This is a genomic window from Citrobacter sp. Ca225 (assembly GCF_030337175.1).
Taxonomy (GTDB): domain Bacteria; phylum Pseudomonadota; class Gammaproteobacteria; order Enterobacterales; family Enterobacteriaceae; genus Citrobacter_A; species Citrobacter_A amalonaticus.
Genome location: NZ_JAOWCD010000061.1, coordinates 115,343 through 173,013 on the forward strand (window position 1 = coordinate 115,343; position 57,671 = coordinate 173,013).

51 protein-coding genes and 1 pseudogene (2 of these 52 running past the window's edge) are annotated in these 57,671 nt (G+C 54.5%); 26 read left to right on the forward strand and 26 right to left on the reverse strand.

Going from position 1 to position 57,671, the window contains the following annotated elements; translation table 11 throughout:
- The 10 genes from murF to leuO form a co-directional block, all read right to left on the reverse strand.
- Nucleotides 1–314, reverse strand: the start of a protein-coding gene (gene murF, locus OGW13_RS07295; RefSeq protein WP_287115843.1) for a UDP-N-acetylmuramoyl-tripeptide--D-alanyl-D-alanine ligase. Its footprint begins 1,045 nt before the window's first position; only the first 314 of its 1,359 coding nucleotides appear in the window; its start codon is at nucleotides 312–314; the stop codon falls past the left edge of the window.
- Nucleotides 311–1,798, reverse strand: a complete 1,488-nt coding sequence (gene murE / locus OGW13_RS07300; protein ID WP_109739876.1) for a UDP-N-acetylmuramoyl-L-alanyl-D-glutamate--2,6-diaminopimelate ligase — start codon at nucleotides 1,796–1,798, stop codon at nucleotides 311–313. Before murE ends, murF begins: the two co-directional genes overlap by 4 nt.
- Nucleotides 1,785–3,551, reverse strand: coding sequence for a peptidoglycan glycosyltransferase FtsI (ftsI, locus tag OGW13_RS07305; RefSeq protein WP_042997941.1), 1,767 nt, complete (start codon nucleotides 3,549–3,551; stop codon nucleotides 1,785–1,787). Before ftsI ends, murE begins: the two co-directional genes overlap by 14 nt.
- Nucleotides 3,552–3,566: 15 nt before the next feature.
- Nucleotides 3,567–3,932, reverse strand: a complete 366-nt coding sequence (ftsL, locus tag OGW13_RS07310) for a cell division protein FtsL (RefSeq protein ID WP_287115844.1) — start codon at nucleotides 3,930–3,932, stop codon at nucleotides 3,567–3,569.
- Nucleotides 3,929–4,870 (reverse strand): 16S rRNA (cytosine(1402)-N(4))-methyltransferase RsmH, encoded by a 942-nt coding sequence (gene rsmH / locus OGW13_RS07315; RefSeq protein WP_044255494.1) that lies wholly within the window; start codon nucleotides 4,868–4,870, stop codon nucleotides 3,929–3,931. The genes ftsL and rsmH overlap by 4 nt, the downstream gene beginning before the upstream one ends.
- A 1-nt stretch (nucleotide 4,871) precedes the next feature.
- Complete coding sequence (gene mraZ / locus OGW13_RS07320) at nucleotides 4,872–5,330, reverse strand: division/cell wall cluster transcriptional repressor MraZ (protein WP_044255498.1); 459 nt, start codon at nucleotides 5,328–5,330, stop codon at nucleotides 4,872–4,874.
- 610 nt (nucleotides 5,331–5,940) lie between these two features.
- A complete protein-coding gene (gene cra / locus OGW13_RS07325) occupies nucleotides 5,941–6,945 on the reverse strand; it encodes a catabolite repressor/activator (protein ID WP_042997944.1) in 1,005 nt (334 codons plus the stop codon).
- Nucleotides 6,946–7,125: 180 nt separating this feature from the next.
- Complete coding sequence (ilvN, locus tag OGW13_RS07330) at nucleotides 7,126–7,617, reverse strand: acetolactate synthase small subunit (RefSeq protein WP_042997945.1); 492 nt, start codon at nucleotides 7,615–7,617, stop codon at nucleotides 7,126–7,128.
- A 2-nt stretch (nucleotides 7,618–7,619) separates the two neighbouring features.
- Entirely contained in the window at nucleotides 7,620–9,344 is a 1,725-nt protein-coding gene (gene ilvI / locus OGW13_RS07335; RefSeq protein WP_044267398.1) for an acetolactate synthase 3 large subunit, read from the reverse strand.
- Nucleotides 9,345–9,662: 318 nt separating this feature from the next.
- The gene (gene leuO / locus OGW13_RS07340; RefSeq protein ID WP_042997947.1) at nucleotides 9,663–10,613 is read right to left on the reverse strand and encodes a transcriptional regulator LeuO; all 951 of its coding nucleotides are present in this window, start codon (nucleotides 10,611–10,613) and stop codon (nucleotides 9,663–9,665) included.
- 658 nt (nucleotides 10,614–11,271) lie between these two features.
- Here leuO and leuL point away from each other — a divergent pair.
- The 5 genes from leuL to leuD all read left to right on the forward strand — a co-directional run bounded on the left by leuL (nucleotide 11,272) and on the right by leuD (nucleotide 16,129).
- On the forward strand, nucleotides 11,272–11,358 hold the full coding sequence (gene leuL / locus OGW13_RS07345; RefSeq protein WP_042323878.1) for a leu operon leader peptide: 87 nt from the start codon (nucleotides 11,272–11,274) through the stop codon (nucleotides 11,356–11,358).
- 89 nt (nucleotides 11,359–11,447) lie between these two features.
- Complete coding sequence (gene leuA / locus OGW13_RS07350; protein ID WP_287115845.1) at nucleotides 11,448–13,019, forward strand: 2-isopropylmalate synthase; 1,572 nt, start codon at nucleotides 11,448–11,450, stop codon at nucleotides 13,017–13,019.
- Complete coding sequence (leuB, locus tag OGW13_RS07355; protein WP_042997949.1) at nucleotides 13,019–14,110, forward strand: 3-isopropylmalate dehydrogenase; 1,092 nt, start codon at nucleotides 13,019–13,021, stop codon at nucleotides 14,108–14,110. The genes leuA and leuB overlap by 1 nt, the downstream gene beginning before the upstream one ends.
- Before the next feature lie 2 nt (nucleotides 14,111–14,112).
- The gene (gene leuC, locus OGW13_RS07360; protein WP_287115846.1) at nucleotides 14,113–15,513 is read left to right on the forward strand and encodes a 3-isopropylmalate dehydratase large subunit; all 1,401 of its coding nucleotides are present in this window, start codon (nucleotides 14,113–14,115) and stop codon (nucleotides 15,511–15,513) included.
- Nucleotides 15,514–15,523: 10 nt separating this feature from the next.
- Entirely contained in the window at nucleotides 15,524–16,129 is a 606-nt protein-coding gene (gene leuD, locus OGW13_RS07365) for a 3-isopropylmalate dehydratase small subunit (RefSeq protein ID WP_044255511.1), read from the forward strand.
- Between the two features lie 87 nt (nucleotides 16,130–16,216).
- Here leuD and OGW13_RS07370 read toward each other — a convergent pair whose 3' ends face one another.
- Together OGW13_RS07370 and sgrT are read right to left on the reverse strand one after the other, a co-directional pair.
- Nucleotides 16,217–17,395, reverse strand: coding sequence for a sugar efflux transporter (locus OGW13_RS07370; RefSeq protein WP_287115847.1), 1,179 nt, complete (start codon nucleotides 17,393–17,395; stop codon nucleotides 16,217–16,219).
- A gap of 109 nt (nucleotides 17,396–17,504) precedes the next feature.
- Entirely contained in the window at nucleotides 17,505–17,627 is a 123-nt protein-coding gene (sgrT, locus tag OGW13_RS07375) for a glucose uptake inhibitor SgrT (protein ID WP_042323887.1), read from the reverse strand.
- 95 nt (nucleotides 17,628–17,722) lie between these two features.
- Here sgrT and sgrR point away from each other — a divergent pair, with 95 nt between their 5' ends.
- From sgrR to thiQ, 4 genes are all read left to right on the forward strand, one after another.
- Nucleotides 17,723–19,378 carry an HTH-type transcriptional regulator SgrR gene (gene sgrR / locus OGW13_RS07380; RefSeq protein ID WP_044255516.1) on the forward strand — a complete coding sequence of 552 codons (1,656 nt, stop codon included), beginning with the start codon at nucleotides 17,723–17,725 and terminating at the stop codon, nucleotides 19,376–19,378.
- A 285-nt stretch (nucleotides 19,379–19,663) separates the two neighbouring features.
- Nucleotides 19,664–20,647, forward strand: coding sequence for a thiamine ABC transporter substrate binding subunit (gene thiB, locus OGW13_RS07385; protein WP_044255518.1), 984 nt, complete (start codon nucleotides 19,664–19,666; stop codon nucleotides 20,645–20,647).
- The gene (gene thiP / locus OGW13_RS07390) at nucleotides 20,623–22,233 is read left to right on the forward strand and encodes a thiamine/thiamine pyrophosphate ABC transporter permease ThiP (RefSeq protein WP_042997955.1); all 1,611 of its coding nucleotides are present in this window, start codon (nucleotides 20,623–20,625) and stop codon (nucleotides 22,231–22,233) included. Before thiB ends, thiP begins: the two co-directional genes overlap by 25 nt.
- Entirely contained in the window at nucleotides 22,217–22,915 is a 699-nt protein-coding gene (gene thiQ, locus OGW13_RS07395) for a thiamine ABC transporter ATP-binding protein ThiQ (protein ID WP_044255522.1), read from the forward strand. Before thiP ends, thiQ begins: the two co-directional genes overlap by 17 nt.
- Nucleotides 22,916–22,955: 40 nt before the next feature.
- Here the strand turns inward: thiQ and OGW13_RS07400 are convergent, their stop codons facing one another.
- From OGW13_RS07400 to araC, 4 genes are all read right to left on the reverse strand, one after another.
- Nucleotides 22,956–23,723: a DedA family protein gene (locus OGW13_RS07400; RefSeq protein ID WP_061070530.1), complete on the reverse strand. Its 768-nt coding sequence runs from the start codon at nucleotides 23,721–23,723 to the stop codon at nucleotides 22,956–22,958.
- Nucleotides 23,724–23,887: 164 nt separating this feature from the next.
- The gene (locus OGW13_RS07405; protein ID WP_046401625.1) at nucleotides 23,888–24,310 is read right to left on the reverse strand and encodes a hypothetical protein; all 423 of its coding nucleotides are present in this window, start codon (nucleotides 24,308–24,310) and stop codon (nucleotides 23,888–23,890) included.
- 2 nt (nucleotides 24,311–24,312) lie between these two features.
- Complete coding sequence (locus tag OGW13_RS07410) at nucleotides 24,313–25,164, reverse strand: hypothetical protein (protein WP_142764864.1); 852 nt, start codon at nucleotides 25,162–25,164, stop codon at nucleotides 24,313–24,315.
- A gap of 97 nt (nucleotides 25,165–25,261) precedes the next feature.
- Nucleotides 25,262–26,107 carry an arabinose operon transcriptional regulator AraC gene (gene araC, locus OGW13_RS07415; RefSeq protein WP_044255526.1) on the reverse strand — a complete coding sequence of 282 codons (846 nt, stop codon included), beginning with the start codon at nucleotides 26,105–26,107 and terminating at the stop codon, nucleotides 25,262–25,264.
- A gap of 340 nt (nucleotides 26,108–26,447) precedes the next feature.
- On the opposite strand from araC, the gene araB reads away from it, so the two are divergent.
- From araB to rluA, 6 genes are all read left to right on the forward strand, one after another.
- A complete protein-coding gene (araB, locus tag OGW13_RS07420) occupies nucleotides 26,448–28,157 on the forward strand; it encodes a ribulokinase (RefSeq protein WP_287115848.1) in 1,710 nt (569 codons plus the stop codon).
- A 10-nt stretch (nucleotides 28,158–28,167) separates the two neighbouring features.
- Nucleotides 28,168–29,670 (forward strand): L-arabinose isomerase, encoded by a 1,503-nt coding sequence (gene araA, locus OGW13_RS07425; RefSeq protein ID WP_042997960.1) that lies wholly within the window; start codon nucleotides 28,168–28,170, stop codon nucleotides 29,668–29,670.
- A 96-nt stretch (nucleotides 29,671–29,766) separates the two neighbouring features.
- Nucleotides 29,767–30,462, forward strand: coding sequence for an L-ribulose-5-phosphate 4-epimerase (gene araD / locus OGW13_RS07430; protein WP_044255532.1), 696 nt, complete (start codon nucleotides 29,767–29,769; stop codon nucleotides 30,460–30,462).
- A gap of 84 nt (nucleotides 30,463–30,546) precedes the next feature.
- On the forward strand, nucleotides 30,547–32,898 hold the full coding sequence (gene polB / locus OGW13_RS07435) for a DNA polymerase II (protein WP_287115849.1): 2,352 nt from the start codon (nucleotides 30,547–30,549) through the stop codon (nucleotides 32,896–32,898).
- A gap of 134 nt (nucleotides 32,899–33,032) precedes the next feature.
- A complete protein-coding gene (gene rapA / locus OGW13_RS07440) occupies nucleotides 33,033–35,939 on the forward strand; it encodes an RNA polymerase-associated protein RapA (protein ID WP_044267394.1) in 2,907 nt (968 codons plus the stop codon).
- Between the two features lie 11 nt (nucleotides 35,940–35,950).
- Nucleotides 35,951–36,610, forward strand: a complete 660-nt coding sequence (rluA, locus tag OGW13_RS07445; RefSeq protein ID WP_044327793.1) for a bifunctional tRNA pseudouridine(32) synthase/23S rRNA pseudouridine(746) synthase RluA — start codon at nucleotides 35,951–35,953, stop codon at nucleotides 36,608–36,610.
- A 163-nt stretch (nucleotides 36,611–36,773) separates the two neighbouring features.
- Here rluA and djlA read toward each other — a convergent pair whose 3' ends face one another.
- A complete protein-coding gene (gene djlA / locus OGW13_RS07450) occupies nucleotides 36,774–37,589 on the reverse strand; it encodes a co-chaperone DjlA (protein WP_042997965.1) in 816 nt (271 codons plus the stop codon).
- Between the two features lie 255 nt (nucleotides 37,590–37,844).
- Here djlA and lptD point away from each other — a divergent pair, with 255 nt between their 5' ends.
- From lptD to apaH, 6 genes are read left to right on the forward strand one after another with little or no spacing between them, the layout of a single operon-like run.
- The gene (lptD, locus tag OGW13_RS07455; protein ID WP_044267389.1) at nucleotides 37,845–40,199 is read left to right on the forward strand and encodes an LPS assembly protein LptD; all 2,355 of its coding nucleotides are present in this window, start codon (nucleotides 37,845–37,847) and stop codon (nucleotides 40,197–40,199) included.
- Nucleotides 40,200–40,252: 53 nt separating this feature from the next.
- Nucleotides 40,253–41,539 carry a peptidylprolyl isomerase SurA gene (surA, locus tag OGW13_RS07460; protein WP_042997967.1) on the forward strand — a complete coding sequence of 429 codons (1,287 nt, stop codon included), beginning with the start codon at nucleotides 40,253–40,255 and terminating at the stop codon, nucleotides 41,537–41,539.
- On the forward strand, nucleotides 41,539–42,528 hold the full coding sequence (gene pdxA, locus OGW13_RS07465; RefSeq protein ID WP_042997968.1) for a 4-hydroxythreonine-4-phosphate dehydrogenase PdxA: 990 nt from the start codon (nucleotides 41,539–41,541) through the stop codon (nucleotides 42,526–42,528). Before surA ends, pdxA begins: the two co-directional genes overlap by 1 nt.
- Nucleotides 42,525–43,346, forward strand: coding sequence for a 16S rRNA (adenine(1518)-N(6)/adenine(1519)-N(6))-dimethyltransferase RsmA (rsmA, locus tag OGW13_RS07470; protein WP_044255552.1), 822 nt, complete (start codon nucleotides 42,525–42,527; stop codon nucleotides 43,344–43,346). The genes pdxA and rsmA overlap by 4 nt, the downstream gene beginning before the upstream one ends.
- Nucleotides 43,347–43,348: 2 nt before the next feature.
- On the forward strand, nucleotides 43,349–43,726 hold the full coding sequence (apaG, locus tag OGW13_RS07475; RefSeq protein WP_042997970.1) for a Co2+/Mg2+ efflux facilitator ApaG/CorD: 378 nt from the start codon (nucleotides 43,349–43,351) through the stop codon (nucleotides 43,724–43,726).
- Nucleotides 43,727–43,736: 10 nt separating this feature from the next.
- A complete protein-coding gene (gene apaH, locus OGW13_RS07480) occupies nucleotides 43,737–44,585 on the forward strand; it encodes a bis(5'-nucleosyl)-tetraphosphatase (symmetrical) ApaH (protein ID WP_042997971.1) in 849 nt (282 codons plus the stop codon).
- A 92-nt stretch (nucleotides 44,586–44,677) separates the two neighbouring features.
- On the opposite strand, the gene folA is transcribed toward apaH, so the two are convergent.
- From folA to OGW13_RS07505, 5 genes are all read right to left on the reverse strand, one after another.
- Nucleotides 44,678–45,157, reverse strand: coding sequence for a type 3 dihydrofolate reductase (folA, locus tag OGW13_RS07485; RefSeq protein ID WP_042997972.1), 480 nt, complete (start codon nucleotides 45,155–45,157; stop codon nucleotides 44,678–44,680).
- 197 nt (nucleotides 45,158–45,354) lie between these two features.
- Nucleotides 45,355–47,217 carry a glutathione-regulated potassium-efflux system protein KefC gene (kefC, locus tag OGW13_RS07490; RefSeq protein WP_042997973.1) on the reverse strand — a complete coding sequence of 621 codons (1,863 nt, stop codon included), beginning with the start codon at nucleotides 47,215–47,217 and terminating at the stop codon, nucleotides 45,355–45,357.
- The gene (gene kefF, locus OGW13_RS07495) at nucleotides 47,210–47,740 is read right to left on the reverse strand and encodes a glutathione-regulated potassium-efflux system oxidoreductase KefF (protein WP_042997974.1); all 531 of its coding nucleotides are present in this window, start codon (nucleotides 47,738–47,740) and stop codon (nucleotides 47,210–47,212) included. The genes kefC and kefF overlap by 8 nt, the downstream gene beginning before the upstream one ends.
- Before the next feature lie 103 nt (nucleotides 47,741–47,843).
- Nucleotides 47,844–48,077, reverse strand: coding sequence for a YgdI/YgdR family lipoprotein (locus OGW13_RS07500; protein ID WP_042997976.1), 234 nt, complete (start codon nucleotides 48,075–48,077; stop codon nucleotides 47,844–47,846).
- Nucleotides 48,078–48,179: 102 nt separating this feature from the next.
- Nucleotides 48,180–49,511 carry an MFS transporter gene (locus tag OGW13_RS07505; RefSeq protein WP_104446871.1) on the reverse strand — a complete coding sequence of 444 codons (1,332 nt, stop codon included), beginning with the start codon at nucleotides 49,509–49,511 and terminating at the stop codon, nucleotides 48,180–48,182.
- A 40-nt stretch (nucleotides 49,512–49,551) separates the two neighbouring features.
- Between OGW13_RS07505 and OGW13_RS25830 the strand changes: the two are divergent.
- A pseudogene (locus OGW13_RS25830) lies at nucleotides 49,552–49,653 on the forward strand (hypothetical protein); the annotation flags it as partial.
- Here the strand turns inward: OGW13_RS25830 and fixX are convergent.
- Genes fixX through OGW13_RS07525 form a run of 4 tightly spaced genes read right to left on the reverse strand, consistent with a single transcriptional unit; the run spans nucleotide 49,650 to nucleotide 52,970 of the window.
- Complete coding sequence (gene fixX / locus OGW13_RS07510) at nucleotides 49,650–49,937, reverse strand: ferredoxin-like protein FixX (RefSeq protein WP_042997977.1); 288 nt, start codon at nucleotides 49,935–49,937, stop codon at nucleotides 49,650–49,652. The pseudogene OGW13_RS25830 and the gene fixX sit on opposite strands and share 4 nt — an antisense overlap.
- Nucleotides 49,934–51,220, reverse strand: coding sequence for an FAD-dependent oxidoreductase (locus tag OGW13_RS07515; protein WP_287115850.1), 1,287 nt, complete (start codon nucleotides 51,218–51,220; stop codon nucleotides 49,934–49,936). Before OGW13_RS07515 ends, fixX begins: the two co-directional genes overlap by 4 nt.
- A gap of 22 nt (nucleotides 51,221–51,242) precedes the next feature.
- The gene (locus OGW13_RS07520; RefSeq protein ID WP_042997979.1) at nucleotides 51,243–52,184 is read right to left on the reverse strand and encodes an electron transfer flavoprotein subunit alpha/FixB family protein; all 942 of its coding nucleotides are present in this window, start codon (nucleotides 52,182–52,184) and stop codon (nucleotides 51,243–51,245) included.
- Between the two features lie 12 nt (nucleotides 52,185–52,196).
- Nucleotides 52,197–52,970 (reverse strand): electron transfer flavoprotein FixA, encoded by a 774-nt coding sequence (locus OGW13_RS07525; protein ID WP_042997980.1) that lies wholly within the window; start codon nucleotides 52,968–52,970, stop codon nucleotides 52,197–52,199.
- A gap of 478 nt (nucleotides 52,971–53,448) precedes the next feature.
- Here OGW13_RS07525 and caiT point away from each other — a divergent pair, with 478 nt between their 5' ends.
- The 4 genes from caiT to caiC all read left to right on the forward strand — a co-directional run.
- Nucleotides 53,449–54,966, forward strand: a complete 1,518-nt coding sequence (gene caiT, locus OGW13_RS07530; RefSeq protein WP_042997981.1) for an L-carnitine/gamma-butyrobetaine antiporter — start codon at nucleotides 53,449–53,451, stop codon at nucleotides 54,964–54,966.
- A 32-nt stretch (nucleotides 54,967–54,998) separates the two neighbouring features.
- On the forward strand, nucleotides 54,999–56,141 hold the full coding sequence (caiA, locus tag OGW13_RS07535) for a crotonobetainyl-CoA dehydrogenase (RefSeq protein ID WP_044255578.1): 1,143 nt from the start codon (nucleotides 54,999–55,001) through the stop codon (nucleotides 56,139–56,141).
- A gap of 84 nt (nucleotides 56,142–56,225) precedes the next feature.
- The gene (caiB, locus tag OGW13_RS07540) at nucleotides 56,226–57,443 is read left to right on the forward strand and encodes an L-carnitine CoA-transferase (protein WP_044255581.1); all 1,218 of its coding nucleotides are present in this window, start codon (nucleotides 56,226–56,228) and stop codon (nucleotides 57,441–57,443) included.
- Nucleotides 57,444–57,505: 62 nt separating this feature from the next.
- Nucleotides 57,506–57,671, forward strand: the 5' end (the start) of a protein-coding gene (gene caiC, locus OGW13_RS07545) for a crotonobetaine/carnitine-CoA ligase (RefSeq protein ID WP_042997984.1). It continues 1,388 nt past the right edge of the window; 166 of the gene's 1,554 nt are visible here — the first part of the coding sequence; it begins with the start codon at nucleotides 57,506–57,508; its stop codon lies beyond the right edge, outside the window.

The window sequence follows — 57,671 nt, forward strand, 5'->3', positions numbered from 1 at the left end:
AACGCCACCACGCGTGCCGGAACCTGAGCGCGAACCCACGCAGCCAGTTCGCCGAAGGCCAGACGGGTGTCTTGCACAATCACCTGTGGCAAATCAACCGCCAGCGGACGGCTAACCAAGAGCGCGCCCGCCCCCCCCTCTTTTGCCTGTTCGGCAAAATCGTGAGCATCAAAACGTTCGCCTTTGAGCGCCACAAACAGGCAGCCCGGCGTCAGCTTACGCGTATCGGTGGTGACGGCATCAAGGGACAGATCGCCCCCTTTCAGTTCGCCGCCGAGAATACCGGCGAGTTGGCTGAGCGTTACGCGAATCATGCGATCACCCCCAGCAGGCGCGCCGCAGTTACGCGGTCGGAATAGTCGAGACGCTGCGTACCGACAATCTGGTAATCCTCGTGCCCTTTACCTGCCACCAGCACGACATCGTTATCTTTCGCCTGCATAATGGCGTTGGTCACCGCTTCGGCACGGCCTTCCATCACTTTTGCACGACCAGCATCCAGCATACCTGCCAGAATGTCGTCGATAATGGCGCGCGGCTCTTCAGTACGTGGGTTGTCGTCCGTTACGACCACAACATCAGCGAACTCTTCGGCAATCGCCCCCATCAGTGGGCGCTTCCCTTTGTCACGATCGCCGCCGCAGCCAAAGACGCACCAGAGTTGCCCGGTGCAGTGCAGACGCGCCGCCTGTAGCGCTTTTTCCAGCGCATCAGGGGTATGGGCATAATCGACAACCACGGTGGTTTTACCCGGCGCGCTAAAGACTTCCATACGCCCGCAAACGGGTTGCAGACGCGCAGCAGTTTTCAACAAGTCAGCCAGTAGATAGCCCAGCGCCAGCAGCGTGGCCAGCGCCAGCAACAGATTACTGACGTTAAACGCGCCCATCAGACGGCTTTCAATTTCACCCTCGCCCCAGCTTGAGGCGAAGCGGATGGTCGCGCCGCTGTCGTGATAATTCACCTCAACGGCCTTCAGCCACCGGCCATGACAGTTAGGGTTAATATGATCTTCCATTGAGACGGCCACGGCATCCGGCAGTTTCGCCAGCCAACGGCGACCGACTTCATCATCCGCGTTGATAATTGCCTGCCCACAACGGTGCGTGGAGAAAAGTAGCCATTTCGCGGCTTCGTAATGCTCCATATCGCCATGATAATCCAGATGGTCACGGCTTAAATTGGTAAACACCGAGGCGGCAAATTTCAGCGCCGCGACGCGATGCTGCACCAGACCGTGGGAAGAGACTTCCATCGCGCATAAGGTCGCGCCCTGCTCGACCAGTCCCGCCAGCACCTGCTGAACGTCTACGGCCGAGCCGGTGGTATTTTCCGTTGGGATCACTTTACCGAGCAGGCCGTTGCCTACCGTGCCCATCACTGCGCTGGTTTCGCCGAGCAGTTGGCTCCACTGCGCCAGCAGTTGGGTCGTGGTGGTTTTACCGTTCGTGCCGGTGACGCCGACCAGACGCATGTTTTCAGATGGCTCGTGATAGAAGCGGCCCGCCAACGCAGATAAACGCTCGTTAAGCTGGCTGAGATAGATAACCGGTACGCCGTGCATTTCACGCACTTCACCGTCGGTTGCCTCGTCTTTTGCCTCTGCAATAATGGCAGCCACACCTTGCGCTATCGCCTGCGGGATATATCGACGCCCGTCCGCCTGATGACCTTTCACTGCCACAAAGAGATCGCCCGCCGCAGCCACACGGCTGTCGAGTGTCATCTCTCGCAGTTCTCGCGCAGGTAAACCTGATACCCACGGAGCAAGAAGGTCGCGCAAATTACGATCTGCCACCTGTTCCCTCGCCTTGATTAATTACGAATTCACTTTTTTCGCCCGTTGCCAGCGCATCCGGTTCGATGTTCATGGTGCGCAGAACGCCGCCCATGATGGCACCGAATACCGGCGCGGAAACGGCGCCGCCGTAGTATTTACCCGCCTGCGGATCGTTGATAACAACAACCAGCGCGAAGCGCGGCTGACTCGCAGGCGCAACGCCTGCGGTATAAGCAATGTATTTGTTGATATAGCGGCCATCCGGACCAACTTTCTTCGCGGTACCGGTTTTAATGGCGATGCGATAACCTTTAATCGCCGCCTTCACCCCACCGCCGCCCGGCAACGCCACGCTTTCCATCATGTGCACAACGGTACGTACGGTCGATTCCGGGAAAATGCGCTCGCCGGGAACCGGGGGATCCACTTTGGTAATCGACAGCGGACGATAAACGCCATAGCTGCCAATCGTTGCGTAGACTCGCGCTAACTGTAACGGGGTTACCATTAGCCCGTAGCCGAAAGAGAAGGTGGCCCTCTCTATGTCAGACCACCGTTGTTTTTGAGGATATAAGCCACTGCGTTCTCCGACCAACCCCAAATTGGTCGCCTTTCCTAGCCCAAAACGTGAGTAAGTATCTACTAACGCTGAGGACGGCATCGCTAACGCCAGCTTAGAAACACCGACGTTACTCGACTTCTGTAAAACCCCGGTCAGGGTCAATTCGCTGTAGCGCGCCACGTCTTTGATTTCGTGGCCATTAATTCGGTAGGGAACGGTATTGAGCACGCTGTTTTCCCGCACCACGCCGCGCTGGAGCGCGGTCATCACCACCATCGGTTTGACGGTAGAACCCGGCTCGAAAACGTCGGTAATGGTACGGTTACGCATCGCGTCTTTTGGCGTGCCGCTCAGGTTGTTCGGGTTGTAGGACGGGCTGTTCGCCATTGCCAGCACTTCGCCGGTACTCACATCAACCAGCACCGCGCTCCCGGATTCTGCCTTGTTAAACGCCACCGCATTGTTCAGTTCGCGATACACCAGCGCCTGTAGGCGTTCATCAATGCTCAGCGCGAGGTTATGCGCCGCCTGGCTGTCGGTAGAAGAGATATCTTCAATGACGCGACCGTAGCGGTCTTTACGCACAATACGCTCGCCCGGTTGACCGGTGAGCCATTTGTCAAAACTCTTCTCAACGCCTTCAATCCCCTGGCTATCCACGTTGGTAAAACCAATGAGGTGAGCGGTCACTTCGCCGGAAGGATAGTAACGACGGGACTCTTCGCGCAGATAAATACCCGGCAGCTTTAGCTTTTTGATGTAATCCGCCATATCCGGGTTTAACTGACGCGCCAGATAGATAAAACGCCCTTTTGGGTTGGCGTTGATCCGGGCAGACAGTTGGTCGAGGGGAATATTCAGGGCAGTGGAGAGCGCTCTCCAGCGGTCGCCAACGGTAATGCCCCCGGCTTCATGCACCTCTTTTGGATCGGCCCAGATAGCTTTCACCGGTACGCTGACGGCCAGCGGACGGCCCGAACGGTCGGTGATCATACCGCGCGACGTTGCCACTTCCTGTACGCGAAGCGAACGCATGTCGCCCTGACGGACCAGCATGTCCGGCGCGATAATCTGCAGCCAGGCGACGCGGCCCAGCAAGAAACCCAGCGCCAGTAAAATGCAGCCGCACAGCAACGCAAAACGCCAACTGATAAAGTTGGCCTGTTCTTCCTGACGTTTTGGTTTTAGCGTTTTTGCCGCTGCTTTCATGCGTCGCGTTTTTCCTTATTTTTGCACTACGATATTTTCTTGTGAGGGATCAACATGCTGCATTTGCAGCTTCTCCGTTGCGATCCGTTCAACCCGGCTATGATCGCCGAGGGCATTCTCCTCAAGAATCAGGTTGCGCCACTCGATATCCAGCGCATCGCGCTCCAGAACCAGTTGTTCGCGTTGCGCAGTCAGTAATCGTGTGTGGTGCGCGGTTGTTACCACCGTCACCGCCGTCACAATGATGCAAATGAACAGGCAGAGTGGCAGCTTCCCAAATCGCAAAAGATCGTCACCGATCACGCCAGGCAAAGCATGGCGCTCGTTGCTTCCAATCGATCCCTTAACTTTGCTGAGGGCCTCTGTCACTCTGCTGTTCATGCGTTCGTCCTCTCTGCAATACGCAGAACTGAACTACGGGCACGAGGATTCTCTGCAACCTCTTCTTCACCCGGCATCAACTTGCCTAATGCTCTTAGCTCACGACCGCCCAGTTTTTTGAGCTGCTCTTCCGTCATCGGTAATCCTGCCGGAACCTGCGGACCACGGCTTTGCTCACGCATAAAGCGTTTCACAATGCGGTCTTCCAGCGAGTGGAAACTGATGACAGAAAGCCGCCCCCCCGGGGCCAGCACGCTGAGCGAGCTTTTTAGCGCCTGCTCTATCTCCTCCAGTTCACTGTTCACCCAGATGCGCACCGCCTGGAAGGTACGGGTCGCGGGATGTTTGAATTTGTCTTTCACCGGCGTTGCCGCCGCGACCACTTCCGCCAGTTCTTTCGTGCGGGTCATGGGCTGTTCGCGGTTGCGCTCAACGATGGCGCGGGCAATACGTTTGGCAAAACGCTCTTCGCCAAAGGTTTTCAGCACCCAGGCGATATCGGCTTCTTCTGCGGTTTGCAGCCATTCAGCAGCCGACTGGCCGCGAGTGGGATCCATGCGCATATCCAGCGGGCCGTCACGCATGAAAGAAAAACCGCGCTCAGCGTCGTCAAGCTGCGGTGAAGAGACGCCAAGATCGAGAAGAATCCCGTCGATCTTGCCGGTCAGTTCGCGCTCGCCAACATAGTCAGCCAGCGCGGAGAAAGGTCCATGAATGATGGAGAAGCGAGGATCATTGATGGTCTGGGCGACGGCGATCGCCTGCGGATCGCGATCGATTGCCAGCAGACGTCCCTCTTCGCCAAGCTGCGAGAGAATGAGACGCGAGTGACCACCGCGACCAAATGTTCCATCAATGTAGATGCCATCAGGACGAATATTGAGACCGTTTACGGCCTCGTCCAGCAGCACCGTGGTGTGTTTAAAATTTTCCATCATCTTATAGAGACAAGTCCTGCAGGCGCTCCGACAACGTCCCGGTCGCACTCTGCTCAGCGTCGATATCTTCCTTGACCTGTTGATACCAGGTCGTTTCATCCCACAGTTCAAACTTATTGAACTGTCCAACCAGCATCACTTCTTTTGTCAGCCCGGCATGTTGCCGCAGGACAGGCGCCACCAACAATCGCCCGGCACTGTCCATCTGACATTCACTGGCATGCCCCAACAGTAAACGCTGCACACGGCGTTCTACCGGGTTCATGCTCGACAGACGCGATAATTTTTGCTCGATAATTTCCCATTCAGGCAGGGGGTAAAGCAGCAGGCACGGGTGATGGATGTCAATGGTACAAACCATTTGACCGGTAGCACTCTCGATCAGTTGATCCCGGTAACGGGTAGGCACAGATAAGCGCCCTTTACTGTCGAGATTGACTAACGTTGCTCCCCGGAACATGCCAGTCTCCCCCCTCATTACCACTTTGCCCCACAAATTCCCACTCAAAGGAGTTTACGGAGCGGAGGAAAAGCTTGTCAAGCGAGTCACAACGCTTACCTGAGTAAAAAACCCAATGTTTACGGCTAATATCAGCGTTGATTAAATTCTGTCCAACGAACGAAGCAAATTAACGTCATGAATATTTGTAAGAAAAAATCCCAAAACTCATCACCGCTTTAAAACGAACAATTATTCTCAGGAGGGAATATAAAGTGTCAGTTTGCGACGCGAGCGGCATTTTAGGACATATTGCATCATGAATACAGTCCCTGTTTATGGCTGCAAACACCGCGCACCAACAAGCCCGCCGAGACATTCGTGCTGGGGCGACAAAAAGTGTTTGTTAATTCGGCAATTCACGACAAGCATGTAACAAAATAATACATATCTAACCTGCCGTTACGTCTCAATAACCTGAAACCGCCTCTGTTTCGTTTAAATACGGATTATTTCGGTAAAGTTGAGAAAATTATAAGGAATAATCTTAATTATGGTGAGGGTATTGTGGAGAGGGGAGCGTTAAGTTGCGCCAGAAAAATTGTCTTCTGGCGCAGAATTCAAAAATTGACTAGCTGCGGCTTAATACGCCACGACGATAGAGATTACGTTTAATGCGCGTTAAACCAGGTTTTGGTTTACGCGGCTCATCCAGACTCGCCAGGACAATTTCCAGCACGCGCTCTGCAACATCACGATGGCGCTGCGCCACGGCCAGAACCGGGCACTGTAAGAAATCCAGCAGTTCGTTGTCGCCAAAGGTCGCAATCGCCAGGTCGGAAGGCAGCTTACCATCACGACGCAACGTCACATCCATCACCCCCTGCAACAGGGCAAATGAGGTGGTAAACAGCGCCTGCGGCATCGGATGCGTCTCCAGCCATTTTTCAAATAGCTGTGCCGCCGCGTCACGCTCATAGCTGTTGGCATACAGAAAATTCACTTCACGCGGATCGTCTTTCCAGGCAGCACGGAAACCCTGCTCGCGCAGGAAGCTCACAGACAACTCCGGCAGCGCGCCCAGATAGAGCACGGTGTCAGCCGGGAACTTACGCAACTCTGCGGCCAGCATTTCGGCATCGTCCTGATCGGCACCCACGACACTGGTAAAATGTTCACGATCTAATGCACGATCCAGCGCCACAATTGGGAAGGTATCATTGGCCCAGCGTTGATAGAACGGGTGTTCCGGCGGCAACGATGTGGAGACAATGATCGCATCAACCTGACGCTGTAAAAGATGTTCAATGCAACGCATTTCGTTATCAGGCTGATCTTCCGAACAGGCAATCAGCAGTTGATAACCACGCTGGCGCGCCTGGCGTTCAAGATAATTCGCAATACGGGTATAGCTCGTGTTCTCCAGATCCGGGATCACCAGACCGATAGAACGTGTGCGTCCAGCACGCAGCCCGGCAGCCACAGCATTCGGGTGGTAATTATGCTCACGCACCACCGCCATGACTTTTTCGACAGTCTTGTCGCTCACGCGGTATTGCTTTGCTTTTCCGTTAATTACGTAGCTTGCAGTCGTTCGCGATACACCAGCCAGCCGAGCGATTTCATCCAGTTTCACAATTGCCCCTTGCGTAAAATGTACAAACCATAACCATTGTAACGGCATGGGTTAAAATCGGTAACATCTAAGCGCAGAATAGTTACTGCGGCAACCGCTTTTATTCCGGGTTACCACGGATTTCGCAAAAAAATGCCCAACGGAGGACGTTGGGCATATGAATTAACGAAAAGAGAATGATTAGCGCATTATTTTGTCGCCGCGCGATAGTCCCACCACCCCGGAACGCGCAACCTCAACGATTTTCGCCACTTCGCGCAGCGTTGCCAGAAAAGCGTCCAGCTTATCGCTGGTCCCCGCCAGCTGAACGGTGTAGAGGTTTGGCGTGACATCAATAATCTGCCCACGAAAAATCTCCGTGTTGCGTTTCACCTCTTCCCGACCATAGCCGCTGGCCTGAATCTTCACGAGCATGATTTCGCGCTCGACGTGCGCGCCGTGCCCAAGTTCGCTGACCCGCAACACATCCACCAGCTTGTGCAGTTGCTTTTCAATTTGCTCCAGTACTTTCTCGTCGCCTACCGTCTGGATGGTCATACGAGAGAGCGTCGGATCGTCCGTCGGCGCGACGGTCAGGCTCTCAATGTTGTAACCCCGCTGAGCAAAAAGGCCGATCACGCGCGACAGCGCACCGGATTCGTTCTCCAGCAGTACTGATAATATCCGGCGCATAATCAGGTCCTCTCCGTTTTACTTAACCACATTTCATCCATCCCGCCGCCGCGAATCTGCATCGGGTAGACGTGTTCGCTGCCATCGACGGTAACATCAACAAACACCAGACGACCGTTTTTCACTTGCGCCAGCGCTTCACTCAATTGACTTTCCAGTTGATCAGGACGAGAAATCTGAATGCCGACATGTCCGTAGGCTTCCGCCAGGCGAACAAAATCAGGCAGCGACTGCATATACGATTGAGAGTGACGACCCGAGTAGATCATGTCCTGCCACTGCTTCACCATGCCCAGATAACGGTTGTTCAGGTTTAGCACCAGAACCGGCAGTTTATACTGCAGCGCGGTCGACAACTCCTGAATGTTCATCTGAATACTGCCGTCACCGGTCACACAGACCACCGTTTCCTCCGGCAGCGCCATTTTTACCCCCAGTGCCGCAGGCAGGCCGAAACCCATCGTACCGAGACCACCAGAGTTGATCCAACGGCGCGGTTTATCGAAGGGGTAATAAAGGGCGGCAAACATCTGATGCTGACCCACATCCGACGTCACATACGCATCGCCATTGGTCAGACGCCAGATAGCCTCAATGACCGCCTGCGGTTTGATACTTTCGCTGTGCGTGTCATATTTCAGGCACTGACGCGCGCGCCAGCGTTCAATCTGTTGCCACCAGTCACGAATATCATCCAGCGGCTGCTGAGCGGATTCCTGCGGCAATAATTCCAGTAACTGCTCCAGCACCTGACGTGCATCCCCGACAATCGGGATATCCGCCGTCACCGTCTTGGAAATGGATGTCGGGTCGATATCAATATGCAACACCGTTGCATTCGGGCAATACTTGGCCAGATTATTCGTTGTGCGATCGTCAAAACGTACCCCAACGGCAAAAATCACATCGGCGTTATGCATCGTCATGTTGGCTTCATAAGTGCCATGCATGCCCAGCATCCCGAGCGACTGACGGTGCGTTGCGGGAAATGCCCCAAGCCCCATCAGCGAAGAGACCACCGGCAGGTTAAGCGTTTCGATGGTCTGACGCAGCTGCTCGTGGCATCCCGCCGTCACCGCCCCGCCGCCGACATAGACAACCGGTTTTTTTGCCGCAACCAGCGTTTGCAGAGCGCGCTTAATCTGCCCTTTATGGCCCGCCGTGGTCGGGTTATACGACCGCATGCTGACTGATTCTGGCCAGGAATAAGGCAGTTTTTTGCCGGGATTAAGAATATCCTTCGGCAAATCCACCACCACCGGACCCGGACGACCGCTCGCCGCCAGCCAGAAGGCCTTTTTCAGCACCTGTGGAATATCTTCCGTCTGCTTCACCAGAAAACTGTGTTTCACGACCGGGCGGGAGATCCCCACCATGTCGCACTCCTGAAAGGCGTCGTAGCCAATCAACGAGGTCGCGACCTGACCGGAAAGAATCACTAACGGAATAGAATCCATATACGCCGTTGCGATTCCAGTAATCGCATTGGTGGCGCCTGGGCCGGAAGTTACCAGCACCACGCCCACTTCCCCCGTTGCCCGCGCCAGGCCATCGGCCATATGCACGGCCGCCTGTTCATGGCGGACGAGCACATGATCGATCCCACCGACCGTATGCAACGCATCATAAATATCGAGGACGGCGCCCCCGGGATAACCGAATACCTGCTTAACGCCCTGATCGATAAGCGATCGGACGACCATTTCGGCTCCAGACAACATCTCCATGGCTTGCCTCACTGAATGACGATTAATGATGTGTAAAACACCTTAACCGCTCCCCAGGGCGCAGGCAATTCAGAGAAAGGGGGAAAGACGCCGGAAAATAAGCATAAAAGAGAGGTAAGCGACGAAGAAACGGTGAATTAAACTAAATTTTTCTCAGATAATGAGAATTAATCGGTTGAAAATGGGCGCATACAGCGAATCATCAATTTTTACGCGAATGAAAGAAAGATAGCCAGACTCAATTCAGAATAAAATGCCAATAAATAAAAAACAGACAGGATAAACCGGATGTCTGCACCCGGTTTATCTCATTCATGCCTAACGCTTGCAGACGGAAGCTAACAATTCTTCCATCCATTGGTGCCCTTTGTCCCGACCCGCAGCTTCATGCCATGACAGATAACAAGTTCTGCTATTCAATTTTAAAGGTAACGGTAATATTTGTAGATCCAGAGAGGGTGCAAACTCTTCAGCTAACCAGCGAGGGGCAATAGCCACCAGATGCGTTTGCGAAACAACATTAAGCACACTGATTAATGCCATCCCCTGATAGGCTACACACGATTGCGAATCAACCGAGTCATACCAGGGCCGACTAAACGAGTCAAAACGGTCAAGTGAAACGACCGCATGCTGTTCATTATAAACATCGCTTTCCACCAATGGTCCGTTAATGCGTGGATGCTTACGACTGGCGACCAGCACCATTTCGTCATTAAACAATGGAATACTTGTAAATTCAGGACGACGGAATTCTTCATAACTAATAACGAACTCAGTTTCCTGATAACGTAATTGGTGTTCAGTATCCTTATTTAAAGAGGACTTAAATACAACATGAATATTAGGGGCGATTTTTTCAATACGATTATAAATTAAAGAGGTCAGAATATTATCCAGCGGACTGCAAACGCAAAGATGAAACACACGCTCACTGCTGCCAGGTTCAAATCCTGAACCGGGCAATTCATTCTGCACTAATTGCAGCGCCTGGCGGACGGAACCGAAAAGCTGGAAGGCCCGCGCGGTGGGTTGAATACCGCGACCGTAGCGAACAAAAAGTTCGTCATTAAACATCACTTTAAGACGCGCCACGGCGTTACTTACGGCTGGCTGCGACATGCCAAGAGCATGCGCGGCACGGGTAATATTCTGCTCCTGCATTACCGCATCAAATACAGTCAATAGATTAAGATCAACCATACGAAGTTGCGGTTTATCCATCTCTAAATGATGGGGATTAGGTTTATCAACGGTTACTTCTGGCATACTTAACTCCACTGTCACGCTTAACTCCCTTTTTGCTTGCCGGAATGCAGAGAAATAATCTCAGAAAATATGATTTACCATGCATATAAAATAAGAAAAAGGGCAGAGATAAAATTTCGGAAAACATAAAGGTGCGGGAAGATCGCCGTAAAAACCCCGCATCAGCACGATGTGGAATCCTTCCCCGCACGATAAATCATAAATTTCAATGACGGGAGCAATATAAACATAAGCGACGCCAATAAACAATCATGAGCTTTATGAATAAAATGCTGGCATTCAATTAAATTTTTATATTACTCACGCGTTAATTCTTAACATTAGCTTATCAATTGCCATATTCACCCCCATTATTAATTTATTATTAACTACCATAAAATCTTCAAAATCATATGGATAACTAATTTATTGCGTTCGTGACTTATCAGACTGCCGTGACAGCATTTGAAAAAAAGCGTGCTTAAATATGTCAAACGATGAAAAGTGTAAGCCCTCCGCCGTTTTTTCATCGGCAATAACAGAAAAAGTTCAGCACAATTAGCTAAATCAGCCCCTCCCTTTTCTTCTGACTGGGGCGGTGTTTTCAGCGGTGGGGTTGACATCAGTCATCGTATCCAGTACCACTAAAAGCATATCGCATTCGCCTGGAGTTGATTTAATGATTCGTATCGCTCGCTTTAACGGTCTACTACTACTAAACGCATCTTCGTTGCGCGGTAGACTGGTGAGCGGCATTCAGCATTAAGTCGTATCCAGTAAGATAAAAAACCCGCGCCGTTGCGCGGGTTTTTTTATGCTCGAAGCAAGGCGCCCTAAAGACTAAGGACCTAAAACATGAGCCAGCAAGTCATTATTTTCGATACCACTTTACGCGACGGTGAACAGGCGTTACAGGCAAGCCTGAGTGTGAAAGAGAAGCTGCAGATTGCGCTGGCCCTTGAGCGTATGGGTGTTGACGTGATGGAAGTCGGCTTTCCGGTCTCCTCTCCCGGCGACTTCGAATCCGTACAAACTATCGCTCGTCGGGTCAAGAACAGCCGGGTTTGCGCATTAGCCCGCTGTGTGGAAAAAGATATCGACGTCGCGGCTGAGTCGCTGAAGGTTGCTGAAGCCTTCCGTATTCATACCTTTATCGCCACCTCACCGATGCATATCGCTACTAAACTGCGCAGCACGCTGGACGAGGTGATTGAGCGCGCGGTCTATATGGTGAAACGCGCACGTAATTACACCGACGATGTAGAATTCTCTTGTGAAGATGCTGGCCGTACGCCGATCGCCGATCTGGCCCGCGTTGTGGAAGCCGCCATTAATGCTGGCGCTAAAACCATCAACATTCCGGACACCGTCGGCTACACCATGCCCTTCGAGTTTGCGGGCATTATCTCCGGTCTGTATGAGCGCGTACCAAACATCGATAAAGCGATCATTTCCGTCCATACCCATGACGACTTAGGTCTGGGCGTCGGCAACGCGCTGGCTGCGGTTCACGCTGGCGCCCGTCAGGTTGAAGGCGCGATGAACGGCATTGGCGAGCGTGCCGGTAACTGTTCGCTGGAAGAGGTAATCATGGCGATTAAAGTTCGCCAGGACATCCTGAACGTCAACACTCGCATTAACCATCAGGAGATCTGGCGTACCAGTCAGTTGGTCAGCCAGATCTGCAACATGCCGATCCCGGCGAACAAAGCGATTGTCGGCAGCGGTGCGTTTGCCCACTCCTCAGGGATCCACCAGGACGGCGTGCTGAAGAACCGTGAAAACTACGAAATCATGACGCCGGAATCCATCGGTCTGAATCAGGTGCAGTTGAATCTGACCTCCCGTTCCGGGCGCGCAGCGGTAAAACACCGTATGGATGAGATGGGTTATAAAGAGAGTGAATACAGCCTGGACAATCTGTACGACGCCTTCCTGAAGCTGGCCGACAAGAAAGGTCAGGTGTTTGATTACGATCTGGAAGCGCTGGCGTTTATTGGTAAGCAACAGGAAGAGCCTGAGCACTTCCGCCTGGATTATTTCAGCGTCCAGTCGGGCTCTAACGATATCGCCACTGCCTCCGTCAAGCTGGCCTGCGGCAGTGACGTAAAAGCCGAAGCGGCTAACGGTAACGGCCCGGTCGATGCCATTTACCAGGCGATCAACCGCATTACCGATTACGACATTGAACTGGTGAAATATAGCCTGTCCGCCAAAGGACATGGCAAAGACGCACTGGGTCAGGTCGATATCGTCGCCAACTATAACGGACGTCGTTTCCACGGCGTCGGTCTGGCGACAGACATTGTTGAATCTTCCGCGAAAGCGATGGTGCACGTGCTGAACAACATCTGGCGTGCGGCAGAAGTCGAAAAAGAGTTGCAACGTAAAGCTCAGAACAACGAGAACAACAAGGAAACCGTGTGATGTCGAAGAACTACCATATTGCTGTTTTGCCGGGCGACGGTATTGGTCCGGAAGTGATGACGCAAGCCCTGAAAGTCCTGGACGCTATTCGCCATCGTTTTGAGATGCGCATTACCACCAGCCATTATGATGTCGGCGGCGCGGCGATCGACAACCACGGTCAACCGCTGCCGAAGGCGACGGTGGAAGGCTGCGAACAGGCCGATGCCGTTCTGTTTGGCTCCGTCGGCGGCCCGAAATGGGAACATCTGCCGCCGGACAGCCAGCCGGAACGCGGCGCGCTGCTGCCGCTGCGCAAGCACTTCAAACTGTTCAGCAACCTGCGTCCGGCAAAACTGTATCAGGGACTGGAAGCTTTCTGCCCTCTGCGCGCCGACATCGCCGCGAATGGCTTCGACATTTTGTGCGTCCGTGAACTGACCGGCGGGATCTACTTCGGTCAGCCAAAAGGTCGCGAAGGCAGCGGCCAGCATGAAAAAGCGTTCGATACCGAGGTCTATCACCGCTTTGAAATTGAACGTATCGCGCGCATTGCGTTTGAATCTGCGCGTAAACGCCGCCGTAAAGTGACCTCCATCGACAAAGCTAACGTTCTGCAAACGTCTATTTTGTGGCGCGAAATCGTCAATGAAATTGCCAAAGAATATCCGGACGTTGAGCTGGCGCACATGTACATCGACAACGCCACCATGCAGTTGATTAAAGACCCGTCCCAGTTTGACGTGCTGCTGTGCTCCAACCTGTTTGGCGACATTCTGTCTGATGAATGCGCGATGATCACCGGCTCGATGGGGATGTTGCCCTCCGCCAGTCTGAACGAGCAGGGTTTTGGTTTGTATGAACCGGCGGGCGGCTCCGCACCAGATATTGCCGGCAAGAATATTGCTAACCCGATTGCGCAAATTTTGTCGCTGGCGCTGCTGCTGCGCTACAGCCTGGATGCCGATGACGCGGCATCCGCCATTGAACGTGCGGTTAACCGCGCATTAGAAGAAGGTATCCGCACCGGTGATTTAGCCCGTGGCGCGGCTGCCGTCGGTACCGATGAGATGGGCGACATCATTGCTCGTTATGTCGCACAAGGGGTGTAATCATGGCTAAAACGTTATACGAAAAATTGTTTGATGCGCACGTCGTCTATGAAGCGCAAAACGAAACCCCGCTGCTGTATATCGACCGACATCTGGTGCATGAAGTGACCTCTCCGCAGGCGTTCGACGGCCTGCGTGCGCATGGTCGCCCGGTTCGCCAGCCGGGTAAAATCTTTGCCACGATGGATCACAACGTCTCCACGCAGACCAAAGATATCAATGCGTCCGGCGAGATGGCGCGTATCCAGATGCAGGAACTGATTAAGAACTGTAACGAATTTGGCGTTGAGCTGTACGATCTGAACCACCCGTATCAGGGCATCGTTCACGTGATGGGGCCCGAACAAGGCGTCACCCTGCCGGGAATGACCATCGTCTGCGGCGACTCGCATACCGCGACCCACGGCGCCTTTGGCGCGCTGGCGTTCGGTATCGGCACCTCCGAAGTCGAGCACGTGCTGGCTACCCAGACCCTGAAGCAGGGCCGCGCCAAAACCATGAAGATTGAAGTCAAAGGCACCGCAGCGCCGGGAATCACCGCCAAAGACATCGTACTGGCGATTATCGGTAAAACCGGTAGCGCCGGCGGTACCGGTCATGTCGTTGAGTTTTGTGGCGATGCCATCCGAGCCCTGAGCATGGAAGGCCGCATGACCCTGTGCAACATGGCGATTGAAATGGGTGCCAAAGCCGGATTAGTCGCCCCGGATGAAACCACCTTTAACTACGTCAAAGGTCGTCTGCACGCGCCGAAAGGTAAAGATTTTGATAACGCAGTCGCGTACTGGAAAACGTTGCAAACCGACGCCGACGCACGCTTTGATACGGTTGTCACCTTACAGGCTGAAGAGATTGCTCCTCAGGTGACCTGGGGAACCAACCCGGGCCAGGTGATCTCCGTGACGGACAACATTCCCGATCCGGCGTCGTTTACCGATCCGGTTGAGCGCGCCAGTGCTGAAAAAGCGCTGGCCTATATGGGCCTGAAACCGGGTGTACCGTTAACGGAAGTGGCGATCGATAAAGTGTTCATCGGCTCGTGCACTAACTCGCGTATTGAAGATTTGCGCGCCGCCGCAGAGGTCGCCAAAGGTCGTAAAGTCGCGCCGGGCGTCCAGGCGCTGGTGGTTCCAGGATCCGGTCCGGTCAAAGCGCAGGCAGAAGCGGAAGGGTTAGATAAGATCTTTATCGAAGCCGGATTCGAATGGCGTCTGCCGGGGTGCTCCATGTGTCTGGCGATGAATAACGATCGCCTGAATCCGGGCGAACGCTGCGCGTCAACCAGCAACCGTAACTTTGAAGGGCGTCAGGGCCGCGGTGGGCGTACCCATCTGGTCAGCCCGGCGATGGCCGCGGCTGCCGCCGTTACCGGTCATTTTGCCGACATTCGCAGCATCAAATAAGGAGACTCCCATGGCAGAGAAATTTACCCAACATAACGGCCTGGTTGTCCCGCTGGATGCCGCCAACGTCGATACTGACGCCATCATTCCTAAGCAGTTTTTGCAGAAGGTTACCCGCACCGGTTTTGGCGCACACCTGTTCAATGACTGGCGTTTTCTGGATGAAAAAGGTCAGCAGCCGAATCCGGAGTTCGTCCTGAACTTCCCTGAATACCAGGGCGCCTCGATTCTGCTGGCGCGTGAAAACTTCGGCTGCGGCTCTTCTCGTGAGCACGCGCCGTGGGCGTTGACGGACTACGGCTTCAAAGTGGTGATTGCGCCGAGCTTCGCGGACATCTTCTACGGCAACAGCTTTAACAACCAACTGCTGCCCGTGAAGTTAAGTGATGAAGAAGTCGACGAGTTGTTTACGCTGGTACAGGCGAATCCGGGTATTCACTTCGAAGTGGATCTGGAAGCGCAGGTCGTGAAAGCAGGCGAGAAAACGTATCACTTTAACATCGACGCCTTCCGCCGCCACTGCATGCTGAACGGTCTGGACAGCATCGGGTTGACGCTGCAACACGAAGACGCGATCGCCGCCTACGAAGAGAAACAACCGGCGTTTATGCGCTAAGTCCGCCATGCCGGAAGCACTGTGCTTATCCGGCCTACGGATTTCTGTAGGTCGGAAAGGCGTTAGCCGCCATCCGTCAATCATAATTCAAACGTCTTTCACCCGCCCGGTCATCACCAGCGTAACCAACGAAATCGCCGCAATCACCCAGTATACCGCGAAGTGACCATAGCTCTGAGCAACCGCGCCCTGGATCACCCCCGCCAGAATTACGCCGGTCGAAATACTGTTGGTAAATAGCGTCGTCGCCGATCCGGCCCTGCCCGGCATTAGATCCTGAAACCAGAGCATGCCAATACCGGCAATGATCCCGATAAACGCCGCATTAAACAGTTGCAATATCAGCAGCGCCTGATGGCTGTGGAAGAAAATCAGCCCGAGATAAAACAGCACGCCTGCGGTGACGGCAATAAGCATCATCCGGCGCTTACCGAAGCGTTTTACGTAAAAGCCGGCAAGGATCATGATCGGAATTTCCAGTCCTGCGGCGGTGCCCATCAGGATCCCGGCAAGCTTATCCGGCAGTCCAAGCTCCGCGCTAATCCATAACGGCATATCGATGATATACATGGTGTTGCAGGTCCACATCAGCGTGGAAGCGATAAACAACATGCGTACGTTTTTATCCTGCCAGCCACCAGCCTGGATCACCGGCGCATCCGCCGGTTGTTCAACGCGGGCGACAGACGGCAGCATAAAGGCAATCAGGATGAAACTGAGCACAAAAATCGCGGCGGCAATCGAAAACATCACGGTAAAACCGTAATTCAGCGCCAGCATAAAGGCCATCGGCGGGCCAATCACCCACGCCAGTGAAAGCTGCGCACGCATCACAGAGCTGAACATCACCACTTCTCGCGCCGAGCTGTCGGCATATTCCCGCGCCAGCGCGAACAATTGCGGCATCGCGGTATTTGCCAGCGACGCCAGCAGTACGCCGCAGGTGATCAGCGTCAGGTAGTGGCGATTAAAGGCAAACAGCAGCGCATTACCGATGGCCATCAGGCAACAAAACAGAATCAGCTTGCGCCGGTCTCCCTGGCTGTCCGAGCGTTTTGCCAGAACAAGGCTTACGCCAATCCCGGCGATGGCGTTAACGGTGTAAAACAGCCCCACCCAGAACGGCTGCGCCCCGACCTCGCGACTGAGAAACAGGCTCAGCGTCGGCGCCTGTAGCGCCCCCGCCACGCCCATCATAAATGCGACGAGCATAAACGCCGCGTAAACACCGTTGAGACGTCGTCCCATCGTCATTAACCAGAGCATATCTTTCCTTAGTCAGCGCAGCCGAAACGAAAAAAGCCAGCAGATAATACCTGCTGGCGCGGTGATTAACACCAATACTCAGTCACACATGATGTCTGCTACTCCAGGGTCAGGCTGTCACCTCCCACTGCATCAGTTCTTCCAGCATCTTTAAGCGCTGCGGCGCGCTCAGGCAAGCCAACCAGGACAACCCTTCTGTCGCGGCAAAGTACTTCTGATAAAACTGGCGCATATAGATGACCCCGTCATAGTGCTTCATCGGAATGTATTATTGGCCTAATATAGGGATAATAAAATTGCTGAGTTTTCCGCAGGAGTTCCCCTTTTATGTCTTCTGGCCGTCTGCAACAACAGTTCATCCGCTTGTGGCAATGCTGCGACGGCAAAACACAGGACACCACGCTCAACGAACTGGCGGATCTGCTGAGCTGCTCGCGCCGTCATATGCGCACGCTGCTCAATACCATGCAGGAGCGCGGCTGGCTGACGTGGGAGGCGGAAGTGGGACGCGGAAAACGTTCACGCTTAACCTTCCTGTATACCGGACTGGCGCTCCAGCAACAGCGCGCGGAAGATCTGCTGGAGCAGGATCGCATCGATCAACTGGTGCAACTGGTCGGCGACAAAACGGCCGTGCGGCAGATGCTGGTTTCCCATCTGGGCCGCAGCTTCCGTCAGGGCCGTCACATCCTGCGCGTACTTTACTATCGTCCAATGCAAAATCTGCTGCCCGGCAGCGCACTGCGTCGCTCAGAAACCCACATTGCCCGCCAAATCTTCAGCGCCCTGACCCGCGTAAATGAGGAAAATGGGGAACTGGAAGCCGACATAGCCCACCACTGGCAGCAAATCTCCCCCCTGCACTGGCGCTTTTTCCTGCGTCCGGGGATCCATTTTCACCACGGTCGTGAACTGGAAATGGACGATGTGGTGTCGTCACTGACACGCATTAACGTCTTACCGCTCTATTCGCACATCAGCGAGATCGTTTCACCCACGCCCTGGACGCTGGACATTCATCTTTCGCAACCCGATCGCTGGCTCCCGTGGCTGCTGGGCCAGGTCCCGGCGATGATCCTGCCGCGCGAATGGGAAACCCTGAGCAATTTTTCCAGCCATCCGATTGGCACCGGCCCATACGCGGTGATACGGAATACTCGTAATCAGCTGAAAATTCATGCATTTGATGATTTCTTCGGTTATCGGGCCCTGATTGATGAAGTGAACGTCTGGGTTCTGCCGGATATCGGCGACGAGCCAAACGGCGGCCTGACGCTGAAAGGTCCCACGGAAGATGAGAAGGCTATCGAAAGCCGCCTGGAAGAGGGATGCTATTATCTGTTGTTCGACGCCCGCACCCATCGCGGCGCCAATCAGGAGGTTCGGGAGTGGGTCAGTCGCGTACTGTCACCAAGTAACCTGCTTTACTATGCCGATGAACAGTATCAACGTCACTGGTTCCCGGCCTATGGCTTACTGCCCCGCTGGCATCACGCGCGACCGGGTCACGGCGAGAAACCTGCCGGGCTGGAGACGCTCACGCTGACCTATTATCACGAACACATCGAACACCAGGTGATTGCACAGATCATGAGTCAGCTTCTGGCTGAACATCAGGTGAAGCTAGAGATTCAGGAGATCGACTACGATCAATGGCATGCCGGGGAAATTGAAAGCGACATCTGGCTTAACAGCGCCAACTTCACCCTGCCGCTCGACTTCTCTTTGTTCGCGCATCTGTGTGAAGTCCCGCTGTTACAGCACTGCATTCCGCTGGACTGGGAAGCCGACGCCGCGCGCTGGCGCACCGGCGAAATGAATCTGGCCATGTGGTGTCAGCAATTGCTTGCCAGCAAAGCCATTGTCCCGCTGATCCACCACTGGCTGATTATTCAGGGCCAGCGCAGTATGCGCGGCCTGCGCATGAACACCCTCGGCTGGTTCGACTTTAAATCCGCGTGGTTTGCGCCGCCGGATCCATGATTGCCGCAACGCGGCAAAATCACTACACTAACGCCGTTCTCAACGGGGTGCTAATAAACATACACAAAATCATTCAAGCTGCAGCAAGGCGGCAAGCGAGTGAATCCCAAGGAGCATAGAACACTATGTGACTGGGGTGAGCGGACGCAGCCAACACAGAGGCTGCTTGAATGATGAAGCGTATGGGCTGAGATAATACCCGTCGAACCTGATCCGGATAACGCCGGCGAAGGGATTTGAGGCTACAGCTCAAAATCCTTTGCCACCCATCTTTTGAGGTGCAAAGTGTTGAAAAAATGTCTTCCCCTTTTACTCCTGTGCGCAGCGCCTGCCTTCGCAAAACCGGTTCTCACCGTCTACACCTACGACTCGTTCGCCGCAGACTGGGGCCCTGGCCCGGCGGTGAAAAAAGCCTTTGAAGCCGACTGCAACTGTGAACTGAAGCTGGTGGCGCTGGAAGATGGCGTGTCGTTACTTAATCGCCTGCGAATGGAAGGGAAAAACAGCAAGGCCGACGTGGTGCTGGGACTGGATAACAACCTGCTTGAAGCGGCGACGCAAACCCAATTGTTCACGAAAAGCGGTGTCGCCAGCGAGGCGGTCAATGTCCCAGGCGGCTGGAAGAATGACACCTTCGTCCCGTTTGATTACGGCTACTTCGCTTTCGTGTATGACAAAAACAAACTGAAAAACCCACCGAAAAGCCTGAAGGAGCTGGTCGAGAGCGATCAGAAATGGCGGGTGATTTATCAGGATCCGCGCACCAGTACGCCAGGACTTGGGCTGATGCTGTGGATGCAGAAAGTGTATGGCGATAAAACGCCGCAAGCGTGGCAGAAGCTGGCGGCCAAAACCGTCACTGTCACCAAAGGCTGGAGCGAAGCTTATGGCCTGTTCCTGAAAGGTGAAAGCGATCTGGTGCTGAGCTACACCACCTCTCCGGCGTATCACATCATCGAAGAGAAAAAAGAGAACTACGTGGCGGCCAACTTTAGCGAAGGCCATTACCTGCAGGTGGAGGTCGCCGCGCGTACTGCAGCCAGTAAGCAGCCTGAGCTGGCAGAAAAGTTCCTCAAATTTATGGTGTCACCCGCGTTCCAGAATGCTATCCCGACCGGCAACTGGATGTATCCGGTGGCAAATGTCACCCTGCCTGCCGGATTTGAACAACTGACTCAACCCGCAACGACCCTGGAATTCACGTCAGCGGAAGTGGCAGCACAACGCCAGGCATGGATTAGCGAATGGCAACGCGCCGTCAGCCGTTAATTGCCGGCTGGCTGATCCCAGGCCTTTGTGCCGCCACGTTGATGGTGACGGTGGCGCTGGCCGCATTTCTGGCATTGTGGTTCAACGCGCCGCAGGCGGCGTGGTCCTCGCTGTGGCAGGACAGCTACCTGTGGCACGTGGTGCGTTTTTCCTTCTGGCAGGCCTTCCTGTCGGCGGTGCTTTCTGTTGTTCCAGCCATCTTCCTTGCCCGTGCACTGTACCGACGCCGTTTTCCGGGGCGTCTGGCCCTGCTGCGCCTGTGCGCCATGACGCTGATCCTCCCCGTGCTGGTTGCGGTGTTTGGTATTCTCAGCGTCTATGGACGCCAGGGGTGGCTGGCTTCGCTCTGGCACGTGCTTGGACTGGAGTGGACCTTCTCGCCTTACGGGTTGCAGGGCATCCTGCTGGCTCACATCTTTTTTAATCTGCCGATGGCAAGCCGCCTGCTGTTGCAGTCGCTGGAGAATATCCCTGGCGAGCAGCGTCAGCTTGCCGCCCAACTGGGTATCCGCGGTTGGCAGTTCTTCCGCTTTGTCGAGTGGCCATGGCTGCGTCGCCAAATCCCACCGGTCGCTGCGCTGATTTTTATGCTCTGTTTTGCCAGTTTCGCCACCGTGCTGTCGCTGGGCGGCGGGCCGCAGGCGACCACCATTGAGCTGGCGATTTATCAGGCGCTGAATTTCGACTACGATCCTGCCCGCGCCGCCATGCTGGCGCTGATCCAGATGGTGTGCTGTCTGGCGCTGGTGCTCCTCAGTCAGCGATTGAGTAAAGCTATTGCTCCCGGCACAACACTGGTTCAGGGTTGGCGCGATCCGGACGATCGGCTGCACAGCCGTTTAACCGATGCCCTGCTGATCGTCCTCGCGCTGCTGCTGTTGCTTCCACCGTTGTTGGCGGTGATGGTCGACGGGGTGAATCGCCATCTGCTGGACGTGCTCGCGCAGCCCATTTTGTGGCAGGCGGTGTGGACTTCGCTGCGTATTGCGCTGGCAGCGGGTCTGCTGTGCGTGATCCTGACGATGATGCTGCTGTGGAGCAGCCGCGAACTGCGCGCCCGTCAGCAGTTGTTGGCAGGACAAGCGCTGGAGCTAAGCGGGATGCTTATTCTGGCGATGCCAGGCATTGTGCTGGCCACCGGCTTCTTCCTGTTGCTCAATAACAGCATCGGCCTGCCGGAGTCCGCTGACGGCATCGTGATTTTCACCAATGCGCTGATGGCCATTCCCTACGCGTTGAAAGTGCTGGAAAACCCGATGCGCGATATTACCGCCCGCTACACCATGCTGTGTCAGTCGCTGGGGATTGAAGGCTGGCAGCGGCTAAAAGTGGTAGAACTGCGGGCATTGAAGCGTCCGCTGGCGCAGGCGCTGGCCTTTGCCTGTGTGCTGTCTATCGGCGATTTTGGCGTGGTGGCGCTGTTCGGCAACGATGATTTCCGCACCCTGCCGTTTTATCTGTATCAGCAAATTGGCTCTTACCGCAGTCAGGACGGTGCCGTCACTGCGCTCTTATTGCTGATCCTGTGCTTTATTTTATTTACCGTTATTGAGACGTTACCGGGGCGAAATGTTAAGACTGACTGATATCACCTGGCTCTACCACCATTTGCCCATGCGCTTTACGCTGTCTGTGGCGCGCGGTGAACAGGTGGCGATTCTGGGGCCAAGCGGCGCAGGGAAAAGTACGTTACTGAGTCTGATTGCCGGTTTTCTCACGCCTGCCCGCGGCACCCTGTTGATCGAAGGGGAAGACCACACCACCACGCCGCCATCACGTCGCCCGGTTTCGATGTTGTTTCAGGAGAACAATCTGTTCAGCCATCTAAACGTTGAGCAAAACATCGGTCTGGGGTTGGATCCAGGACTGAAATTAAGCGCCGAACAGAAAGAGAAGCGCCTGCATATCGCACAACAAATGGGGATCGAGACGCTGATGGCCCGCCTGCCCGGAGAGCTTTCCGGCGGTCAACGCCAGCGTGTGGCACTGGCGCGCTGTCTGGTGCGCGAACAGCCGATCCTGCTGCTTGACGAGCCCTTTTCAGCCCTCGATCCCGCGCTACGTCAGGAGATGCTGACCCTGGTAAGCGATATCTGCCATGCCCGGCAACTGACGCTACTGATGGTGTCGCACAGTGTCGAAGATGCGGCGCGCATTGCCCCGCGCTCTGTCGTCGTGGCCGACGGTCGCATCGCGTGGCAGGGCGAAACGGATGAGTTGCTGAGCGGTAAAGCCAGCGCCTCAGCGCTGTTGGGGATTAAAAAATAATGGATTACCGGATGGCGCTTACGCTTATCCGGCAGGAATATCAGTAGCCCACCACTTTTTGCAGAATATCGAGATACATCGGCATCAGCGGGTGGCGAAGCAACGTCACCAGCGCAACAATCCCCATCCCCAGCACCACCGGCGCCAGCCAGAGCAGGCGTCTTTTTGGCAGGTAATGCGTTAAGCGGTCCGTCGCGGCTTTTCCACTACGCCACAGGCGCCAGCACAGCCAGCCACCGAACCACAGCAGGATGGCTGTCGCCAGCAGCAGCCATTTAAACTCGCCACTTTGCATACCCGCCGGAATATCAATTGCCGCACCAGCCAGAATCCCCGGCAGAAAATAAAATGGCGGCCAAAGCAGGCAGCCAATAATGTTGGGCGTGATGAATTTCGCCACCGGCAGATCGAGCATTCCGGCGACCATCGGCACCAGCGGGCGCGTTGGACCAACAAAGCGTCCCACCAGAATCGTGAACATACTGTGCTGATGCAGTGCGTGCTCGGTTTTATCGAGCAGCGCTTTGTTCTTTTTCATGAACGACCAGCGGTGCAGCGGTTTTTTGAAGCGCCAGCCCAGCCAGAACGAGATCCAGTCGCCAAGCAGACAGCCGATAATTCCCGCCAGCCATGCATGCCAGAAGTTGAGTTCCCCGCTGCCTATCAGGGCGCCCAGCCCGGCCATCAATACCGTTCCCGGTAAAATCAACCCCACCAGCGCCAGCGATTCCAGGAAGGCCACCAGCGCCACAGCAATCAAAGCGTACATGGCGGACTGGAGAATAAAGTGTTCCAGCAATGCTTGCATAATGCGTCCGTCAGTTTTACGAAACAGGGATTCTGCAAACCCATCCCTGCGACGTCAAGCGACCAATCATCTGAATAGTTACAGGTTATGACATCTTCACGGGCACATCATTCACTTTTTCTTCACAACCGCACGACGGCATGCTGTAAGGCCAGGCATTTGAGTCATCTCACGGTTTCGTAGTATTCCAGTTCAAGGGCATCCCTTTTTTGGTGTACACAATACCGTTGGTAGTTATCAGCGTAATCACGCTGATCGTGATACACCCACAAACAATTATATTTCACAGAAGGACTTAATTGCTGCAAAAAATCTAATAAACATGTTTTTTTAGCAATAATATCATTAATATTGCTCCACTTTATGACAACATAGGTATGTTGATCATCCAGGTCATAATAATGTTCATATTCAACTTCTTTTGATAGTTGTGGTACCTTTTTCAGAATATCAGGGGTATATAACCAGTAAGAAATAATGTCATCACGTCTGTAATGATGATCCCCTGACATCAGAGCAAAACAACCAAAGAAGACGATAAAAGGGAACAGAAGCAATGACAATAATAGTAAAATCCATTTTTTCATGTTCACCATTGCCTCTGTGGTGAGTGAGAGTGAAGAAGAAAAAAAAGTGGACGTTCAAAGGGAGAGTCAGCATAATTTGTCGTATCAGATACTGACACTGAACCATAAAGCTCATGGTTTATCCTGTCTTTGTTCTTAAAAAAACCATTGACAGGACTATTATGAAACTGATTATATAATACACCGGGAAATGAACCATCCAGAGGTTTTATATAACTTAACCATTCTGGAAGAAGTTTTTTGATAGGTTCACCATATTTAAATGGTGATATCGTCGAAAATAGTTTGGGCGAAAACTCTTTATTCTTAAAAGTACCTATCGGATCATGAGCATCCCATATTTGTATGGCTGTTTCATAGGATACGGGGTTCGCCAGCCAAAGTGGATCTGGGCCAGTGCCAAAAACACGATAAAAACCAACTAAATCAGAAAGTAAGTCCTCAACGCTAAAACCACTATCGGTATACCAGTTGAAGAGAATTGAGTCTTGCCATGCTTCAAATCTTTTTGCAGTTCCATACATAATGGTTAAGGCAACCTTTGCCTTAAGGGCAGGAGAAAGGCATGAGCGAACCATAACCTGCGTATGTACACCAGTATGAAAATTTAGGTCAACACCAAATAATCTTCTCCTTACTTCCATTTCCTGGTAATAATTTACTGGGAAGTACCAGTCATTGAATTTTTCATAGTATTTAGCAAAATGTTCTTGTTCCAGTTTTCTCTTTAACACTCTGGCATCATTCCCTTGCGCATGACCTAAATCAATCCATCCCAATTCCTCAGTATAAACAAGCCCATAATTTTTTGTTGTGGCAAACATACCATCAGTAATATCCATACGCTTACTCATCTGATACCTCCTTATATGAAAATTTTTATAGCAGATGAAATTTTACAGAACAAATACAATGTTCTTATTTTTTATAGCGAACGATACACGAAATATATTATTCACAACCGGCACGGAACTCGCTCGGACTGGCACCAGTACATTTTTTAAAGACGCGGGAGAAATAGAGCTGGTCGTCGAACCCGACATTGCGTCCAACGGTAGCAATCGGCATGCGTGTTGTACTGAGCAGCAGCTTCGCCTGGCTGATCCGCTGATCCTCACGCCAGCTCAACACGCTGATACCCAACTGTTGACGGAACAGGTGCGACAGGCGCGATGGCGACAGGCAGACATGCTGAGCAACGCTGGCAATATCGAAGTGGCTGTCCGCCAGATGATCGCTGATGTACTGACAGGCATCGCGCACGCGGTTATCCATCGGCGGATGCAGCGAAGCGTTGATCGCCTCCATGCGCCTCAGCAGTAACTGCTCCAGCAGGTTGATCGCCAGCAGTTCAGAGTAGCGCCCTTCCCCCTGTCCGGCGTGAATAATCTGGCCGAATAGCTCATTAAAGTGCGGCTGATGCGCTTCGTCCGGACGGAAAAAACCGGTCTGCGCAAAAATAGACGGCCAGGTGAGCCACTCCTGCCAGTAGGCGCGGGGACGAAAGTAAACCCACTGGTGATACCATTCGCTGGCATCCGGATGGCGTCCGTAGTGATGAATTTCACCCGGCGGGAACAACAAAATGTCACCGGGTCGGCAGACAAACTCCCGCCCCTGATTTTTGATTACCCCTTCCCCCCGAATCGTGAGGTTAAGGATATAGCCTTTCATCCCCAACGGCCTGTCGATAAAAAAATCCAGATATCCGTTGGCGTCTATCGGCGTTAAACCGGCGACCAGATGCGCGTTAAACGAGTACCCTGGCAGGAGAGGGTCATTTTGCGGTTCAGCCATAATTTCACGACTCCCGAGGTTCAGTGAGGAAACAAATTGTCCATATTACGCAGGACAGTATGGTTTGCGTCCTGCCTTGTTGCTGCACCATCACGGGCGGCCCCATCAACCCCGCTTGTGAAAAGCATTATGTCACGACTCAGTACGATGACTGCCACAAAAACGGGTAACAAAAGTGTCTATAACCAGAGCAGAAATGTCCACATTGATTATTTGCACGGCGTCACACTTTGCGATGCCATAGCATTTTAATCCATAAGATTAGCGGATCCTACCTGACGGTTTTTATCCCCACTCACTACTGTTTCTCCATACCCGTATTTCTGGATGGAGCAAGAGGATGGCAATTGCAATTGGCCTCGATTTTGGCAGTGATTCTGCGCGCGCGCTGGCTGTGGAATGCGCCACCGGCGAAGAAATCGCCACCAGCGTTGAGTGGTACCCGCGCTGGCAGGAAGGACGTTTTTGTGACGCCCCGAACAACCGGTTCCGCCATCACCCCCGCGACTACATGGAGTCGATGGAAGCCGCACTGAAAAGCGTATTGGCGGAACTCAGCGCGGCGCAACGTGCCGAGGTCGTTGGGATTGGCGTCGACAGTACGGGCTCAACGCCAGCGCCGATTGACGCCGATGGCAACGTGCTGGCACTCCGGGAAGAGTTCGCGGAAAACCCAAACGCGATGTTCGTCCTGTGGAAAGACCACACGTCAGTGGAAGAAGCCGAAGCCATTACCCGTCTGTGCCATACGCCGGGCAACGTCGATTACTCCCGTTACATCGGCGGCATTTACTCCAGCGAATGGTTCTGGGCCAAGATCCTTCATGTCACCCGCGAAGACCGCGCAGTTGCCCAGGCTGCCGTCTCGTGGGTTGAGCTGTGCGACTGGGTGCCAGCCCTCCTTTCTGGTACTACGCGCCCGCAGGATATCCGCCGGGGTCGTTGCAGCGCCGGGCACAAATCATTATGGCATGAAAGCTGGGGCGGTCTGCCGCCTGCCAGTTTCTTCGACGAGCTCGATCCGCTGATTAACCAGCATTTGCAATACCCCCTGTTCACCAACACGTTCACTGCCGATCTGCCAGTTGGTACGCTGTGCGCCGAGTGGGCGCAGCGCCTTGGTCTGCCGGAGAACGTCGTCATCTCTGGCGGCGCGTTCGACTGCCACATGGGTGCCGTCGGCGCGGGCGCACAGCCCAATGCGCTGGTGAAAGTCATTGGAACCTCCACCTGCGACATCCTGATTGCGGACAAACAGAGCGTCGGCGAGCGCGCCGTGAAAGGCATTTGTGGGCAAGTCGATGGCAGTGTGGTCCCCGGTTTTATCGGTCTGGAGGCCGGACAGTCTGCCTTTGGCGATATCTACGCGTGGTTTGGTCGCATTCTCGGCTGGCCGCTGGAGCAACTCGCCGCGCAGCATCCGGAACTGAAAGCGCAGATCAGCGCCAGCCAAAAACAACTGCTGCCCGCGCTGACCGACGCCTGGGCGAAAAACCCATCGCTGGATCACCTGCCGGTGGTACTTGACTGGTTTAACGGCCGCCGCACGCCGAACGCAAACCAGCGTCTGAAAGGGGTAGTGACCGATCTGAATCTGGCCACGGATGCCCCGGCGCTGTTCGGCGGTCTGATAGCCGCAACCGCCTTTGGCGCAAGAGCCATTATGGAATGCTTTACCGAACAAGGTATTGCGGTTAACAACGTCATGGCGCTGGGCGGCATCGCCAGGAAAAACAAGGTCATTATGCAGGCCTGCTGCGATGTCCTGAACCGTCCGCTACAAATCGTCGCCTCCGATCAGTGCTGTGCGCTGGGCGCAGCCATCTTCGCCGCCGTGGCTGCCGGGGTGCATGCCGATATTCCTGCGGCGCAGCAGAAAATGGCCAGCGCGGTGGAAAACACGCTGCAACCTCGCCCCGACCAGGCACAACGTTTCGAACAGCTTTATCGCCGCTACCAGCAGTGGGCGGTAAGCGCTGAGCAACATTATCTTCCGACTGCCACCCCGGTTAATACTGCGCCGGCTGACCAGGCAACCCTGACTCACTAAGGACACGACAATGACTATTTTTGATAACTATGAAGTGTGGTTTGTAATTGGCAGCCAGCATTTGTACGGCCCTGAGACGCTGCGTCAGGTTACTCAGCACGCGGAGCACGTCGTCAAGGCGCTGAATACCGAAGCGAAACTACCCTGCAAGCTGGTGTTAAAACCACTGGGGACCACACCGGATGAAATCACCGCCATTTGCCGTGACGCGAACTATGACGATCGTTGTGCGGGTCTGGTGGTCTGGCTGCATACCTTCTCTCCAGCCAAAATGTGGATCAACGGCCTGACCATCCTCAATAAACCGCTGCTGCAATTCCACACCCAGTTCAATGCAGCCCTTCCGTGGGACAGCATCGACATGGACTTTATGAACCTCAACCAGACTGCGCACGGCGGTCGTGAGTTCGGCTTTATCGGCGCACGCATGCGCCAGCAACATGCGGTAGTCACCGGTCACTGGCAGGATCAACAGGCTCATGCCCGTATCGGTTCCTGGATGCGTCATGCGGTGTCGAAACAGGATACCCGTCATCTGAAAGTGTGCCGCTTTGGCGACAACATGCGTGAAGTGGCGGTTACCGATGGCGATAAAGTCGCCGCGCAGATCAAGTTCGGCTTCTCGGTCAACACCTGGGCAGTGGGCGATCTGGTGCAGGTGGTGAATTCCATCAGCGACGGCGACATCAATGCCCTGATTGACGAATACGAAAATAGCTACACCCTGACCGCCGCCACTCAGGTTCACGGTGAAAAACGCCAGAACGTGCTGGAAGCGGCGCGTATTGAACTGGGTATGAAGCGCTTTCTGGAGCAGGGCGGCTTCCACGCCTTCACGACCACCTTTGAAGATTTGCACGGTCTGAAACAGCTTCCGGGTCTGGCCGTACAACGCCTGATGCAGCAGGGCTATGGCTTTGCTGGCGAAGGCGACTGGAAAACTGCCGCTCTGCTTCGCATCATGAAAGTGATGTCAACCGGTCTGCAGGGCGGCACCTCCTTTATGGAGGATTACACCTATCACTTCGAGAAAGGCAACGATCTGGTGCTCGGCTCCCACATGCTGGAAGTGTGTCCGTCGATCGCGGTGGACGAAAAACCGATCCTTGATGTTCAGCATCTCGGCATTGGCGGTAAAGACGATCCTGCCCGTCTGATCTTCAATACGCAGACCGGTCCGGCGATCGTGGCCAGCCTGATCGACCTAGGCGATCGCTATCGTCTGCTGGTCAACTGCATCGACACCGTGAAAACCCCGCATGCGCTGCCGAAATTGCCGGTCGCCAACGCGCTGTGGAAAGCTCAACCGGACCTGCCGACCGCGTCTGAAGCGTGGATCCTGGCCGGCGGCGCGCACCATACCGTCTTCAGCCATGCGCTGGATCTCAACGACATGCGTCAGTTCGCCGAAATGCACGATATCGAAATCACCGTGATTGATAACGATACCCGCCTGCCCGCCTTCAAGGACGCGCTGCGCTGGAACGACATGTATTACGGCTTTAAACGTTAAGCAAATGGTTGCCTGATGGCGCTTTGCTGAATCAGGCCTACATCTCTGTGTAGGCCTGATAACGCGTTTACACCGTCATCAGGCAGGGAGAAAAACATGCTAGAAGATCTCAAACGCCAGGTACTGGCAGCGAATCTGGCGCTGCCAAAGCACAACCTGGTCACGCTCACCTGGGGGAACGTCAGTGCCGTCGATCGCGACCACGGCGTCTTTGTCATTAAACCTTCCGGCGTGGATTACAGCGTGATGACCGCTGACGATATGGTGGTTGTCAGCATCGCGACGGGTGAAGTGATTGAAGGTCAGAAAAAGCCCTCGTCCGATACGCCGACGCATCGTCTGCTGTACCAGGCTTTTCCCACCATTGGTGGTATTGTGCATACCCATTCGCGCCACGCGACCATCTGGGCGCAGGCCGGACAGTCCATTCCGGCAACGGGCACCACGCATGCCGACTATTTCTACGGCCCCATCCCTTGCACCCGCAAAATGACCAGCCACGAGATCAACGGCGAGTATGAATGGGAAACCGGCAAGGTGATCGTCGAAACCTTTAAGATGCATGGAATAGACGCCGCGCAAATGCCAGGCGTACTGGTGCATTCACACGGTCCCTTTGCGTGGGGGAAAAATGCCGAAGACGCGGTGCATAACGCCATCGTCTTAGAAGAGGTTGCCTACATGGGCATTTTCTGCCGCCAGCTCGCGCCACAGTTACCCGAGATGCAGCAAACGTTGCTGGATAAGCATTACCTGCGCAAGCACGGAGCGAAAGCCTATTACGGGCAGTAGCAGCGCCGATAACTGTATAAAACCCCAGCACAACACGTTGAACCAGGCTATAATCATGCCTGGTTTTTTTGATGGATAAACAGCGTGGCGCAGGCAGGTTTTATCTTAACCCGGCACTGGCGGGATACGTCGCAGGGAACTGAAGTCTCCTTCTGGCTGGCAACAGACAGCGGGCCTTTGCAGGTCACGCTTGCGCCGCAGGAGTCCGTTGCGTTTATCCCTACCGCGCTAACCGCCCGCGTCACGTCGTTATTAAGCAGTGAAAATGGTTATCGTCTGACGCCGCTCAACCTCAAAGATTTTCATCGTCAGCCGGTTTCGGGTCTTTACTGCCGTTCGCATCGCCAGTTGATGCGACTGGAAAAGCTGTTGCGTGAGAATGGCGTGACGGTTTATGAAGGCGATGTCCGCCCGCCGGAACGCTATCTGATGGAACGCTTTATCACCTCACCAGTGTGGGTCGAAGGTGAGACGCGCAACGGTGCGATCGTCAATGCGCGATTAAAGCCCCATCCCGACTATCGTCCGCCGCTCAAATGGTTGTCTCTGGACATTGAAACCACCCGCCACGGCGAGTTGTACTGCATTGGGCTTGAAGGCTGCGGGCAGCGCATTGTCTATATGCTCGGCCCCGAAAATGGCGATTCATCAGCGCTCGATTTCCAGCTTGAGTACGTCAACAGCCGCCCACAACTGTTGGAAAAGCTTAACGAGTGGGTTGCCCGCTACGATCCCGACCTCATCATCGGCTGGAATCTGGTGCAGTTCGACCTGCGCGTGTTGCAAAAACATGCTGAGCGCTACCGTATCCCGCTGCGTTTTGGCCGCGATAACAGCGAACTCGAGTGGCGTGAGCACGGTTTTAAAAATGGCGTTTTTTTCGCCCAGGCGAAAGGTCGGCTGATCGTTGACGGCATTGAGGCGCTGAAGTCTGCCTTCTGGAATTTCTCGTCGTTTTCGCTGGAGACCGTTTCGCAAGAACTGCTGGGGGAAGGTAAATCGATCGATAATCCCTGGGATCGCATGGATGAGATCGACAGACGTTTTGCCGAAGATAAACCCGCGCTCGCCACCTACAATCTGAAAGATTGCGAGCTGGTGACACGAGTCTTTCATAAAACCGAGATCGTGCCGTTCCTGTTAGAACGATCCACGGTTAACGGATTACCAGTCGATCGTCACGGCGGTTCGGTCGCCGCGTTTGGCCATCTCTATTTTCCACGTATGCATCGCGCCGGTTACGTTGCGCCGAACCTTGGTGAAGTACCGCCCAACGCCAGCCCCGGCGGTTACGTGATGGATTCGCGTCCCGGCTTGTATGATTCGGTGCTGGTGCTGGATTACAAAAGCCTGTACCCCTCGATCATTCGCACCTTTTTGATCGACCCAGTCGGACTGGTGGAAGGGATGGCGCACCCGGATCCCGAACACAGCACCGAAGGATTTCTCGACGCCTGGTTCTCGCGGGACAAACACTGCCTGCCAGAGATCGTGACGTCGATCTGGCAGGGGCGTGACGACGCCAAACGGCACGGTAATAAACCGCTTTCTCAGGCGCTGAAGATCATCATGAATGCCTTTTACGGTGTACTCGGCACAACGGCCTGCCGCTTTTTCGATCCGCGCCTGGCGTCGTCGATCACCATGCGCGGTCACGCGATCATGCGTCAGACCAAAGCGCTCATTGAAGCCCAGGGCTATGACGTGATTTATGGCGACACCGACTCCACCTTCGTCTGGCTGAAGCGCGCCCACACAGAAGAGGAAGCGGCGAAAATTGGTCGCGCGTTAGTGGCACACGTCAACGCCTGGTGGACGCAATCGCTTCAGGAGAAGAACCTTACCAGCGCGCTGGAACTGGAGTATGAAACGCATTTCTGCCGCTTTCTGATGCCCACCATTCGTGGCGCGGATACCGGCAGCAAAAAACGCTACGCGGGTTTGATTCAGGAAGGAGAAAACCAGCGGATGGTGTTTAAAGGGCTGGAAACCGTGCGTACCGACTGGACACCGCTGGCGCAGCAGTTCCAGCAAGAATTGTATCTGCGCATATTTCGTCACGAACCGTATCAGGATTACGTACGTGAAACCATTGATCGGCTGATGGCGGGCGAACTGGACGAGCGTCTGGTCTATCGCAAGCGTCTGCGGCGACCGTTAAGCGAGTACCAGCGCAACGTTCCGCCACACGTACGCGCCGCCAGACTGGCTGATGAAGAAAACCTGAAGCGGGGACGCCCGGCGCAGTACCAGAACCGCGGCACCATTCACTATGTCTGGACCCTGAACGGCCCAGAGCCAAAGGATTATCAACACTCGCCGCTGGATTACGAGCATTACCTGACGCGACAGCTCCAGCCCGTCGCGGAAGGAATTCTTCCCTTCATTGATGATAACTTTGCTACACTACTGACAGGCCAATTAGGGTTATTTTGACGCGTGACGAATCCATCGCCATCCATTACCATAGCGCCCTTTCCATTCCTGGACCCCATTTACCGTTCTGCCATAGCATCTCCCTGGCAGAGGGTGATTATTGCCTGCAATTAAAGATATAGAGCCGAACAAATATGCCTTTTACACTTGGTCAACGCTGGATCAGCGATACAGAAAGCGAACTGGGACTTGGAACCGTTGTCGCCATGGATGCGCGCACCGTCACTTTGCTTTTCCCCTCCACCGGTGAAAACCGTCTGTATGCGCGCAGTGACTCCCCCGTGACCCGCGTGATGTTCAACCCTGGCGATACCATTACCAGCCATGAAGGCTGGCAGCTGCAAATCGATGAAGTAAAAGAAGAAAATGGTTTGCTTGCCTACATTGGTACCCGTCTTGATACCGAAGAAGCCGGCGTCACGCTGCGTGAAGTCCTGCTCGACAGCAAACTGGCGTTCAGCAAACCGCAGGATCGCTTGTTTGCTGGTCAGATTGACCGCATGGATCGGTTTGCGCTGCGCTACCGCGCACGTAAATTTCAAAGTGAACAGTACCGCATGCCATGGAGCGGTCTGCGCGGCCAGCGCACCAGCCTGATCCCTCATCAGCTCAACATCGCCCACGATGTGGGTCGCCGTCATGCGCCGCGCGTACTGCTGGCAGATGAAGTGGGTCTGGGCAAAACCATTGAAGCCGGGATGATCCTGCATCAACAACTGCTTTCTGGCGCGGCAGAACGCGTGCTGATTATTGTGCCAGAAACCTTGCAGCATCAGTGGCTGGTCGAAATGCTGCGCCGTTTCAATCTACGTTTCGCCCTGTTTGACGACGAACGCTACGCCGAAGCGCAGCACGATGCGTTTAACCCGTTCGAAACCGAACAACTGGTGATCTGTTCTCTGGACTTCGCCCGCCGTAACAAGCAGCGTCTGGAACACCTGTGCGATGCCGAGTGGGATCTGCTGGTTGTCGATGAAGCCCACCACCTCGTCTGGAGCGAAGAGGCGCCGAGCCGTGAATATGTGGCGATAGAACAACTGGCGGAACGCGTGCCAGGCGTACTGTTGCTGACCGCCACCCCGGAACAACTGGGTATGGAAAGCCACTTTGCGCGTCTGCGCCTGCTGGATCCCAACCGTTTCCACGATTTCGCACAGTTTGTTGAAGAGCAGAAAAATTATCGCCCGGTTGCCGACGCCGTCGCTATGCTGCTGGCCGGTAACAAGCTCAGCAATGAAGAGCTCAACATGCTGGGCGAACTGATTGGCGAGCAGGATATTGAACCGCTGCTGCAAACGGCAAACAGCGACCGCGACGGTGCGCAGAACGCACGTCAGGAGCTGGTTTCCATGCTGATGGACCGCCACGGCACCAGCCGCGTGCTGTTCCGTAACACCCGTAACGGCGTAAAAGGCTTCCCGAAACGCGAACTGCACACCATTAAGCTGCCGCTGCCGACGCAGTATCAGACTGCCATTAAAGTGTCCGGCATCATGGGTGCCCGCAAAAACGCCGAAGACAGAGCGCGCGATATGCTCTATCCGGAACAGATTTATCAGGAATTTGAAGGGGATACCGGCACCTGGTGGAACTTCGACCCACGCGTTGAGTGGCTGATGGGCTACCTGACCAGCCATCGCTCACAGAAAGTGCTGGTGATCTGTGCGAAGGCGGCTACCGCCCTGCAGCTGGAGCAAGTGCTGCGCGAGCGCGAAGGTATCCGCGCGGCGGTCTTCCACGAAGGGATGTCGATTATCGAACGTGACCGCGCCGCCGCCTGGTTCGGCGAAGAGGACAGCGGTGCACAGGTGCTGCTGTGTTCAGAAATTGGCTCGGAAGGTCGTAACTTCCAGTTTGCCAGCAACCTGGTGATGTTCGACCTGCCATTTAACCCGGACCTGCTGGAACAACGTATTGGTCGTCTCGACCGCATCGGCCAGGCGCACGATATCCAAATCCATGTCCCGTATTTAGAGAAAACCGCCCAGTCGGTGCTGGTTCGCTGGTATCACGAAGGTCTGGATGCGTTCGAACATACCTGCCCGACCGGTCGTGCTATTTATGATACGGTTTACAGCAACCTGATTAACTACCTGGCGGCGCCCGAAGAGACCGATGGCTTTGAGGATCTGATCAAAAGCTGTCGCGAACAACACGAAGCGCTGAAAGCGCAGCTGGAACAGGGCCGCGACCGTCTGCTGGAGATCCACTCCAACGGCGGCGAAAAAGCGCAGCAACTGGCCGAAAGTATTGAAGAGCAGGACGACGACACCAGCCTTATCGCCTTTGCCATGAACCTGTTTGATATCGTGGGGATTAACCAGGACGATCGCGGTGAAAACCTGATTGTGTTGACCCCATCCGATCACATGCTGGTGCCGGACTTCCCGGGGCTGCCGGAAGACGGTTGTACCATTACCTTTGAACGTGACGTGGCGCTGTCGCGTGAAGACGCGCAGTTTATTACCTGGGAACATCCGCTGATCCGTAACGGGCTGGATCTGATCCTCTCTGGTGATACCGGTAGCAGTACCATTTCCTTGTTGAAGAATAAGGCGCTGCCGGTCGGTACGCTGCTTCTGGAACTGGTATACGTTGTGGAAGCCCAGGCACCGAAGCAGTTGCAGCTCAACCGCTTCCTGCCGCCGACGCCGGTGCGCATGCTGCTGGATAAAAACGGCAACAACCTCGCGGCGCAGGTGGAGTTTGAAACCTTCAACCGCCAGTTGAGTGCCGTAAACCGCCACACCGGCAGCAAACTGGTTAATGCGGTGCAGCAGGATGTTCATGCGATTCTGCAACTGGGTGAAGCGCAGGTTGAGAAGTCCGCCCGCGCCCTGATTGACGCGGCGCGTAATGAAGCGGATGAAAAACTGTCTGCAGAACTGTCGCGCCTGGAAGCGCTGCGCGCCGTCAACCCGAACATTCGTGATGATGAACTCGCGGCCATTGAAAGCAACCGTCAACAGGTGCTGGAAAGCCTGAATCAGGCAGGATGGCGTCTGGATGCGCTTCGTCTTATCGTCGTCACGCATCAGTAACGGAGTCAAATATGGCGATGGAAAACTACAATCCGCCGCAGGATCCCTGGCTGGTGATCCTGTATCAGGATGAGCACATTATGGTGGTCAACAAGCCAAGCGGCCTGTTATCCGTGCCGGGGCGTCTTGAGGAACACAAAGACAGCGTGATGACGCGTATCCAACGCGACTATCCACAGGCTGAATCTGTGCATCGTCTGGATATGGCAACCAGCGGCGTAATTGTAGTGGCCCTCACCAAGGCGGCAGAGCGAGAGCTGAAGCGTCAGTTTCGCGAGCGCGAGCCGAAAAAACAGTATGTGGCGCGGGTATGGGGACATCCTGCGCCCGCAGAGGGACTGGTGGATTTACCGCTCATCTGCGACTGGCCGAATCGTCCGAAACAGAAAGTGTGTTATGAAACCGGCAAAGCAGCGCAGACCGAATATGAAGTGGTGGAGTTTGCGGAAGATAACACCGCGCGAGTAGTGTTGAAGCCCATCACCGGACGTTCACACCAACTGCGCGTACATATGCTGGCGTTAGGCCACCCCATTCTCGGCGACCGTTTTTATGCCCCGCCTGAGGCGCTGGCGATGGCCCCCCGACTGCAACTGCATGCCGAGATGCTGACCATCACCCATCCCGCATACGGCAATAGCATGACGTTTAAAGCGCCAGCGGATTTTTAATCTTATAACGTAGCCCCTTTGAATTACGCTCGCGAATAGACACAAATCATTCGAGACGCATCGAGGCGGCAAGCGAAGAAATCCCCAGGAGCATAGATAACTATGTGACTGGGGTTTCACAGCGCGGCCAACAAAGAGGCAGCTTGAAGGATGCCGTGTATATTTATTTAAAGCCTTTCTGCTCTTTGATCAGCTCGTAAGCCTTCTGAATTTCCTGCGCTTTTTGCTTCGCCATTTCCATCATTTCCGGCGGCAGACCTTTCGCCACCAGCTTATCCGGATGGTGCTCGCTCATCTGCTTACGGTAAGCACGTTTAATGGTAGTCGCATCGTCGGTAGGTTTAACCCCGAGGACGTTGCAGGCGTCCTCCAGCGTCGGGCCGCGTTGCGCCTGCTGCCAGCCACCGCCGCCGGACTGCTGCTGATAACCACCGCCAAACTGGGCTCCCCCTTGCATCATGCGCAGGAACTGATCGAACTGAGTGCGGGAAATGCCCAACTCTTCGGCAATCACATACAGCACTTCACGCTCGTTGGGATGCAGTGAACCATCGGCAAACGCCGCCTGAATCTGAATTTCAAGAAACATACGAATAAGATCGAAGCGACCAAAACAGACGCTACGAAACTGGCGCATTTTTTCACGTAACGGGTAATTATCTGATTTTCCGATACGAAACGCATTTTGCGCAGCCGATCGCGATTCACCGTGCAAATTCATCCTGTCCATCAGCACATTGGCGACATGGATATCGGCTTCGGTAACCCGTCCTTTCGATTTGGTTAAGTGCCCCATCACCTCAAAGGTGGTGGCAAAAAACAGCGCCTGACGCTCACGCTGGTTGGCAAACCACGCCATTTTGCGGCTGCGGGCTTTGTCGAACATGTGGCCAACCAACAGCCCCAGCACCACGCCCCAAAAGCCGCCGCCCATGAGCAGAGCCACGGCCACACCAATTATTTTTCCCCAGTACTGCATAGACTCCCCAATTTGTCTCACTCTCGGTGAGGCCAGGTCCCACAAAATAAGCGGCTTTTAACGATCTTTCGGCTACGGTCAATTGTGGGACATCGCCTATAATTTGCATTATCATACCTGTCATTCACAGCCGTGACTAACACCACAGACGCTATAGCGGCAGGATTAACACTAGCGCTACGAACATGAGTAAGTTAGGCTGTGGCGGTTTGTCACGCGCGACGCTACTGATGATGGAACAATAAAATACAACGTATGAAAAAACGTATTCCCACCCTCCTGGCCACCATGATTGCCACTGCCCTTTACAGTCAACAGGGTCTGGCAGCCAGTCTCGCCTCACAATGTATGTTAGGCGTGCCAAGCTATGACCGTCCTCTGGTGCAGGGCGAGACAAATGAACTCCCCGTCACGATTAATGCCGATCATGCGAAAGGAAATTATCCTGACGACGCGGTGTTTACCGGCAATGTGGATATCATGCAGGGCAACAGCCGTCTGCAGGCCGACGAGGTGCAGCTTCATCAGAAAGAGGCTCAGGGTCAGCCTGAGCCTGTGCGTACCGTCGATGCGCTCGGCAACGTCCATTACGATGACAACCAGGTTATCCTGAAAGGACCGAAGGGCTGGGCGAACCTGAACACCAAAGACACCAACGTCTGGGAAGGCGACTACCAGATGGTAGGCCGTCAGGGCCGCGGTAAAGCGGATCTGATGAAACAGCGCGGCGAAAACCGCTATACCATTCTTGAGAACGGGAGTTTCACCTCTTGTCTGCCGGGTTCTGATACCTGGAGCGTCGTCGGTAGCGAAGTGATCCATGACCGTGAAGAACAGGTCGCAGAAATCTGGAACGCCCGCTTTAAGCTGGGCCCGGTTCCTGTCTTTTACAGTCCGTATTTGCAATTGCCGGTCGGGGATAAACGCCGCTCCGGTTTCCTGATCCCCAACGCCAAGTACACGACAAAGAACTATTTTGAGTTCTATCTGCCGTATTACTGGAACATCGCGCCAAACATGGATGCGACCCTGACGCCGCACTATATGCACCGTCGCGGCGGCGTAATGTGGGAGAACGAATTCCGCTACCTGAGCCAGGCGGGCGCCGGTATTATGGAATTCGACTATCTGAACTCCGATCGCGTCTACGACGATGAGCATCCGAACGATGACAACTCGCGCCGCTGGCTGTTTTACTGGCGACATGCGGGGGTGATGGATCAGGTGTGGCGTTTCAACGTCGACTACACCAAAGTGAGCGACTCCAGCTACTTTAATGATTTCGATAACAAGTACGGTTCAAGTACCGACGGTTACGCGACGCAGAAATTCAGCGTCGGCTATGCGGTGCAGAACTTTGACGCCACTGTCTCAACTAAACAGTTCCAGGTGTTCAGCGATCAAAACACCAGCAGTTATTCCGCTGAACCACAGTTAGACGTCAACTTCTATCAGAACGACCTGGGTCCGTTTGATACCCGTATTTATGGCCAGGCCGTGCATTTTGTGAATACCAAAGACAACATGCCGGAAGCGACGCGCCTGCACCTGGAGCCGACTGTCAGCCTGCCGTTGTCAAACCAGTGGGGCAGCATCAATACCGAAGCGAAACTGCTGGCAACCCATTATCAGCAAACCAATCTGGACTGGTATAACAACCGTAATACCACTCAGTTGGATGATACCGCCAACCGTGTGATGCCGCAGTTCAAAGTCGACGGCAAGATGGTGTTTGAACGGGATATGAACATGCTCGCGCCGGGTTATACCCAGACGCTGGAGCCGCGCGCGCAGTATCTGTACGTGCCGTATCGCGACCAGAGCAACATCTACAACTACGACTCTTCCCTGCTGCAATCTGACTATACCGGCCTGTTCCGTGACCGCAGCTATGGCGGTCTGGACCGCATTGCCTCCGCCAACCAGGTCACGACGGGCGTCACATCTCGCATATATGATGAGACAGCGGTTGAACGTTTTAACGTTTCTGTTGGTCAAATCTACTATTTCACGGAGTCTCGCACTGGCGATGACAACATCCAATGGGAGAACGATGACCAGACAGGTTCATTAGTATGGGCGGGTGACACCTACTGGCGTATTTCGGATCGTTGGGGCCTGCGTGGCGGTATTCAGTACGACACCCGTCTGGATAGCGTCGCCACCAGCAGTTCCAGTATCGAATATCGTCGTGATGAAGACCGTCTGGTTCAGTTGAACTACCGTTACGCCAGCCCGGAGTATATTCAGGCGACATTGCCAGCAAGATATTCCACGGCAGAGCAGTACAAAAACGGGATTAGCCAGATCGGTACCGTCGCCAGTTGGCCGATTGCCGATCGCTGGTCGATTGTGGGTGCCTACTACTTCGACACTAACGTGAATAAACCCGCCGACCAGATGTTAGGTGTGCAGTACAACTCCTGCTGTTATGCGATCCGCGTCGGTTACGAGCGTAAGCTGAACGGTTGGGATAGCGATAAAGAACACGCGGTGTATGACAACGTGATTGGCTTTAACATTGAACTTCGTGGTCTGAGTTCCAACTATGGTCTCGGCACGAGCGAGATGTTACGTTCCAACATTTTGCCGTATCAAAACTCTTTGTGATCTGATTGATTTACCACGTAATCCGCAGTGCGGTTAATTGAAATGGAAAAAGTATGAAGAACTGGAAAACGCTGCTTCTCGGTATCGCCATGATCGCGAATACCAGTTTCGCTGCCCCGCAGGTAGTCGATAAAGTCGCAGCCGTCGTAAATAACGGTGTGGTACTGGAAAGCGACGTTGATGGCCTGATGCAGTCTGTCAAATTGAACGCCAACCAGGCTGGTCAACAGCTTCCGGACGACGCTACGCTGCGTCATCAGATCCTGGAACGTCTGATCATGGATCAGATTGTCCTGCAGATGGGTCAGAAGATGGGCGTAAAAATCTCTGACGAACAGCTTGATCAGGCGATTGCCAATATCGCTAAACAGAACAACATGACGCTGGACCAGATGCGAAGCCGTCTGGCTTACGATGGTCTGAGCTACTCAACCTACCGTAATCAGATCCGTAAAGAGATGACCATCTCTGAAGTGCGTAACAACGAAGTGCGCCGCCGCGTGACGATCCTGCCGCAGGAAGTGGATGCGCTGGCGCAGCAGGTTGGCAATCAAAATGATGCCAGTACGGAGCTGAACCTGAGCCACATCCTGATCCCACTGCCGGAAAACCCAACGTCTGACCAGGTGAACGAAGCAGAATCTCAGGCGCGTTCCATTGTCGATCAAGCCCGTAACGGCAGCGACTTCGGCAAACTGGCGATCACCTACTCTGCTGACCAGCAGGCGCTGAAAGGCGGCCAGATGGGTTGGGGTCGTATTCAGGAACTGCCAGGCATTTTTGCTCAGGCGCTGAGTACCGCGAAGAAAGGCGACATCGTTGGCCCGATTCGTTCAGGTGTCGGCTTCCATATCCTGAAAGTGAATGATATGCGCGGCCAGAGCCAGAGCATCTCCGTGACCGAAGTTCATGCCCGCCATATTCTGTTGAAGCCGTCGCCGATCATGACCGATCAGCAGGCGCGTCTGAAGCTTGAGCAAATCGCCGCTGATATTAAGAGCGGTAAAACCACCTTTGCTGCCGCAGCGAAAGAGTTTTCTCAGGATCCCGGCTCGGCTAACCAGGGCGGCGATCTGGGCTGGGCGGCTGCGGACATTTTCGATCCGGCATTCCGTGATGCGTTAACCCGCATGAACAAAGGCCAGATGAGCGCACCGGTGCACTCCTCTTTCGGTTGGCACCTGATCGAACTGCTGGATACGCGTAACGTCGATAAAACCGACGCCGCGCAGAAAGATCGCGCTTACCGTATGCTGATGAACCGGAAGTTCTCAGAAGAAGCAGCAACCTGGATGCAGGAACAACGCGCCAGCGCTTACGTTAAAATCCTGAGCAATTAATGACGGTTGCTCAACGCGTAGTGATCACTCCCGGCGAACCCGCCGGGATTGGTCCGGATCTCGTCGTTCAACTTGCCCAGCGCGACTGGCCGGTTGAACTGGTGGTCTGTGCCGATGCCACGGTATTGACTGACCGGGCAGCAATGCTCGGTCTTCCCCTCACATTACGCCCTTACTCCCCGCAAAGGCCTGCTAAACCGCAGACTGCCGGCACGCTTACGCTGTTACCGGTCGCGCTTCGTGCGCCCGTCGTTCCTGGGCAGTTGGCCGTGGAGAATGGCGAGTATGTGGTGCAGACGCTGGCCCGTGCCTGTGACGGTTGTGTAGAGGGTGAATTTGCGGCGCTGATTACGGGCCCTGTGCATAAGGGCGTTATCAACGACGCGGGCGTGCCTTTCACCGGTCACACCGAGTTTTTTGAAGAGCGCTCGCAGGCGAAAAAAGTGGTGATGATGCTGGCGACGGAGGAGTTACGCGTCGCACTGGCAACGACCCATCTGCCGCTGCGTGACGTCGCCGATGCCATTACACCAGCACTGCTGCACGAAGTGATTGGCATTCTGCATCACGATCTGCGCACCAAATTTGGCGTGGACGATCCGCACGTGCTGGTCTGTGGTCTGAATCCGCATGCCGGTGAAGGGGGGCATATGGGCAGCGAGGAGATCGACACGATCGTTCCGGTGCTCGATACGCTCCGCGCGCAGGGGATGAAATTGACAGGTCCATTACCCGCCGACACGTTGTTTCAGGCCAAATATCTGCAACATGCTGATGCGGTACTGGCGATGTACCACGATCAGGGTCTCCCCGTGCTAAAATACCAGGGATTTGGTCGCGGCGTGAATATCACGCTGGGCCTGCCTTTTATTCGTACCTCGGTGGATCACGGTACCGCGCTTGAACTGGCGGGCCGGGGTGAAGCTGATGTCGGCAGTTTTATTACGGCGCTTAATCTCGCCATCAAAATGATTGTTAATACCCAATGAATAATCGAGTCCATCAGGGCCACTTAGCCCGTAAACGCTTCGGGCAAAACTTCCTCAACGATCAGTTTGTGATCGACAGCATTGTCTCCGCCATTAACCCGCAGAAGGGTCAGGCGATGGTCGAAATCGGCCCCGGTCTGGCTGCGTTGACGGAGCCGGTTGGCGAACGTCTGGATGCGCTGACGGTCATTGAACTGGACCGCGATCTGGCCGCGCGTCTGCAAACGCATCCCTTCCTGGGCCCCAAGCTGACTATCTATCAGCAGGACGCCATGACCATGAATTTCGGCGAATTGTCTGAAAAGATGGGTCAACCGCTACGCGTGTTTGGTAACCTGCCTTATAACATCTCTACGCCGCTGATGTTCCACCTGTTTAGCTATACTGATGCCATTGCCGATATGCACTTTATGTTGCAAAAAGAGGTGGTGAATCGTCTGGTTGCAGGACCAAACAGTAAGGCGTATGGTCGCTTAAGCGTCATGGCGCAATATTATTGCAACGTGATCCCGGTGCTTGAAGTGCCGCCGTCCGCCTTCACGCCGCCGCCAAAAGTCGATTCCGCCGTGGTGCGCCTGGTGCCGCACACTACGATGCCCTATCCGGTCAACGATATTCGCCTGTTGAGCCGCATCACCACAGAAGCGTTCAACCAGCGCCGTAAAACGATTCGTAACAGCCTCGGCAATCTGTTCAGCGTTGAGGTCATGACGGAACTGGGTATTGACCCGGCAATGCGAGCGGAAAATATCTCTGTCGCGCAGTACTGCCAGATGGCGAACTATCTGTCAGAACACGCGCCATCGAAGGAGAGTTAAGCATGATCAATTCGCCCCGAGTGTGTATTCAGGTCCAAAGCGTCTATATTGAAGCGCAATCCTCACCTGAAGATGACCGTTACGTTTTTGCCTACACCGTAACCATCCGCAATCTGGGGCGAGCGCCCGTGCAGCTACTGGGACGCTATTGGTTGATCACCAACGGTCATGGCCGAGAAACTGAAGTCCAGGGAGAAGGTGTGGTTGGCGTTCAGCCGCACATTGAGCCTGGCGAAGAGTACCAGTACACCAGCGGCGCTGTTATCGAAACGCCGCTGGGCACGATGCAGGGTCATTACGAAATGATTGATGAGAACGGCGTCGCCTTTACCATCGATATTCCGGTTTTCCGACTCGCCGTTTCCACTCTCATTCACTAAAACAATAGCTATGGCAACATACCTTATTGGCGACGTTCACGGTTGCTACGACGAACTGATCGCATTGCTACAACAAGTCAATTTTACCCCTGAAAGCGATACCCTGTGGCTGACGGGGGATCTGGTTGCTCGTGGCCCAGGTTCACTGGACGTGCTGCGTTATGTGAAATCACTCGGTGACTGCGTGCGCCTGGTGCTGGGTAATCACGACCTGCATCTGCTGGCGGTCTTCGCCGGTATCAGTCGTAACAAACCGAAAGACCGCCTGAGTCCGCTGCTGGAAGCGCCGGACGCAGACGAACTGCTCAACTGGCTGCGTCGCCAACCGCTGTTGCAGATAGATGAAGAGAAAAAACTGGTGATGGCGCATGCGGGTATCACACCGCAGTGGGATTTGCAGACTGCCAAAGACTGCGCGCGCGATGTTGAAGCGGTGCTGTCGAGTGACTCTTACCCCTTCTTCCTCGACGCCATGTATGGCGACATGCCAAATAACTGGACGCCGGAACTGACCGGACTGGCACGCCTGCGCTTTATCACCAACGCCTTTACCCGGATGCGTTACTGCTTCCCGAACGGGCAACTGGATATGTACAGCAAAGAGTCCCCGGAGGATGCCCCGGCACCGTTGAAACCGTGGTTTGCCATTCCCGGACCGGTCAGCGAAGCCTACAGCATTGCGTTTGGTCACTGGGCGTCTCTGGAAGGAAAAGGAACGCCGGAGGGAATCTATGCGCTGGATACCGGGTGCTGCTGGGGAGGAAATTTAACCTGCCTGCGCTGGGAAGATAAGCAGTACTTTGTGCAGCCGTCAAACCGGCAGATGGATCTGAATGAAGGCGAAGCCGTTAACGCCTGATCTGTTTGCCTGATGGCGCTACGCTTATCCGGCCTACAAACCATCTCGTAGGCCGGATAAGACGCTAAGCGTCGCCATCCGGCACTCATCGCTTAGCGACGTTCCAGAATTTCGAAGCAATAGCTGTGTGAATTCTGCCCGTCAGCGTCGTGAAACTCGCTGAACACCGATTCCCAGTCGTCCGGCTCGTAGTCCGGGAAATGCGTATCCCCTTCCACTTCCGCATCAATGTGCGTCAGATACAGTTTCTGCGCTTTGGGCAGGAACTGCTCGTACACACGACCACCGCCAATCACCATAATTTCTGGCGCATCACCACAGGCGGTAATCGCTTCATCAACCGATTTCACCCACTGCACGCGATCGTCAGTACCCGGCTGGCTGCTGATGACGATGTTCTTACGTCCCGGCAACGGTCGGCCGATGGATTCCCAGGTATGGCGTCCCATAACGACAGGTTTATTTAACGTATTACGTTTAAACCAGGCGAGATCCGCAGGCAGATTCCACGGCATGGCGTTTTCCATGCCAATAACGCGATCTACCGCTAACGCAGCAATCAGACTGATCATTGAATATTTCCCGGAGCAAAAAAAATTGTCGCCACTATACGGAAAGAGCAATCTTTCGTCGACTAACGAACAGAAGAAGAGCACGAAAATTTTCCGATCTGCTGGCGAGTCCACGACTTGTCAGTGGACTCCCGGCATTACAGTAGTTCAAAAACAATTGGTTAACAGTAAAGTTTGCAGTACATCACATTTTTGACTTAGGTTGACGGTTTAACTTCTGGCTCATCAGCAACGTCTCCCGTGTGTTTGCCTTCCTCAGTCCCCTGCCAGCCATGACGCTGAATCAACGACAGATGTTCGCGATCCTCGGTGATGATTTCGCTCAGCATCGCGCTGGTCCGTTTATAGACTGCCGCACGGGAGGTGGCATCATCTTCACCTTTCGCCATCTCTTCTACCATTTGCGTATTAAAGCGACGGAACAGGTCCGCGCGTTCACGCGCTTCATAGCGGCCAAGCCCAAGACTTTCCAGCGCCAGACGCCCGGTTTTAAGCGCGCCTTCAAACGTTTCACGTTCTGGTTGCTCGACGCCCGCCTGGCGCAAACGAATGTAATGATCGACATCGCGTGCCCGGGCAATAATTTGCAGGTTCGGGAAATGGTCTTTTACCATCTCCGTCAGCTCCAGGTTGGTTTGCGGATCGTCAATGGCGTTGATCAGCACTTCCGCTTTCGCCGCCCCGGCGGACTCCAGCAGGTCCATCCGCGTCGCATCACCGTAGAACACCTTCATGCCAAATTTACGCAGCGTCTCGATGTGGTCCGGATCGTGATCGAGAACGACCATCTTCACACCGCTGGAGAGCAGTAAACGACCGGTGATCTGCCCGAAGCGGCCAAATCCGGCAATAATCACCCGCGGCTGTTCTTCATTAATTTCATCGGCTTCCCGCTCTTCACCGGAAGCGGATTTCTCCATTCGCGTAAGGATGACCAGGAAAATCGGCGTCGCGGCCATCGACAGTGCCACCGCCAGCGTCAGCGCCTTCGCCCATTGTGGATCGAGCACGTTCGCCATCTGCGCCGCCCCAAAGACCACAAACGCGAACTCACTGCCCTGTCCGAGGAGTACCGCAAACCAGCGGCGCTGCTTATTCGGCACCTGTAAAGGACGGGCAATCAGCCATAGCATCCCGGTTTTAATCACCAGGAAACCGACCAGCAGAATGATGATACGGAGTGGATTATCGATAAGCGTCCCGAAGTCGATAGACATGCCGACACCGATGAAAAACAGCCCCAGCAGCAGCCCCTTAAACGGCTCGATGTCGCTTTCCAGCGCGTGGCGATACTCAGAGCTTGCCAGCAATACGCCAGCCAGGAACGCCCCCATCGCCATCGACAGCCCAACTTCTTCAAGCAACAGCCCGAAGCCAAAGACCAGAAACAGCGCCACGGCGCTGAAGACTTCGCGCAGGCCAGAACGCGCAACGAAACGCAGCGCCGGGCGGGTCACATAGCGCCCCAGCAGTACCACCAGGACTAACGCACCAGCCACTTTCAGTGCCGACAGCGCGAATGCGCCAAGCGTGGTTGACGCCCCGCTGGTCGCCAGTAGCGGAATCATTGCCACCAGCGGAATCGCCGCGATGTCCTGGAACAGCAGCACAGCAAAGGCGCTGCGTCCCATCTGCGAAACGGTCAGGTTGCGCTCATTCATCGCCTGCATAGCTATCGCCGTGGAGGAGAGCGCCAGCGTCATACCAATCAGTTCCGCCACCTGCCATCGCAGACCGAGGAACATACAAAACAGACCAATCAGGCCGCCGCAGACCACCATCTGTAGCGCGCCGCCGCCAAACACTGAAGCGCGCAGTTTCCATAGCCGCTGGGGATCAAGCTCCAGGCCAATGACAAACAGCATCAGCACCACGCCGATTTCAGCAAAGTGCAGAATAGATTCGGCATCGGTCACCAGACGTAACCCCCAGGGGCCGATGATGCACCCCGCAATGAGATAACCCAGCACCGAGCCTAAGCCCAACCGGACGGCAATCGGCACGATCAGCGCCGCCGACCCAAGATAAATCAGCGCCTGTATGAGCGTATGGCTATCCATTGTGCGCCTCCTGCCATTCCATCAGTCGTTGCTTGTAATGACGCGCCTGCGCCTGCAGCGTTTCGTCGTCGCAAATAAACGTACAGTGCATTGCAAACGGCGCAAGCCAGTTGAGCCCGCAGTAGATGGCTGTCGCCTGGAGCGGCTGTGAGAGTACGTCAAACCCCGGATGCGAGCCGATATCGAAGTGATTATCGCCGCCGCCAGTAGTCACCGCCCACATGACTTGCTTACCGCGCAGCGCGGTCCCGCCGTGACCATAGGCCCAGCCGTGGGAAAGCACTTTATCCATCCACAGTTTGAGTAGGGGGGGAACGCTGTACCATTGCATGGGATGCTGCCAGACGATCAGGTTAGCGCGAGAAAGCGCCTCTTGTTCCGCAGCGATATCGATATTGAAATCAGGGTAGAGTTCATAGAGAGAACGAACTTCGACGCCTTCCAGCGTCCTTGCCTGCTCAAGCATCCGTTTATTCGCATGCGAATGCTGCGGATAAGGATGCGCATAAATGATAAGAATCATGATTAGCCTGTTATTTTACCACTCTGTTTTATAAGAGAGTGTAGTCAGTAAACCAACAGGCTAATAGTGAATATTATTGAGCGGATGAATGGGGAAAATTGAACTAGTTATCCAGCTCGCTCATATTTTTCACCTGATCGCGGTTAATTTGCTCCGTCTGACCCGTTTCGGCATTTTTGTAGGAGACCAGGCCCGTGTCATCGTCTACCTGCGGTTTACCGTCGGTGACAATGGTTCGGCCATCGGTCGTACGCACAGCCTGGTTCGAGGAGCAGCCTGCGAGAGTAAAGACGGTTGCTGCGGTGAAAAGGGAAGCGATTAATAGTTTCTTTTGCATGGTGTTCTCCCTGCTTTTCAGTCATTTTCAGTGATATACCCATTAACTGTAGACGCACTGACTGAGGTTGAGGGGAAATACAGAACACTCTGAAGACTCACCTTAACACAACGGTTTCCTGCGAATCGTCATCGTACTGGTCTGGGCAAGCGTCAGACCGCGCGTTTCTGGCGCGAAGGCAATGGAGACCAGCAACCCGACCAACGAGATCCCCGCCCCCATCAGCATCACCTGACTAATACCATATTTAGTAATGAAAATAGGCAGCGCCCAGGTCGAGAGGATGGTACCGATACGACTCAACGACATGATAACCCCCACTGCGGAGGCGCGAATGTCGGTCGGGAACAGTTCATTGGGATAGAGCCATTGCAAATTCCCCGGTCCGCCGGAGAAAAAGGCGTACACTGCGAATGCCGTTACCACCAGCCAGATCCCCATTTCCGGGATCAGCCCCAGCACCGCCAACGCCAGCGTCATCATCACGAAGCTGCCAATCAGCAGCGGCCTCCGCCCCGCGCTGTTCAGCCAGAACATTGGCGGAATACAACCCAGCATAAAGAACAGGCTGATCACCACATTCCCCAGCGCTGCGCTCTTCCCGGCCCCCAGTCCCAACAGGCCGACGATCTGCGGACCAAAGGTGTAAATGGCAAACATCGGGATCACCTGACAGGTCCAGATCGCGGCGACAAACAGCACAAACGGGAAGTGGCGACGATTAAACAATTGTAAAAAGCGCGTCTCCTGCGCTGTGTCTTCATCGAACGCAACCGGCTCACCGAACAGCTTGATCATCATCGCTTCACACTCTTTGACCCGGCCTTTACGCAACAGCCAGCGCGGAGACTCGGGCAGATCGAAGCGACCAATCAGGATCAACAGGCAAGGGATCGCCGCGCTGCCCAGCATCCAGCGCCAGCCGCCCTCGACGTCATAGAGCCAGTAACCAACCAGATCGGCGCAGGTCGCGCCGACGTACCACATCGCCGCAATAAAGCTTATAGAGAAGGCACGTTGGCGGGTACTGGAAAATTCGGTGATCATCGAGGTGGCAATGGGATAATCCGCACCAATCACCACGCCAATCAGCACCCGCATCACCAGCAGTTCAACCGGAGATGAGACAAACATAGTGGCCAACGATATCACCCCAATAGCGATGATATCGATAAGAAACATTTTGCGCCGCCCCACTTTGTCCGAGATATAGCCAAACAAAGAGGTGCCGACAAACAGCCCGGCCAGCGTCCCCGCGCCCAACAGGCCAATCCACTCAGCATCCAGCTTCAGCGCAGGCGTGAGCTGTTCTAGCGCGACGCCAATCATCACCAGCACATAACCGTCCAGAAACGGTCCACCGCTTCCCCACAGCATGATCCTGCGGTGAATAGAGGAGAACTGGATGTCATCAAAGTTCCTGGGCTGTTGCATGGCAATGTCCTGTTTGCCGACATTCGGCATTAGTGCTTAACTGCCTGATGGCGCTGCGCTTATCAGGCCTACTTATCCCCGTAGGCCGGATAAGGCGTTTTCGCCGCCATCCGGCAGTGGAGCGTATACCTGTACTCATTAACCGTAACGAAACTCCACGCCGAAGGTGCCGCGTGGGTACTCCCATTTTTCCAGCGCCGTATCAAGTCCGAGAATTCGACACGTTCCGCACTCCAGGCATCCGGCATAATCAAAGCGCACGCTGCCGTCATCCTGCTTTTTGTATAACCCGGCCGGACAGGCTTTGATCAACACTTCCAGCACCTGCTTATCCGGCGCAGTTTTCATGATGATGTGCGGATGCTCTTCATCGACATTGAATTTGTTGACGCCCAGCTTGACGTCTACGTTGACGGGAGAAGTCATAATACGGTCACTCCTTTAATGCCATCCTTCATCAGGTTGATGAAGCCCACTTTCTTCGCATGGCGCAGGATCGTCTTACGCATCGGCACCGGCGCACTACCATCGACGGTAAAGAGGTCACGGGCGATACCAACAACCATTTCCGGGTAGCGGGTGAACATGCGCGGGTTATCGAGGAACGCCGGCAACCGCTGGTACATACGCATATCGCGCATCGGACCGTTGTCGAGATGCTGGCGATATTCCGCCAGCCCCTGACGGCTAAAGTCGTTGTTTTGCATGGCGGAAAGCACCGTTTTCGCCGCCGCTTCACCTGCTGCCACCGCGAGATCCATCCCGCGAATCGTGAAGCCGAGATTCATACACATACCCGCCGCGTCGCCCGCAATCAGCACGCCGTCGCCCACCAGCTCAGGCTGCATGTTCATCCCTGCTTCCGGCACCACGTGTGCCGCGTACTCCACCAGCTTGCCACCCGCGATCAGCGGGGCAACGGCCGGATGCTGTTTGAAATCTTCCAGCATTTGCGGGACCGATTTTTTCGCCTCTTTCAGATGATGAAGCCCGCATACCAGCCCCAGTGACAGGGTGTTTTCGTTGGTATACAGGAAGCCACCGCCCATCAGGCCATCCGTGGGCGATCCCGCGAACAGACAGGCCGCCCCTTCGTTACCCTGCAACTGGAAGCGATCTTCAATCACCGATTTCGGCAGTTCGATCAGCTCTTTCACGCCGACCGCCACGTGCGAGGCCTCAACGCGTTTTGCCATTCCCAGTTTTTCCGCCAGCAGGGAGTTGACGCCATCGGCTAGGATCACCACTTTCGATTCGATGATGTCGCCGTCCGCTTCTACACCAACGACTTTGCCATCGCGCTGCACGACGTTATCCACGCGGATCCCGGTGATCAACTGCGCGCCCGCCTCTTCCGCCTGCTCCATCAGCCAGGCGTCAAATTTACTGCGCAACACCGAATAAGAGACCTGCGACGGGCCAGCCTTTTCACCGTTGAGATAGTCCACGGTCATCGCCCCGTTATCGGTCATAAAGGCGAGCTTTTCATGGGTAATGACCCGTTCAACAGGGGCCTGCTGAGCAAAGCCTGGAAGAATGCGCTCCAGACTGTGAGCATAGATGCGCCCACCGGTGACATTCTTCGCGCCAGCGGAATTTCCGCGCTCGATAACCAACACCTGGGCCCCTTCGCGGGCGAGCCCCAGGGCCGCGACGGAACCGGCAAGCCCCGCGCCCACGATGATGGCATCAAAGATATCTTCGGACATACGTACTCCCTGCCTGAATGGTTTAGCGTGCCAGTGCGGTCGTCAGCGCGGGCAGGATTTTCAGCGCATCGCCGACAATGCCGTAATCCGCGTACTGAAATATCGGCGCATTTTTGTCTTTGTTGATGGCAAAAATAGTCTGCGCGCCGTTTGCCCCCACCATGTGCTGGATCTGCCCGGAGATCCCCACCGCCAGGTACAATTCCGGCTTGAGCATCAGATTCGAGATCCCGACATAGCGCTCATGCTCCATCCACTTCTCGTTTTCGGCGACCGGACGCGAGCAGGCCAGCTCCGCGCCAATGGCCTGACACAGCGCTTGCGCCAGTGAGATATTCTCTTTGCTGCCGATACCGCGTCCCACGCTGACCACCAGCCGGGCTTTATCGAGATCAACGCTGTTACTCTGACGTGGCTGCGTGGCAGTGCGCGTGACGGTAATTTCCGGCGCCTGCCAGGCTACGCTGTGCGTCTCGCCGCTGCGGGTCGCATCAGGCTGTTGCGCCTCAAAAGTGCCGCTGCTGAGCGTCAGTACCGCAAACGGCGTGGAGAGCGTCTCTTCGCCCATCGCCAGGCCGCCATACACCATGTGTTTGACCGTCGCCCGGCCATCCTGCTGCGTCACGGTGCTGGCATCATTAGAAACCGCTGCGGCAAGGCGATAGCCCAGTTTTGCCGCCAGCAGTTTGCCGCGACGGGTGTTGGGCAGCAGCAACAGGCCAGAATCACCCTGATGACGAACGGTCTGTGCCATCACGTCCGCATAATCTTCCACCATACGATCGTCCGGCTTGCCGCTCAGTTGCCAGACGTGATGTGCGCCCAACTGAATGGCCGTGGTTGCCTCATCGGCGCTTTGCACAAATGCGTTAATCTGTTCACCTAAAATCTGCGCGCCGCTCATCAGTTCCGGCAGGCGAGACACGGTATCGCTGAATACCCAGACGCTGGAAAACTTGCTCATAACATCCCCTTCTTAATTAATGATTTTGCGCAGACTATCGGCAAACGCAGCGATCTGTTCTTCACCATCGCCTTCAATCACAATGCGCTGGCGCTCACGTTGTTTCGGTGCGGCCACCGTTTGCGTGGACCAGGCATCCCCGGCGCTAAAGCCAATGTCCGCCGCTGACCAGACCTGAACCGGTTTTTTCGCCGCCCCCAGAATGGCTTTCATCGATGGTATTTGTGGAGAGTTAATATCGGTGGAAACGGCCACGACCGCCGGCAGCGGAATGCTCAGCGTTTCAATTTCATCTTCCAGTTCACGTTCAACGGTCAGCGTACTTTCCGTCAGTGAGAGGATCTTGCTCACGCCGTTGATGGCGGGAATGTTCAGCGTTTCGCCTACCAGCAGGCTGACCTGCTGGGCGTAGAGATCGGAGGAACCATCGCCGCAGAGAATCAGATCAAAACCCGACTTTTGCGCGGCAGCAGCCAGCGCTGCGGCGGTTTGCTGTGGCAATGCCTGCTCGAACCGATCGTCAATGACGACCACCAGTTCGTCCGGGCCGCGGGAGAGGACATCCTTACGCCCTTTCGCGTTGGTTAACGCCTTGCCGCCCACGCTCAGGGCGATCACCTGCGCGTCGCTGGCCTGCTGTTTCAGTTGGCAGGCCGCTTCAATCGCATTCAGGTCGTACTGGCTGATTTTGCCATCTGCTTTGCTGAAATCTAATGAACCATCTGCGTGATTGACGACAATATCCTGTTCATCAGGTACGCACTTGTAGCAAGTAATTATCTTCATTGCATCTCCAGAAATCATGAAGGAAACGTATATATATCGGCGGTGTTAAATACAGATATCACGCTCTTTAATTCGGAAATAAAACCATAATCACCAATATTGAAAATGTCACACACTGATATTCGCAACTTTCAATATTGTTAAGCACCTCACCAATATTGAAATCCGGCGTCCAAAAGAAATATTTTCAATATTGCCTGGCAGATCACCAATATTGAACGCCAAACGGTGAAAAACCCAACAAATTAGAATTTAACCAAATGATAAATATACATTTTTAAGAGCTGTCCGCACCAAAACACCCCAAACAAAAAGTGTGACAAAGATTACAGAATGCCGCAAAACGAATACCCATTATGAGTTACTCGCCAACGCGTCCTGAGGTTAAACGGGTATCAACAAATATTTAATAAAAATAAACAAAAATAAAACAAACGGGAACGCTAAATAAATTTCGTTTTCAACCTGGAATTCACTCATGAAAAATGAAAAGAGAAAGTCTGGAATTGAGCCAAAGGTTTTTTTCCCGCCGCTAATAATCGTCGGAATACTTTGCTGGCTAACGGTACGCGATCTCGATGCCGCAAATGTCGTTATTAATGCCGTCTTTAGTTATGTCACCAATGTCTGGGGATGGGCATTTGAGTGGTATATGGTCATTATGCTCATCGGCTGGTTCTGGCTGGTGTTTGGTCCCTACGCGAAAAAGAAATTAGGTGACGAGAAACCGGAGTTCAGCACCGCCAGCTGGATCTTCATGATGTTCGCCTCCTGTACCTCTGCCGCCGTGCTGTTCTGGGGATCGATAGAGATTTACTACTACATCTCCACGCCGCCGTTTGGCCTGGAACCTAACTCTACCGGAGCGAAAGAGATTGGCCTCGCTTACAGCCTGTTTCACTGGGGACCGCTGCCATGGGCGACTTATAGCTTCCTCTCCGTGGCCTTCGCCTACTTCTTCTTTGTGCGCAAGATGGACGTCATTCGTCCCAGCTCCACGCTGGTGCCGCTGGTCGGCGAAAAACACGCCAAAGGTCTGTTAGGCACCATCATTGATAACTTCTATCTGGTCGCACTGATCTTCGCGATGGGCACCAGCCTTGGGCTGGCGACGCCGCTGGTCACTGAATGTATGCAGTACCTGTTTGGTATCCCGCACACGCTGCAACTGGATGCGATCATCATTACCTGCTGGATCATTCTTAACGCCATTTGCGTGGCCTGCGGCCTGCAAAAAGGGGTCAGGATCGCCAGTGACGTGCGCAGCTATCTGAGCTTCCTGATGCTCGGCTGGGTGTTCATCGTCAGCGGCGCCAGCTTCATTATGAACTACTTCACCGACTCCGTCGGGACGCTGCTGATGTATCTGCCGCGCATGCTGTTCTACACCGACCCGATCGCCAAAGGCGGTTTCCCACAGGGCTGGACGGTCTTCTACTGGGCGTGGTGGGTGATTTACGCCATTCAGATGAGCATCTTCCTGGCGCGTATCTCTCGCGGTCGTACCGTGCGTGAACTGTGCTTTGGCATGGTGCTGGGCCTGACGGCCTCCACCTGGATCCTGTGGACGGTACTGGGCAGTAACACTCTGCTGTTGATGGATAAAAACATCATCAACATCCCGCAACTGATTGCCGATCACGGCGTGCCGCGCGCGATTATCGAAACCTGGGCCGCCCTGCCGCTCAGCACCGCCACGATGTGGGGATTCTTTATTCTCTGCTTTATTGCCACCGTTACGCTGATCAACGCCTGCTCTTACACCCTGGCAATGTCGACCTGTCGTGAAGTGCGCGATGGCGAAGAGCCGCCGTTACTGGTGCGTATCGGCTGGTCAGTGCTGGTCGGCGTGATTGGCATCGTGCTGCTGGCACTCGGCGGCCTGAAGCCAATACAAACCGCGATTATCGCCGGGGGCTGCCCGCTGTTCTTCGTCAACATTATGGTGACGCTCTCCTTTATCAAAGACGCCAAAGTGCACTGGAAAGATAAATAAACCTAATTACCCCATGACATAGAGGTTAGAAGATGGATTTCAATTTCAATGATGAGCAGGAACTGTTTGTCGCCGGTATTCGTGAACTGATGGCCAGTGAGAACTGGGAAGCCTATTTTGCCGAATGCGATCGCGACAGCGTGTATCCGGAGCGTTTCGTGAAAGCGCTGGCGGACATGGGCATCGATAGCCTGCTGATCCCGGAAGAACATGGCGGCCTGGACGCCGGATTCGTCACCGTGGCTGCCGTCTGGATGGAACTGGGACGCCTCGGTGCGCCTACGTACGTGCTGTATCAGCTGCCGGGCGGGTTTAATACCTTCCTGCGCGAAGGCACCCAGGAGCAGATCGATAAAATCATGGCGTTCCAGGGAACCGGGAAACAAATGTGGAACTCCGCCATCACCGAACCGGGAGCGGGATCGGATGTTGGTAGTCTGAAAACCACTTATACCCGCAAAAATGGTAAGGTTTATCTTAATGGTAGTAAGTGTTTTATCACCAGTAGCGCCTACACCCCTTATATCGTGGTGATGGCAAGAGACGGCGCTTCACCGGATAAACCTGTCTATACCGAATGGTTTGTCGACATGAGTAAACCCGGCATCAAGGTCAACAAACTTGAGAAGTTGGGTCTGCGCATGGACAGCTGCTGTGAAATCAACTTTGACGATGTCGAGCTGGACGAAAAAGACATGTTCGGTCGGGAAGGTAACGGCTTTAACCGCGTAAAAGAAGAGTTCGACCACGAACGTTTCCTGGTAGCCCTCACCAACTACGGTACAGCAATGTGCGCCTTTGAAGATGCGGCGCGCTACGCCAACCAGCGCGTGCAGTTTGGCGAAACGATCGGTCGTTTCCAGTTGATCCAGGAGAAGTTCGCCCATATGGCGATCAAATTAAACTCCATGAAAAACATGCTATTAGAAGCGGCATGGAAAGCCGACAACGGTACCATCACCTCGGGTGATGCGGCGATGTGTAAATACTTCTGCGCCAACGCGGCGTTTGAAGTCGTGGACACCTCCATGCAGGTTCTCGGTGGTGTTGGGATTGCGGGTAACCACCGCATCACCCGCTTCTGGCGTGACCTGCGCGTTGACCGCGTATCCGGCGGCTCTGACGAAATGCAGATCCTGACGCTCGGTCGTGCCGTGCTGAAACAATACCGTTAAGACAGCGACATGCCCGGTGGCGCTGTGCTTACCGGGCCAATGCTTTGCGTCTTATCAGGCCTACAAATTTATCAGGAGCATTTTATGGATCGTCTACCAATGCCTGCTTTTGGGCCGCTTGCCGGGCTGCGGGTTGTCTTCTCCGGGATCGAAATCGCCGGGCCGTTCGCCGGTCAGATGTTTGCCGAGTGGGGCGCTGAAGTTATCTGGATTGAGAACGTCGCCTGGGCCGATACCATCCGTGTTCAGCCAAACTATCCGCAGCTGTCGCGGCGTAATTTGCACGCGCTCTCGCTGAATATTTTTAAAGATGAAGGTCGGGAAGCGTTTCTGAAACTAATGGAAACCACCGATATCTTCATTGAAGCCAGTAAAGGTCCGGCGTTTGCCCGTCGTGGGATTACCGATGAGGTTCTGTGGCAACATAACCCGAAACTGGTTATCGCTCACCTGTCCGGCTTCGGCCAGTACGGTACCGAGGAGTACACCAACCTTCCGGCCTATAACACCATCGCTCAGGCCTTCAGCGGTTACCTGATCCAAAACGGCGACGTTGATCAGCCGATGCCAGCCTTCCCGTACACCGCCGACTACTTCTCCGGCATGACGGCCACCACAGCCGCGCTGGCGGCACTGCATAAGGTGCGGGAAACCGGCAAAGGCGAAAGTATCGATGTGGCGATGTACGAAGTGATGCTGCGCATGGGTCAGTATTTCATGATGGATTACTTCAACGGCGGTGAAATTTGCCCGCGCATGACCAAAGGTAAAGACCCCTATTACGCCGGTTGTGGGCTGTATAAATGCGCCGACGGTTACATCGTGATGGAGCTGGTCGGGATTACCCAAGTCACCGAATGCTTTAAAGACATCGGTCTGGCGCACATTCTCGGTACGCCGGAAGTGCCGGAAGGAACACAACTGATTCACCGCGTCGAGTGCCCGTACGGACCGCTGGTCGAAGAAAAACTGGATGCGTGGCTGGCCGCACACACCATCGAGGAAGTGCAGGCGCGTTTCGCCGAGCTGAATATCGCCTGCGCCAAAGTGCTGACCATTCCGGAGCTGGAAGGCAATCCGCAGTACGTTGCCCGCGAATCCATTACCCAGTGGCAAACGATGGATGGCCGCACCTGCAAAGGGCCAAACGTCATGCCGAAATTCAAAAACAATCCGGGGAAAATCTGGCGCGGCATGCCGTCGCACGGCATGGACACTGCCGCCATTCTGAAAAATATCGGTTACAACGACGCAGACATTAAGGAACTGGTCAGTAAGGGTCTGGCCAAAGTTGAGAACTAAATGCGAAATGCTGACCGGCTCGCCCGGTTAGCACAACGCCTGTGAAAATGGACAGGAGTGCAATGGATATCGTTGGCGGACAACACTTACGCCAGATGTGGGACGATCTGGCCGAAGTTTATGGCAGTAAAACAGCGCTGATTTGCGAATCCAGCGAAGGGGACGTGCGCCAGTACAGCTACGCCTCGCTTAACGAGGAAATCAATCGGACAGCAAACCTTTTCCACT

Coding starts and splice junctions, on each gene's coding strand:
- kefC (WP_042997973.1), bottom strand. CDS start 47,217: ATGGATAGCCATACGCTCATACAGGCGCTGATTTATCTTGGGTCGGCG.
- araC (WP_044255526.1), bottom strand. CDS start 26,107: ATGGCTGAACCGCAAAATGACCCTCTCCTGCCAGGGTACTCGTTTAAC.
- caiT (WP_042997981.1), top strand. CDS start 53,449: ATGAAAAATGAAAAGAGAAAGTCTGGAATTGAGCCAAAGGTTTTTTTC.
- rsmH (WP_044255494.1), bottom strand. CDS start 4,870: ATGATGGAAAATTTTAAACACACCACGGTGCTGCTGGACGAGGCCGTA.
- ilvI (WP_044267398.1), bottom strand. CDS start 9,344: ATGGAGATGTTGTCTGGAGCCGAAATGGTCGTCCGATCGCTTATCGAT.
- rluA (WP_044327793.1), top strand. CDS start 35,951: ATGGCGATGGAAAACTACAATCCGCCGCAGGATCCCTGGCTGGTGATC.
- rapA (WP_044267394.1), top strand. CDS start 33,033: ATGCCTTTTACACTTGGTCAACGCTGGATCAGCGATACAGAAAGCGAA.
- ftsI (WP_042997941.1), bottom strand. CDS start 3,551: ATGAAAGCAGCGGCAAAAACGCTAAAACCAAAACGTCAGGAAGAACAG.
- ftsL (WP_287115844.1), bottom strand. CDS start 3,932: ATGAACAGCAGAGTGACAGAGGCCCTCAGCAAAGTTAAGGGATCGATT.
- OGW13_RS07505 (WP_104446871.1), bottom strand. CDS start 49,511: ATGCAACAGCCCAGGAACTTTGATGACATCCAGTTCTCCTCTATTCAC.
- kefF (WP_042997974.1), bottom strand. CDS start 47,740: ATGATTCTTATCATTTATGCGCATCCTTATCCGCAGCATTCGCATGCG.
- OGW13_RS07370 (WP_287115847.1), bottom strand. CDS start 17,395: ATGCTCTGGTTAATGACGATGGGACGACGTCTCAACGGTGTTTACGCG.
- leuD (WP_044255511.1), top strand. CDS start 15,524: ATGGCAGAGAAATTTACCCAACATAACGGCCTGGTTGTCCCGCTGGAT.
- sgrR (WP_044255516.1), top strand. CDS start 17,723: ATGTCTTCTGGCCGTCTGCAACAACAGTTCATCCGCTTGTGGCAATGC.
- araD (WP_044255532.1), top strand. CDS start 29,767: ATGCTAGAAGATCTCAAACGCCAGGTACTGGCAGCGAATCTGGCGCTG.
- OGW13_RS07500 (WP_042997976.1), bottom strand. CDS start 48,077: ATGCAAAAGAAACTATTAATCGCTTCCCTTTTCACCGCAGCAACCGTC.
- fixX (WP_042997977.1), bottom strand. CDS start 49,937: ATGACTTCTCCCGTCAACGTAGACGTCAAGCTGGGCGTCAACAAATTC.
- araA (WP_042997960.1), top strand. CDS start 28,168: ATGACTATTTTTGATAACTATGAAGTGTGGTTTGTAATTGGCAGCCAG.
- pdxA (WP_042997968.1), top strand. CDS start 41,539: ATGACGGTTGCTCAACGCGTAGTGATCACTCCCGGCGAACCCGCCGGG.
- ilvN (WP_042997945.1), bottom strand. CDS start 7,617: ATGCGCCGGATATTATCAGTACTGCTGGAGAACGAATCCGGTGCGCTG.
- OGW13_RS07400 (WP_061070530.1), bottom strand. CDS start 23,723: ATGCAAGCATTGCTGGAACACTTTATTCTCCAGTCCGCCATGTACGCT.
- caiA (WP_044255578.1), top strand. CDS start 54,999: ATGGATTTCAATTTCAATGATGAGCAGGAACTGTTTGTCGCCGGTATT.
- lptD (WP_044267389.1), top strand. CDS start 37,845: ATGAAAAAACGTATTCCCACCCTCCTGGCCACCATGATTGCCACTGCC.
- leuO (WP_042997947.1), bottom strand. CDS start 10,613: ATGCCAGAAGTAACCGTTGATAAACCTAATCCCCATCATTTAGAGATG.
- leuB (WP_042997949.1), top strand. CDS start 13,019: ATGTCGAAGAACTACCATATTGCTGTTTTGCCGGGCGACGGTATTGGT.
- rsmA (WP_044255552.1), top strand. CDS start 42,525: ATGAATAATCGAGTCCATCAGGGCCACTTAGCCCGTAAACGCTTCGGG.
- apaG (WP_042997970.1), top strand. CDS start 43,349: ATGATCAATTCGCCCCGAGTGTGTATTCAGGTCCAAAGCGTCTATATT.
- OGW13_RS07405 (WP_046401625.1), bottom strand. CDS start 24,310: ATGAAAAAATGGATTTTACTATTATTGTCATTGCTTCTGTTCCCTTTT.
- OGW13_RS07410 (WP_142764864.1), bottom strand. CDS start 25,164: ATGAGTAAGCGTATGGATATTACTGATGGTATGTTTGCCACAACAAAA.
- mraZ (WP_044255498.1), bottom strand. CDS start 5,330: ATGTTCCGGGGAGCAACGTTAGTCAATCTCGACAGTAAAGGGCGCTTA.
- OGW13_RS07515 (WP_287115850.1), bottom strand. CDS start 51,220: ATGTCCGAAGATATCTTTGATGCCATCATCGTGGGCGCGGGGCTTGCC.
- folA (WP_042997972.1), bottom strand. CDS start 45,157: ATGATCAGTCTGATTGCTGCGTTAGCGGTAGATCGCGTTATTGGCATG.
- araB (WP_287115848.1), top strand. CDS start 26,448: ATGGCAATTGCAATTGGCCTCGATTTTGGCAGTGATTCTGCGCGCGCG.
- apaH (WP_042997971.1), top strand. CDS start 43,737: ATGGCAACATACCTTATTGGCGACGTTCACGGTTGCTACGACGAACTG.
- leuA (WP_287115845.1), top strand. CDS start 11,448: ATGAGCCAGCAAGTCATTATTTTCGATACCACTTTACGCGACGGTGAA.
- thiQ (WP_044255522.1), top strand. CDS start 22,217: ATGTTAAGACTGACTGATATCACCTGGCTCTACCACCATTTGCCCATG.
- leuC (WP_287115846.1), top strand. CDS start 14,113: ATGGCTAAAACGTTATACGAAAAATTGTTTGATGCGCACGTCGTCTAT.
- caiB (WP_044255581.1), top strand. CDS start 56,226: ATGGATCGTCTACCAATGCCTGCTTTTGGGCCGCTTGCCGGGCTGCGG.
- sgrT (WP_042323887.1), bottom strand. CDS start 17,627: ATGCGCCAGTTTTATCAGAAGTACTTTGCCGCGACAGAAGGGTTGTCC.
- leuL (WP_042323878.1), top strand. CDS start 11,272: ATGATTCGTATCGCTCGCTTTAACGGTCTACTACTACTAAACGCATCT.
- surA (WP_042997967.1), top strand. CDS start 40,253: ATGAAGAACTGGAAAACGCTGCTTCTCGGTATCGCCATGATCGCGAAT.
- djlA (WP_042997965.1), bottom strand. CDS start 37,589: ATGCAGTACTGGGGAAAAATAATTGGTGTGGCCGTGGCTCTGCTCATG.
- OGW13_RS07520 (WP_042997979.1), bottom strand. CDS start 52,184: ATGAGCAAGTTTTCCAGCGTCTGGGTATTCAGCGATACCGTGTCTCGC.
- thiP (WP_042997955.1), top strand. CDS start 20,623: ATGGCAACGCGCCGTCAGCCGTTAATTGCCGGCTGGCTGATCCCAGGC.
- OGW13_RS07525 (WP_042997980.1), bottom strand. CDS start 52,970: ATGAAGATAATTACTTGCTACAAGTGCGTACCTGATGAACAGGATATT.